The organism is Serratia sp. LTN-2, from assembly GCF_059740205.1.
In genome coordinates this window covers 56,740-111,681 of sequence record NZ_JCAXDO010000007.1, presented here as the reverse complement: position 1 = coordinate 111,681, position 54,942 = coordinate 56,740, and the positions used below count along the sequence as shown (strand labels likewise).

At 60.4% G+C, this 54,942-nt stretch carries 57 protein-coding genes (2 of these 57 cut by a window edge); 16 read left to right on the top strand and 41 right to left on the bottom strand.

Annotated elements, in window-relative coordinates:
- The 3 genes from AC6BYQ_RS15390 to AC6BYQ_RS15380 form a co-directional block, all read right to left on the bottom strand.
- Positions 1-115, bottom strand: partial view of a DnaT-like ssDNA-binding domain-containing protein gene (locus tag AC6BYQ_RS15390; protein WP_498057139.1) — the beginning only. It extends 899 nt beyond the left edge of the window; 115 of the gene's 1,014 nt are visible here — the first part of the coding sequence; its start codon is at positions 113-115; the stop codon falls past the left edge of the window.
- Entirely contained in the window at positions 108-317 is a 210-nt protein-coding gene (locus AC6BYQ_RS15385) for a hypothetical protein (protein WP_498057138.1), read from the bottom strand. Before AC6BYQ_RS15385 ends, AC6BYQ_RS15390 begins: the two co-directional genes overlap by 8 nt.
- Before the next feature lie 144 nt (positions 318-461).
- Positions 462-680: a hypothetical protein gene (locus AC6BYQ_RS15380; protein WP_033648895.1), complete on the bottom strand. Its 219-nt coding sequence runs from the start codon at positions 678-680 to the stop codon at positions 462-464.
- 148 nt (positions 681-828) lie between these two features.
- On the opposite strand from AC6BYQ_RS15380, the gene AC6BYQ_RS15375 reads away from it, so the two are divergent.
- From AC6BYQ_RS15375 to AC6BYQ_RS15335, 9 genes are all read left to right on the top strand, one after another.
- Positions 829-1,425 carry a helix-turn-helix domain-containing protein gene (locus tag AC6BYQ_RS15375; protein WP_033632339.1) on the top strand — a complete coding sequence of 199 codons (597 nt, stop codon included), beginning with the start codon at positions 829-831 and terminating at the stop codon, positions 1,423-1,425.
- A gap of 274 nt (positions 1,426-1,699) precedes the next feature.
- Positions 1,700-1,843 (top strand): DUF2985 domain-containing protein, encoded by a 144-nt coding sequence (locus tag AC6BYQ_RS15370; protein WP_121513954.1) that lies wholly within the window; start codon positions 1,700-1,702, stop codon positions 1,841-1,843.
- A 2-nt stretch (positions 1,844-1,845) separates the two neighbouring features.
- Positions 1,846-2,151, top strand: coding sequence for a hypothetical protein (locus tag AC6BYQ_RS15365; protein WP_498057137.1), 306 nt, complete (start codon positions 1,846-1,848; stop codon positions 2,149-2,151).
- On the top strand, positions 2,151-2,972 hold the full coding sequence (locus AC6BYQ_RS15360) for a PD-(D/E)XK nuclease-like domain-containing protein (protein ID WP_498057136.1): 822 nt from the start codon (positions 2,151-2,153) through the stop codon (positions 2,970-2,972). Before AC6BYQ_RS15365 ends, AC6BYQ_RS15360 begins: the two co-directional genes overlap by 1 nt.
- Positions 2,969-3,847, top strand: a complete 879-nt coding sequence (locus AC6BYQ_RS15355; protein ID WP_164037991.1) for a RecT family recombinase — start codon at positions 2,969-2,971, stop codon at positions 3,845-3,847. The genes AC6BYQ_RS15360 and AC6BYQ_RS15355 overlap by 4 nt, the downstream gene beginning before the upstream one ends.
- 40 nt (positions 3,848-3,887) lie before the next feature.
- Positions 3,888-4,139 carry a helix-turn-helix transcriptional regulator gene (locus tag AC6BYQ_RS15350; protein ID WP_104874739.1) on the top strand — a complete coding sequence of 84 codons (252 nt, stop codon included), beginning with the start codon at positions 3,888-3,890 and terminating at the stop codon, positions 4,137-4,139.
- A 65-nt stretch (positions 4,140-4,204) separates the two neighbouring features.
- Entirely contained in the window at positions 4,205-4,459 is a 255-nt protein-coding gene (locus AC6BYQ_RS15345; protein ID WP_498057135.1) for a DUF4752 family protein, read from the top strand.
- A gap of 20 nt (positions 4,460-4,479) precedes the next feature.
- Complete coding sequence (locus AC6BYQ_RS15340) at positions 4,480-5,133, top strand: MT-A70 family methyltransferase (protein WP_498057134.1); 654 nt, start codon at positions 4,480-4,482, stop codon at positions 5,131-5,133.
- Positions 5,130-5,414 carry a hypothetical protein gene (locus tag AC6BYQ_RS15335; RefSeq protein ID WP_498057133.1) on the top strand — a complete coding sequence of 95 codons (285 nt, stop codon included), beginning with the start codon at positions 5,130-5,132 and terminating at the stop codon, positions 5,412-5,414. The genes AC6BYQ_RS15340 and AC6BYQ_RS15335 overlap by 4 nt, the downstream gene beginning before the upstream one ends.
- Before the next feature lie 3 nt (positions 5,415-5,417).
- Here AC6BYQ_RS15335 and AC6BYQ_RS15330 read toward each other — a convergent pair whose 3' ends face one another.
- From AC6BYQ_RS15330 to guaB, 3 genes are all read right to left on the bottom strand, one after another.
- Positions 5,418-6,620 (bottom strand): tyrosine-type recombinase/integrase, encoded by a 1,203-nt coding sequence (locus AC6BYQ_RS15330; protein ID WP_498057132.1) that lies wholly within the window; start codon positions 6,618-6,620, stop codon positions 5,418-5,420.
- 224 nt (positions 6,621-6,844) lie between these two features.
- Positions 6,845-8,422 carry a glutamine-hydrolyzing GMP synthase gene (guaA, locus tag AC6BYQ_RS15325; RefSeq protein ID WP_019452367.1) on the bottom strand — a complete coding sequence of 526 codons (1,578 nt, stop codon included), beginning with the start codon at positions 8,420-8,422 and terminating at the stop codon, positions 6,845-6,847.
- Positions 8,423-8,523: 101 nt separating this feature from the next.
- Positions 8,524-9,987, bottom strand: coding sequence for an IMP dehydrogenase (gene guaB, locus AC6BYQ_RS15320; protein WP_026036091.1), 1,464 nt, complete (start codon positions 9,985-9,987; stop codon positions 8,524-8,526).
- A 170-nt stretch (positions 9,988-10,157) separates the two neighbouring features.
- On the opposite strand from guaB, the gene xseA reads away from it, so the two are divergent.
- Complete coding sequence (xseA, locus tag AC6BYQ_RS15315) at positions 10,158-11,534, top strand: exodeoxyribonuclease VII large subunit (protein ID WP_498057205.1); 1,377 nt, start codon at positions 10,158-10,160, stop codon at positions 11,532-11,534.
- A 3-nt stretch (positions 11,535-11,537) separates the two neighbouring features.
- Here xseA and AC6BYQ_RS15310 read toward each other — a convergent pair whose 3' ends face one another.
- Both AC6BYQ_RS15310 and AC6BYQ_RS15305 read right to left on the bottom strand, forming a co-directional pair.
- Positions 11,538-13,904, bottom strand: a complete 2,367-nt coding sequence (locus AC6BYQ_RS15310; protein WP_498057131.1) for a glycoside hydrolase family 31 protein — start codon at positions 13,902-13,904, stop codon at positions 11,538-11,540.
- Between the two features lie 11 nt (positions 13,905-13,915).
- Positions 13,916-15,226, bottom strand: a complete 1,311-nt coding sequence (locus tag AC6BYQ_RS15305) for an MFS transporter (RefSeq protein ID WP_198637062.1) — start codon at positions 15,224-15,226, stop codon at positions 13,916-13,918.
- A gap of 358 nt (positions 15,227-15,584) precedes the next feature.
- On the opposite strand from AC6BYQ_RS15305, the gene AC6BYQ_RS15300 reads away from it, so the two are divergent.
- The 3 genes from AC6BYQ_RS15300 to AC6BYQ_RS15290 all read left to right on the top strand — a co-directional run bounded on the left by AC6BYQ_RS15300 (position 15,585) and on the right by AC6BYQ_RS15290 (position 18,084).
- Entirely contained in the window at positions 15,585-16,655 is a 1,071-nt protein-coding gene (locus tag AC6BYQ_RS15300) for a LacI family DNA-binding transcriptional regulator (RefSeq protein ID WP_025159557.1), read from the top strand.
- 62 nt (positions 16,656-16,717) lie between these two features.
- Positions 16,718-17,743: a M4 family metallopeptidase gene (locus AC6BYQ_RS15295; protein WP_498057130.1), complete on the top strand. Its 1,026-nt coding sequence runs from the start codon at positions 16,718-16,720 to the stop codon at positions 17,741-17,743.
- A complete protein-coding gene (locus tag AC6BYQ_RS15290) occupies positions 17,743-18,084 on the top strand; it encodes a protealysin inhibitor emfourin (RefSeq protein ID WP_019452360.1) in 342 nt (113 codons plus the stop codon). Before AC6BYQ_RS15295 ends, AC6BYQ_RS15290 begins: the two co-directional genes overlap by 1 nt.
- A 4-nt stretch (positions 18,085-18,088) precedes the next feature.
- On the opposite strand, the gene AC6BYQ_RS15285 is transcribed toward AC6BYQ_RS15290, so the two are convergent.
- From AC6BYQ_RS15285 to trmJ, 22 genes are all read right to left on the bottom strand, one after another.
- A complete protein-coding gene (locus AC6BYQ_RS15285) occupies positions 18,089-18,310 on the bottom strand; it encodes a zinc ribbon domain-containing protein (RefSeq protein ID WP_019452359.1) in 222 nt (73 codons plus the stop codon).
- A gap of 13 nt (positions 18,311-18,323) precedes the next feature.
- Complete coding sequence (locus tag AC6BYQ_RS15280) at positions 18,324-19,280, bottom strand: AEC family transporter (RefSeq protein ID WP_498057129.1); 957 nt, start codon at positions 19,278-19,280, stop codon at positions 18,324-18,326.
- 98 nt (positions 19,281-19,378) lie between these two features.
- The gene (der, locus tag AC6BYQ_RS15275) at positions 19,379-20,869 is read right to left on the bottom strand and encodes a ribosome biogenesis GTPase Der (RefSeq protein ID WP_019452357.1); all 1,491 of its coding nucleotides are present in this window, start codon (positions 20,867-20,869) and stop codon (positions 19,379-19,381) included.
- A gap of 255 nt (positions 20,870-21,124) precedes the next feature.
- On the bottom strand, positions 21,125-22,306 hold the full coding sequence (bamB, locus tag AC6BYQ_RS15270; protein WP_019452356.1) for an outer membrane protein assembly factor BamB: 1,182 nt from the start codon (positions 22,304-22,306) through the stop codon (positions 21,125-21,127).
- Positions 22,307-22,317: 11 nt separating this feature from the next.
- On the bottom strand, positions 22,318-22,938 hold the full coding sequence (locus tag AC6BYQ_RS15265) for a YfgM family protein (protein ID WP_019452355.1): 621 nt from the start codon (positions 22,936-22,938) through the stop codon (positions 22,318-22,320).
- Between the two features lie 13 nt (positions 22,939-22,951).
- Positions 22,952-24,226, bottom strand: a complete 1,275-nt coding sequence (gene hisS, locus AC6BYQ_RS15260; protein ID WP_025159556.1) for a histidine--tRNA ligase — start codon at positions 24,224-24,226, stop codon at positions 22,952-22,954.
- Positions 24,227-24,365: 139 nt separating this feature from the next.
- Entirely contained in the window at positions 24,366-25,487 is a 1,122-nt protein-coding gene (gene ispG / locus AC6BYQ_RS15255; protein ID WP_016929756.1) for a flavodoxin-dependent (E)-4-hydroxy-3-methylbut-2-enyl-diphosphate synthase, read from the bottom strand.
- A 45-nt stretch (positions 25,488-25,532) separates the two neighbouring features.
- Positions 25,533-26,507 (bottom strand): cytoskeleton protein RodZ, encoded by a 975-nt coding sequence (rodZ, locus tag AC6BYQ_RS15250; protein ID WP_063919891.1) that lies wholly within the window; start codon positions 26,505-26,507, stop codon positions 25,533-25,535.
- On the bottom strand, positions 26,497-27,246 hold the full coding sequence (gene pilW, locus AC6BYQ_RS15245; protein ID WP_025159554.1) for a type IV pilus biogenesis/stability protein PilW: 750 nt from the start codon (positions 27,244-27,246) through the stop codon (positions 26,497-26,499). Before pilW ends, rodZ begins: the two co-directional genes overlap by 11 nt.
- 98 nt (positions 27,247-27,344) lie before the next feature.
- Complete coding sequence (gene rlmN / locus AC6BYQ_RS15240) at positions 27,345-28,541, bottom strand: dual-specificity RNA methyltransferase RlmN (RefSeq protein ID WP_004941426.1); 1,197 nt, start codon at positions 28,539-28,541, stop codon at positions 27,345-27,347.
- A gap of 232 nt (positions 28,542-28,773) precedes the next feature.
- Positions 28,774-29,199, bottom strand: coding sequence for a nucleoside-diphosphate kinase (gene ndk / locus AC6BYQ_RS15235; protein WP_004941424.1), 426 nt, complete (start codon positions 29,197-29,199; stop codon positions 28,774-28,776).
- A 162-nt stretch (positions 29,200-29,361) separates the two neighbouring features.
- Positions 29,362-30,192, bottom strand: a complete 831-nt coding sequence (gene sseB / locus AC6BYQ_RS15230) for an enhanced serine sensitivity protein SseB (RefSeq protein ID WP_019452351.1) — start codon at positions 30,190-30,192, stop codon at positions 29,362-29,364.
- Between the two features lie 89 nt (positions 30,193-30,281).
- Positions 30,282-31,577: an aminopeptidase PepB gene (pepB, locus tag AC6BYQ_RS15225; RefSeq protein ID WP_498057128.1), complete on the bottom strand. Its 1,296-nt coding sequence runs from the start codon at positions 31,575-31,577 to the stop codon at positions 30,282-30,284.
- 223 nt (positions 31,578-31,800) lie between these two features.
- A complete protein-coding gene (gene iscX, locus AC6BYQ_RS15220) occupies positions 31,801-32,001 on the bottom strand; it encodes a Fe-S cluster assembly protein IscX (protein WP_006327336.1) in 201 nt (66 codons plus the stop codon).
- Between the two features lie 32 nt (positions 32,002-32,033).
- Positions 32,034-32,369 carry an ISC system 2Fe-2S type ferredoxin gene (gene fdx / locus AC6BYQ_RS15215; protein ID WP_004941417.1) on the bottom strand — a complete coding sequence of 112 codons (336 nt, stop codon included), beginning with the start codon at positions 32,367-32,369 and terminating at the stop codon, positions 32,034-32,036.
- A 2-nt stretch (positions 32,370-32,371) separates the two neighbouring features.
- Positions 32,372-34,222 (bottom strand): Fe-S protein assembly chaperone HscA, encoded by a 1,851-nt coding sequence (gene hscA / locus AC6BYQ_RS15210; RefSeq protein WP_025159552.1) that lies wholly within the window; start codon positions 34,220-34,222, stop codon positions 32,372-32,374.
- 32 nt (positions 34,223-34,254) lie between these two features.
- Complete coding sequence (hscB, locus tag AC6BYQ_RS15205; RefSeq protein ID WP_033644094.1) at positions 34,255-34,776, bottom strand: co-chaperone HscB; 522 nt, start codon at positions 34,774-34,776, stop codon at positions 34,255-34,257.
- Between the two features lie 62 nt (positions 34,777-34,838).
- The gene (gene iscA, locus AC6BYQ_RS15200; protein ID WP_004941410.1) at positions 34,839-35,162 is read right to left on the bottom strand and encodes an iron-sulfur cluster assembly protein IscA; all 324 of its coding nucleotides are present in this window, start codon (positions 35,160-35,162) and stop codon (positions 34,839-34,841) included.
- 54 nt (positions 35,163-35,216) lie between these two features.
- Positions 35,217-35,603 (bottom strand): Fe-S cluster assembly scaffold IscU, encoded by a 387-nt coding sequence (gene iscU / locus AC6BYQ_RS15195; protein ID WP_004941408.1) that lies wholly within the window; start codon positions 35,601-35,603, stop codon positions 35,217-35,219.
- Positions 35,604-35,627: 24 nt separating this feature from the next.
- Positions 35,628-36,842 carry a cysteine desulfurase gene (gene iscS, locus AC6BYQ_RS15190; RefSeq protein WP_015378780.1) on the bottom strand — a complete coding sequence of 405 codons (1,215 nt, stop codon included), beginning with the start codon at positions 36,840-36,842 and terminating at the stop codon, positions 35,628-35,630.
- Between the two features lie 54 nt (positions 36,843-36,896).
- Positions 36,897-37,391 (bottom strand): Fe-S cluster assembly transcriptional regulator IscR, encoded by a 495-nt coding sequence (gene iscR, locus AC6BYQ_RS15185; protein WP_025159551.1) that lies wholly within the window; start codon positions 37,389-37,391, stop codon positions 36,897-36,899.
- Positions 37,392-37,584: 193 nt separating this feature from the next.
- Positions 37,585-38,319, bottom strand: coding sequence for a tRNA (cytosine(32)/uridine(32)-2'-O)-methyltransferase TrmJ (gene trmJ / locus AC6BYQ_RS15180; RefSeq protein ID WP_019452346.1), 735 nt, complete (start codon positions 38,317-38,319; stop codon positions 37,585-37,587).
- 119 nt (positions 38,320-38,438) lie between these two features.
- On the opposite strand from trmJ, the gene suhB reads away from it, so the two are divergent.
- Positions 38,439-39,242, top strand: a complete 804-nt coding sequence (gene suhB, locus AC6BYQ_RS15175; protein WP_004941400.1) for an inositol-1-monophosphatase — start codon at positions 38,439-38,441, stop codon at positions 39,240-39,242.
- Between the two features lie 57 nt (positions 39,243-39,299).
- Here suhB and AC6BYQ_RS15170 read toward each other — a convergent pair whose 3' ends face one another.
- A complete protein-coding gene (locus AC6BYQ_RS15170; RefSeq protein ID WP_498057127.1) occupies positions 39,300-40,322 on the bottom strand; it encodes a nickel/cobalt transporter in 1,023 nt (340 codons plus the stop codon).
- Positions 40,313-40,948, bottom strand: coding sequence for a DUF1007 family protein (locus AC6BYQ_RS15165; RefSeq protein ID WP_025159550.1), 636 nt, complete (start codon positions 40,946-40,948; stop codon positions 40,313-40,315). Before AC6BYQ_RS15165 ends, AC6BYQ_RS15170 begins: the two co-directional genes overlap by 10 nt.
- 181 nt (positions 40,949-41,129) lie before the next feature.
- On the opposite strand from AC6BYQ_RS15165, the gene csiE reads away from it, so the two are divergent.
- Complete coding sequence (gene csiE, locus AC6BYQ_RS15160; protein WP_498057126.1) at positions 41,130-42,395, top strand: stationary phase inducible protein CsiE; 1,266 nt, start codon at positions 41,130-41,132, stop codon at positions 42,393-42,395.
- Between the two features lie 6 nt (positions 42,396-42,401).
- Here csiE and AC6BYQ_RS15155 read toward each other — a convergent pair whose 3' ends face one another.
- Together AC6BYQ_RS15155 and glyA are read right to left on the bottom strand one after the other, a co-directional pair.
- Positions 42,402-43,547, bottom strand: a complete 1,146-nt coding sequence (locus tag AC6BYQ_RS15155) for a 3-phenylpropionate MFS transporter (RefSeq protein WP_019452342.1) — start codon at positions 43,545-43,547, stop codon at positions 42,402-42,404.
- A 156-nt stretch (positions 43,548-43,703) separates the two neighbouring features.
- Positions 43,704-44,957 (bottom strand): serine hydroxymethyltransferase, encoded by a 1,254-nt coding sequence (gene glyA, locus AC6BYQ_RS15150; protein ID WP_004941389.1) that lies wholly within the window; start codon positions 44,955-44,957, stop codon positions 43,704-43,706.
- Between the two features lie 357 nt (positions 44,958-45,314).
- On the opposite strand from glyA, the gene hmpA reads away from it, so the two are divergent.
- Positions 45,315-46,505: an NO-inducible flavohemoprotein gene (gene hmpA / locus AC6BYQ_RS15145; RefSeq protein WP_498057125.1), complete on the top strand. Its 1,191-nt coding sequence runs from the start codon at positions 45,315-45,317 to the stop codon at positions 46,503-46,505.
- A gap of 37 nt (positions 46,506-46,542) precedes the next feature.
- Here the strand turns inward: hmpA and AC6BYQ_RS15140 are convergent, their stop codons facing one another.
- The 7 genes from AC6BYQ_RS15140 to ydcS form a co-directional block, all read right to left on the bottom strand.
- Entirely contained in the window at positions 46,543-47,727 is a 1,185-nt protein-coding gene (locus AC6BYQ_RS15140; RefSeq protein ID WP_498057124.1) for a c-type cytochrome, read from the bottom strand.
- Entirely contained in the window at positions 47,724-49,634 is a 1,911-nt protein-coding gene (locus AC6BYQ_RS15135; protein WP_498057123.1) for an NAD(P)-binding protein, read from the bottom strand. Before AC6BYQ_RS15135 ends, AC6BYQ_RS15140 begins: the two co-directional genes overlap by 4 nt.
- 139 nt (positions 49,635-49,773) lie before the next feature.
- Positions 49,774-51,198: an aminobutyraldehyde dehydrogenase gene (patD, locus tag AC6BYQ_RS15130; RefSeq protein WP_498057122.1), complete on the bottom strand. Its 1,425-nt coding sequence runs from the start codon at positions 51,196-51,198 to the stop codon at positions 49,774-49,776.
- A 35-nt stretch (positions 51,199-51,233) separates the two neighbouring features.
- Entirely contained in the window at positions 51,234-52,040 is an 807-nt protein-coding gene (locus tag AC6BYQ_RS15125; protein ID WP_016929774.1) for an ABC transporter permease, read from the bottom strand.
- Entirely contained in the window at positions 52,030-52,974 is a 945-nt protein-coding gene (locus tag AC6BYQ_RS15120) for an ABC transporter permease (RefSeq protein WP_019452337.1), read from the bottom strand. The genes AC6BYQ_RS15125 and AC6BYQ_RS15120 overlap by 11 nt, the downstream gene beginning before the upstream one ends.
- A gap of 1 nt (position 52,975) precedes the next feature.
- Entirely contained in the window at positions 52,976-54,004 is a 1,029-nt protein-coding gene (locus AC6BYQ_RS15115) for an ABC transporter ATP-binding protein (protein WP_019452336.1), read from the bottom strand.
- Between the two features lie 53 nt (positions 54,005-54,057).
- Positions 54,058-54,942: the 3' portion of a putative ABC transporter substrate-binding protein YdcS gene (gene ydcS / locus AC6BYQ_RS15110; protein ID WP_019452335.1), read on the bottom strand. Its footprint extends 270 nt past the window's final position; 885 of the gene's 1,155 nt are visible here — the last part of the coding sequence; its start codon lies off the right edge, out of view; the stop codon is at positions 54,058-54,060.

Here is a 54,942-nt window from a genome sequence, read left to right as displayed (position 1 = left end):
TGTTTGTGTGCTGCCCGGTCAACAGATACAGCGCCAGCAATCTTGCATCATCTGACAAGTGCCGCATGTCATCGCTGGACCAAAATGACGTGTGCACCTTGCCGTAATCACGCATGGGCGACCTCGCCACTCTCTTTGGCAAGCGTAATCATTTCCCTGATCCGCTGACGCTGTGCCTTTGTATGATTGGCATTGCACTCCACGCACGCCCCGTTCACCGTGTAACGCTCGCATACATGCCCATTGCGGCAGGCGACGCCGGTGTAGTATTTGGTGAGGCCTAACTTTGCGGCCTCCGTCCTGGTAATAATTTTCACGTCCTCCACCTCTTTGCGTGTATGAATGTGATAGAGATTAGCGGTAACACAAAAATAGATCAACCATAAATAGATTTTTGTTACCAATAACCGAGGAGCAATAAAAAAGGGCCGCGTTAGCGACCCTTGATATGGTGTTGTTAATCAGTAGAAGAACAGCACCAGCTCCTGCTTAGTCAAATCCGGCTTTCTTTTCTTGCACGCCTTAAACAGCTGATCAATGAACTTTTTCTTCGGCATTCGCGTCTTCCTCTGCGTATGCGTCATGATGTAAAGCGCGGTGGTGCCGGCTTCTTCTGCAAACGCATCGCGCTCATCTTTGCTCATCCCCAGCCAGAATTGTTTGAAGTTAAACGGCTCCATATCCTGCCTCATTTCAATGTTTGATCGTGCAGATAATTACCTAAATGGTGCCATTTCGCAAGTTTGTTACCTCTCCGGTTCGTTTACCATTTAGGTAATTTTGTTTTAAATACATGCAACAACCTATTCAAGGGACTGTGAAACCACTATGAAAAGCATTAACGACATCCGCCGCGAGAACCTCCGAGACATCATCAACCGTGATTTCGATGGCCGGCAAGTGCGCCTGGCGGAACGGCTGGAGATTAATGCCAACGTAATCAGCCGTTGGTTGAAGCCGGCGACAGACAAGAACCACAAGACGATCGGTGACTCGGTGGCGCGCAAGCTTGAGGTTGCAGCGAATAAGCCTAAGTTTTGGCTGGACCGCGATCACATGATGGCAATGGCCGCCGGCGCCGAAGCTGTGCAAGAGGAAACCGAAGTCGGCGCTATTGTGGCGAGCAATCTGGAATTGTGGATGAGCAACAACCGCGAGCTTTCCAGCCAGGCTAAAGTTGGTGCCGCCGCCGGCGTTGGCCAGTCTACTGTTAACCGGGTGCTGAGCCGTGAAGGCAATATCACCATCAACAGCCTGGAAGCGATCGCCGGTGCGTTCGGGCGCCGCGGCTATGAGCTTCTGCTGAAGCCGAAAGACCCTACCCTGATTAATTATGATCGATCACAATACGCGCAGTTGCCGGCCGAAGATAAAGCCAAGATCGAATCATTCATTGAGTTCGTGATGCAGCAGGCGCGAATCTAACAAGACAATCCCATTTCATGACAACAAGTTACCGCCATGCGGCGGTTTCTCACGCCACCAATAGTTACCTTTTGGGTAACTTTTTCTATTACTGACTATTGACAGCACCCCTTTTACGGTCGATTATTACCTCAAGAAGTTACCAGATAGGTAATGATGCTCTTTAACAATCAGGCAGGAATTGAGGCACCGCGATGATGCGATGAAACAGCACGGATTCCGTGCATTACTTTGACCTTAATAGTTACCAGCAAGGTAACTTAAAGAGATAAAAATGATTTCTCAAACCATCAACGGGATTTTCTGCGTGACCGTCTGCGGCTGTGTCAGTTGGCGGTTTGCAGATTTCAATGAAGCCCTGCACTGGGCATTTACAACACGGTTAGCGATCGATACCGCCAACCGGATCGGAGCGTAACTATGAACACACAACAGGCTATCGATATTGAAAAGATCGTTGCCGGCTTCACGGAGCAGGACAACGAAGCAGTTTATGCAGAGGTTGAGGCGCTGGATAAGAAGGTGCCGATCCATGGCTTCACCGCTTTCATCAGCAAGTACCTTCCGCCGGACTTTGACCCGGAGGTTTTAGCCCTGGGCGCCGACTCAACCGACTACCAGGAAATGGCAGGCGCGGCAATTTGGGATTGCATAACGGAGCTTGTCAAGCGTCAGCGCGCATTGGAGATCTACCGCCGGCGCCACCAGTTCGACGAGGTGGCGTGATGAAACAAGGTATCTATCACGACATTTCAAACGAGGATTACCACGCTGGCGACGGCGTGAGTAAGTCTCAGTTGGACATGGTCGCCAAGAACCCGGCTCTGCTGCAGTGGATCAAGTCGGCACCGGTCGACACTGAAAAGCTAAAGGCGCTGGACATGGGAACGGCGCTGCATTGCAAGTTGCTTGAGCCGGACGAATTCAACAAGCGGTTCATCATCGCGCCAGAATTTAAACGGCGCACCACGGCAGGAAAGGAGGCCGAAGCGGCATTCCTGAAAGACTGCGAGCATACCGGTAAAACCGTCATGGACGCAGAGCAAGGCCGGAAACTTCAGTTAATGCGCGACAGCGTTATGGCTCACCCCGCAGCGCGCTGGATGCTCGAAGCTGACGGACATTGCGAATCTTCATTTTACTGGACTGATTCGGAAACTGGTGAGTTGTGCCGGTGCCGGCCAGACCGGTACCTAAGCGATCACCCTTACATCATCGATGTGAAAAAGGTGGCCGATATGGATCGCTTCCCTCGCCACATCGATGAATTCCGCTATCACGTCCAGGACGCCCTATACCGCGACGGATTCCAGCAGGTAACCGGCGAAACTCCCGGATTTTTCTTCCTGGCTGTCAGCGAGACGATCGACTGCGGCCGCTACCCGGTACGCGTTTATGAACTCGACGCAGCAGACGTAGACGAGGGTCACCGACTCTACCGCCGGGATCTGAATACCTATCACCAATGCCGCATCACTGATGAATGGGGCGGCGTCGAAAAAATTCAACGCCCAGCATGGGCGCGCAAACAGGACCAATACGCATGAGCAACGAACTCTCTTTGACATCTCAACACAGCGCCACAGTAGGAACAGCAGCGGCTATCTTCAGCCCGGAGGGGATGGATCGGCTTGTTCGCTTCGCCGAACTGATGGCACAAAGCAAAGCCACCGTTCCGCAGCACCTGGCAGGAAAGCCAGCGGACTGCCTGGCAGTAACGATGCAAGCGGCGCAGTGGGGTATGAACCCATTTGCTGTAGCGCAGAAAACCCATGTTGTTAACGGATCGCTTGGCTATGAGGCGCAGCTTGTTAACGCAGTAGTCTCATCATCCAATCTTTTGGCCACCCGCCTTAATTACAAATGGGATGGCGACTGGTCGAAGGTAAACGGCAAAAATGATAAGTCTGCCGATCTGACGGTAACGGTATGGGCAACTCTACGCGGAGAAACCGAACCTCGCTACCTCACTATCAGTATGAAAGATGCCGGCGTGCGCAACTCACCGCTTTGGGAACACGATCCAAAGCAACAACTGGCATACCTGTGCACCAAACGCTGGTCACGCCTACATGCCCCTGATGTTCTGCTGGGTGTCTATACCCCGGACGAGCTTGAGGAAACCAAACCACGCGTTGAACGCGACGTCACCCCACCCGCCACCAGCGCCGCCGGCGTAAATAGCCTTATCAACGGCAAGAAGCCGGAAAAAGAGATCAAGGCAGTGAACCAAGATGAGCGGTCGCCTGATGATCTGCTGGCTGCGTTTACCGAAGCGGCAAACAAAGCCGCAAGCGTGGAAGAACTGGACAAAGCCTATAAATACGGCGCCCACGTTCTGGCGCCACATGAAGAACAGTTGCAGGCAGCCACCGACGTTTACAACATCCGTCGCGATGAGTTGAACGAAGTCCCTATGTAACCAACCGTCGCGGGGCTACTGCCCCGCCAAAGGAGAAGCAATGAAAGCAGCAGTAGATAAAAAAGAATTACTCCGGATGGTTCCTATGTCTGAATCAACAATCAACTCAATGGAGAAGGCTGGTGAGTTTCCTAAACGATTTGCAATGACGAATCGCACCGTTGCATGGAACAGGGACGAAGTCGAGGCATGGCTTGATGCACGTCAGAAAGAGTTCACCGGCGTAAAGCCTAAGCACCATCCCGATGTCCGCCAGCGCAAACAACGGCCAGTACAGGAGCGCGCAGCATGAATATCAAACGTCACATGATGCGTAATGTGAGTCCATCCATCAATGCCAAAGCGGGGCAGTAAATCATGAAAGATGCCAACTTTACAGACTATATGATCATCGGGCTGATGGTTATTAGCTATGTTTTCATTTTGGTTCAGGCGTGGAAGTGGCTGGTACTGATTCTGGCCAACCGATTCGACCGATTCTTAAACCGTAACAGCCCGAAGCAGCTCGCCATTAACGCGTTATACGATGCTTTCGAGATTCAGAAAATTAAGCAAGGTGACCGCATCACCGTTAAAACAATCAATGGGCTGTGTATCCGAATATCGAGATAGCCACGCGAAGAGGATAGAGCATGAGCTATCAACTTATCTACGCAGATCCGCCATGGCAGTACGGCAACAAAATCAGTAACGGCGCCGCCGGCAACCACTACAGCACGATGACGCTGCAGGACTTGAAGCGGCTTCCAGTCTGGTCAATCGCAGCCGAAAACAGTGTCCTCGCCATGTGGTACACCGGTACCCACGCGGAGCAGGCGAAGGAACTGGCCACCGCTTGGGGTTTCGACGTTAGGCAGATGTTCCTGTTTACCTGGGTGAAGTTCAACGAACTTGCAGAGCGTACTGTCAACGCCGCTATCGAAGATGGTCTGGTCGACTTTTACGACTTTCTCGATCTGCTAAACGGCGTAACCAGGATGAACCCCGGGAATTACAGCCGCGGCAACCAAGAATCAATGCTCGTTGCTGTCCGCGGCGCTGGCCTTGAACGACAGGATGCATCTGTGAAGCAGGTGATCTATGCGCCAATCACGCAGCACAGCGCGAAACCATGGGAGGCGCGGCATCGTCTTGAGCGGTTATATGGTGACGTGTCACGAATTGAACTTTTCAGCAGGGGTGACGCGCCAGGCTGGCACCATTGGGGTAACGAATGCCCACGGAATGACGTAGAACTGCTCCCAGGCGGCTTTACCATACCAGCAGCAGTGAGGATCGCATCATGAAACACAACCGTGATGATGTTATGCAGATCGTGAAAGACAACGAGAACATCGGCTATGCAAAGATAAAGGAGCTGTACGAAATGGAGCACAAGCCAATCTCATCACATGCTCTTAGCCGCGCGCTGGCTACGTTGGTTGACCACCAGCTTATCGAGCGGAAGCTACACGGCAATCAACCATGCACTTACGCGTATTCCGGCGGAAAACGACGGTTCGAACAAAGCCCAAAAATAGCCATATTCGATCAGTGCCTGGCATCAGTCAGCGCACGACAAAATTGATTTCTATTTTACCCGCTCCGCTTCAATCCACTCATCCACCATATTGGCCCATTGCTGCAGCATATCCCGGCGCTGTTCGGCATACTCTGCTTTGTTGTATACCGCGCGCACGCCGCGCTGCTCATGGGCCAAACACTTCTCAATCCAATCCGTATTAAACCCTTCTTCATGCAACAGCGTGCTGGCAGTTCTACGCAGATCGTGAACTGTGAAGTGCGCTATTTCTTTTCCTGATTCCCTGATTTTTTCATTGGTCGTATTGATCACCCGGTTAAGCGCAGAGTTAGACATAGATTTTCTTGGGTTATACCTGGCAGGCAGGATGTAATCGGAACCACACGCTGCCACTTGGAGTGCAACCATGATGTCGATCGCCTGCTGAGACAGATAAACAACATGCGGCCGCCCCGCCTTCATCCGCTCAGCTGGTATCGTCCAGCGCGCTGAAGAGAAATCGACCTCCTTCCAGGTGGCGTCAGTCAGCTCACCCTTGCGCACCATTGTTATCAGTATCAGCTTCAAGGCCAGCTTTAATGAAGACGCGGCGCCGGTAGAGTTAAGTGCATTGAAGAACAGTCCGATCTCATAAGGTTCCAGCGCGCGATCTCGCTCTTCAAATGTGGCAATGCTGGAGGCTTTGATATTTGCCGCTGGGTTTGGCACTGCGTGGCCACGGTCAATAGCATGGGTGAAAACAGCACTGACAATTTCCCGCACCTGGATCGCCGTCGCCCTGGCGCCGCGGTCGACTATCTTATCGCACAGTGTGCGGAGCATTGGCGTAGTGATTTCATGCAGAAGTTTTTTCCCCAGCGTTGGCAGGACGTCTCTGTCGATCACTGCCTGTTTCATCGCCCGAGTGCTATCCGCAAGGCGGACGTGTTTCATATAGGCGACGGTATAATCAGAGAAATTTTCCGCCCCCTTTATTTGCATGATACCGTCGCGCTTTGCTGCAGCTGGCGACTGGCCTGCATCCACCATCTTTTTGGCGGTATTGAGTTCGTCGCGCGCTTCAGCCAATGTGATACCGTCAGCACCATATCGGCCGATCGTCAGCGTCTCGCGCCGGCCATTAATTCGATAGTCATATCGGAAGGAGACGGAGCCGCTTGGCTGCACGGCAACGTAGAGGCCATCACGATCGGTGACTTTATAGAGTTTCTCTCTTGGCTTCAGGTTTTTCAGTTTCGTATCTGTGAGCATGCCGGCTACTCTCTGCTGTGGTTGATACCGTCAATATTTACCAAAAAGGTGGCGAACGGATTAGGCCGAGAGTACAGCGAAAGTTGATATACCGTCAAAGGTACCGTCAAAAATTGAATGCTTTCAAGAATAGTAATTGATAGTCAGAAAGAGAAAACCCCCGAACAGCAAAGCCACAGCGGGGGTTTTTAAATAATCAGTGATAGTCAGTAATTAGCTGTTCATCATTCCCACTCAATCGTCGCTGGCGGCTTGCCGCTGATGTCGTACACCACGCGGGAGATGCCGTTCACTTCGTTGATGATACGGTTGGAGACGCGGCCGAGGAAGTCATACGGCAGGTGCGCCCAGTGCGCGGTCATGAAGTCGATAGTTTCCACCGCACGCAGGGAGACCACCCAGTCGTATTTGCGGCCGTCGCCCATCACGCCGACCGAACGCACCGGCAGGAACACGGTGAACGCCTGGCTGACTTTGTTGTACAGGTCGGCTTTGTGCAGCTCTTCGATGAAGATGGCGTCTGCGCGGCGCAGCAGATCGCAGTACTCTTTCTTCACTTCGCCCAGCACGCGCACACCCAGACCCGGGCCCGGGAACGGGTGGCGGAACAGCATGTCGTACGGCAGGCCCAGCTCCAGGCCAATCTTGCGCACTTCGTCTTTGAACAGCTCTTTCAGCGGTTCGACCAGGCCCAGCTTCATCTCTTTCGGCAGACCACCCACGTTGTGGTGCGATTTGATCACGTGCGCTTTGCCGGTGGCGGAAGCGGCGGATTCGATCACGTCCGGGTAGATGGTGCCCTGTGCCAGCCATTTCACCTGCTCTTGCTTGCAGGCTTCTTCGTCGAACACTTCAACGAACACGCGGCCGATGATTTTACGCTTGGCTTCCGGCTCGTCCACGCCCGCCAGTGCGGTCAGGAAGCGGTTTTCCGCCTCGACGTGCACGATGTTCAGGCCGAAGTGGTCGCCAAACATTTCCATCACCTGCTTGGCTTCGTTCAGGCGCAGCAGGCCGTTGTCGACGAATACGCAGGTCAGGCGTTTGCCGATGGCGCGGTGCAGCAGCATCGCGGTCACGGAGGAGTCGACGCCGCCGGACAGGCCGAGGATCACGTGGTCTTCACCCACCTGCTCGCGGATGCGCTCGACTGCATCTTCGATGATGGTGGCCGGGGTCCACAGGGCTTCACACTGGCAGATGTCCAGTACGAAACGCTCCAGCATGCGCTGACCCTGACGGGTGTGGGTCACTTCCGGGTGGAACTGCACGCCGTAGAAGCGTTTTTCTTCGTTGGCCATAATGGCGAACGGGCAGGTGTCGGTGCTGGCGATGGTCACGAAGTCGGATGGGATCGCGGTCACTTTGTCGCCGTGGCTCATCCACACGTCCAGCAGCGGTTTGCCGGCCGGGCTGATGGCGTCTTCGATGTCGCGCAGCAGCGCGCTCTCTTTGACGATTTCCACCTGCGCGTAACCGAACTCGCGTTCGTTGGAGCCCTGCACATGGCCACCCAGCTGCATCGCCATGGTCTGCATGCCGTAGCACACGCCCAGCACTGGCACGCCGGCGTTGAACACGTAGTCCGGGGCGCGCGGGCTGCCGGCTTCGGTGGTGCTTTCCGGGCCGCCGGACAGGATGATGCCGCTTGGGTTGAATTCGCGGATCTGCTCTTCGCTAACGTCCCAGGCCCACAGTTCGCAGTAAACGCCGATTTCGCGCACGCGGCGGGCGACCAGTTGGGTGTATTGCGAACCGAAGTCCAGTATGAGGATGCGATGCTTATGGATATTTTGTGTCATTGAGGCGAATTCCAGCAACAAGAGAAAAAGAGCGAAAATGTGTGTTTCGGGATGGGGCTTGGCGCCCCACCCCGGCCTCTCACTCAGGAGAGGTTAAGGCATTAGCCCATGCGGTAGTTCGGTGACTCTTTGGTGATGGTCACGTCATGCACGTGGCTTTCCTGAATGCCGGCGCCGCTGATGCGCACGAACTCCGCCTTGGTGCGCAGATCGTCGATGGTGGCGCAGCCGGTCAGGCCCATGCAAGAGCGCAGGCCGCCCATCTGCTGGTGCACGATGGCTTTCAGCATGCCTTTATAGGCCACGCGGCCTTCGATACCTTCCGGCACCAGTTTGTCGGCGGCGTTATCGGTCTGGAAGTAACGGTCGGAAGAGCCTTTGGACATCGCGCCCAGCGAGCCCATGCCGCGGTAAGATTTGAACGAACGGCCCTGATACAGCTCGATTTCGCCCGGGGATTCTTCGGTGCCCGCCAGCATGGAGCCAACCATCACGCAGGATGCGCCTGCGGCGATCGCTTTGGCGATGTCGCCGGAGAAGCGGATGCCGCCGTCGGCGATAACCGGGATGCCGGTGCCTTCCAGCGCTTCCACCGCGTCGGCGATGGCGGTGATCTGCGGCACGCCCACGCCGGTCACGATACGGGTAGTACAGATAGAGCCAGGGCCGATACCCACTTTCACCGCGCTCACGCCGGCTTCAGCCAGCGCTTTGGCGCCCGCTGCGGTCGCGACGTTGCCGCCGACGATCTGCAGATCCGGGTATTTGGCGCGGGTTTCGCGAATGCGCTGCAATACGCCTTCGGAGTGACCGTGCGAGGAGTCGATCAGCAGAACGTCAACGCCCGCCGCCACCAGCGCGTCAACGCGCTCTTCGTTGCCGGCACCGGCGCCAACCGCCGCGCCTACGCGCAGACGGCCGTGCTCGTCTTTACAGGCGTTCGGCTTACGTTCCGCTTTCTGGAAGTCTTTAACGGTGATCATGCCCAGCAGGTGGAAGCTGTCGTCCACCACCAGCGCTTTCTCTACGCGCTTTTCGTGCATCTTCTGCAGCACCACGTCGCGCGCTTCACCTTCTTTCACGGTGACCAGGCGATCTTTCGGCGTCATGACCGCGGTGACCGGCTGGGTCAGATCGGTCACGAAGCGCACGTCGCGGCCGGTGATGATGCCGACCAGCTCGTTGTCTTCGGTAACGACCGGGTAACCGGCGAAGCCGTTGCGCGCGGTCAGCTCTTTCACTTCCTGCAGCGTGGTGGTTGGGGTAACGGTCTGCGGGTCGGTGACTACGCCGCTTTCATGTTTCTTCACGCGGCTAACTTCTTCAGCCTGACGCTCGATGGACATGTTTTTGTGGATGAAGCCCAGGCCGCCTTCCTGCGCCAGCGCGATGGCCAGGCCGGATTCGGTAACGGTATCCATGGCTGCGGACAGCATAGGGATGTTCAGGCGGATGGTTTTGGTCAGTTGGGTGCCGAGCTCTGCAGTGTTAGGCAGAACCGTGGAGTGGGCTGGAACCAGGAGGACGTCGTCAAACGTCAGAGCTTCTTTAGCGATACGTAGCATGGGCAATATCTCACCAGGGTGGGCTGTGAAAAAGATAAAATATTGCCGCGGCATTATACAGAGCGGAATCGGTTGCCTCCAGCACTTTCTTACAAAAAGTCTTGATTACCTTTTTCAGCCATGTAGTATCGACCAATTAAGTGATTGTTTTGAAATTTGATCTGGGTCACATGACGCTACCTGTTTCGCCTTCCATTTTTACCGTAAGCCGCCTCAATCAGACGGTTCGCCAACTGCTGGAAATGGAAATGGGGCAGATTTGGCTCTCCGCCGAGATCTCCAACCTCTCCCAGCCCGCCTCCGGCCACTGGTATTTCACGCTGAAAGACGACCGCGCCCAGGTGCGCTGCGCGATGTTCCGCAACAGCAACCGCCGCGTCACCTTCCGGCCGCAAAACGGCCAACAGGTATTGGTGCGCGCCAGCATCACGCTGTATGAACCGCGCGGCGACTATCAGCTGATCGCCGAGAGCATGCAGCCCGCCGGCGACGGCCTGCTGCAGCAACAGTTCGAGCAGCTGAAACAGCGCCTGAGCGCCGAAGGGCTGTTCGATCAGCAGTTCAAGCAGCCGCTGCCCACCCCGGCCAAACGCGTCGGGGTGATCACCTCCGCCAGCGGCGCGGCGCTGCACGATATTCTGCAGGTATTGCAGCGGCGCGATCCGGCGCTGCCGATCGTCATCTACCCCACCTCGGTGCAGGGCGCGGAAGCGCCGATGCAGATCGTGCGCGCCATCGAGACCGCCAACCGCCGCGACGAATGCGACGTGCTGGTCGTCGGCCGCGGCGGCGGTTCGCTGGAGGATCTGTGGAGCTTCAACGACGAACGCGTGGCGCGGGCGATCTTCGCCAGCCGTATTCCGATCGTCAGCGCCGTCGGCCATGAAACCGACGTCACCATCGCCGACTTCGTCGCCGACCTGCGCGCGCCGACCCCATCCGCCGCTGCCGAACTGGTCAGCCGCAATCAGCTCGAGCTGTTGCGCCAGCTGCAGTCGCAGCAGCAGCGGCTGGAGATGGCGATGGATTACTACCTGGCGCAGCGCCAGCAGCAGTTCACCCGCATTCACCACCGTTTACAGCAGCAGCATCCGCATCTGCGCCTGGCGCGCCAGCAGACGCTGCTGTTCAAGCTGCAGCGCCGGATGGAAGACGGTATGCAGCAACAGCTGCGCCTGGCCGCCCGCCGCAGCGAGCGCGCCCAGCAACGGCTGGCGCAGGTGCAGCCGCAGGGCCGCATTCACCGCTACCAACAGCGCGTGCAGCAGCAGGAATACCGTCTGCAGCAGGCGATGGAGCGGCAGCTCAACGCCTACCGTCAGCGCTTCGGCGTGGCCTGCAGCCAGCTGGAGACCGTCAGCCCGCTGGCGACGCTGGCGCGCGGCTACAGCGTGACGCAAACCCCGCGCGGCGAGCTGCTGAAAACCACCAAACAGGCGCAGGTCGGCGAACTGCTGAAAACCCGTCTGCAGGATGGCTGGGTGGAAAGCGAGGTGAAAACCATTACCGTCGCCAAAAAGCCGCGCAAGAAACGCGCGGCCGAATAGCCCCTACTCCAGCGTAAAGCGCTCGCCCGGTTCGCCGTTCACCCACAGCGCGCGCGTTTCGCCTTCCGGCAGGCTGAGCGTCAGCGTGCGCCAGGCCGGGCGAAAACGCCCTTCCGTCGCGATATCCAGCATGATGCGCTGATTGTCGCAGCGCATTTCCCAGCGCAGCCACAGCGCATCGCCCTGCCGCCAACCTTCGCTTTCGCCGTCGTCCTCAAACAACAGCCCGCTGCTCACGCCGCAACCCTTGAGCGGAAACAGCCGCAGCTCGCGCCGATCGTCGGCGGCCACGTCCACATGCGCCAGCCGCTGCGACAACGGCAGCGCCGCCCCGGCGCGCACCAGCAGCGGCAAACGCTCCAGCGGTGCCGCCAGCGTCACCGTCTGGCCGCCGCCGAACCACTGGCCGCTGTAGAAGCAGTACCAGCCTTCGCCGTTGTCCGGCAGATATACCGAACGCCGGCGCTGCCCCGGCTCCACCACGCTGGCCACCAGCAGATCGCGGCCGATCAGAAAATCGTCGTTCTCGCCAAAGGTGCGCGCATCCTGTTCGTGGTCGAGGAAGGTCGGGCGCAGCATCGGCTCATCGTCAGCGCAGGCCTGCCACAACAGGGTGTAGAAATACGGCAGCAGCCGGTAACGCAGGTTGATCGCCTCGCGCACCGCCGGGGTGGCGCTCGGGTACATCCAGGGCTCGTTGACCGTGGCGTCGTCGTTCCAGGAATGAATGGTGAAACGCGGATGCATCACGCCGTTTTGCACCCAGCGCACCAGCAGCTCCGCGTCCGGTTTGTCGCCGGAGAAGCCGCCGACGTCGTGGCCGAGGTTATACAACCCGGACAGGCTCATGCCCAGCCCCATGCGGATGTTGTAGCGCAGTGTCTGCCAACTGGTGCGGTTGTCGCCGCTCCAGGTTTGCACATAGCGCTGCATGCCGGCGCAGCCGGAGCGCGAGATCAGGTACGGCCGCTTCTGCGGCGCGAAGCGCTGCTGGGCCTCCATCGAGGCGCGCATCATCAGCAGCGGCATCACCGGGCGGATATGCTTGATGGCGATCGGCCGCCCGAAGCCATGGCAGCGCGCTTCGCCGTCCCACACTTCGTACTCGTTGTTGTCGTTCCAGGTCGAGTCGATGCCCATCTCCAGCAGCTGCTGCGTGACGCCCTGCTGCCACCAGCGCACCGCCGCCGGGTTGGTGAAGTCGAGGTGCGATCCTTCGTCGTCCCAGAAGCTGGAGCGCTCGGGCGCGTCGCTTTGCGAGTCGCGGATAAACAGCCCCTGCGCCGCCACCTCCCGGTACTGCGGGTGATCCTGCAGCAGGCACGGCTTGATGTTGGCCGCCAGCCTGAGGCCGGCGTCGTGAAACGCCTGGCTGAGCAGCTTGGGCTGCGGCACCTTGTCGTAATTCCAGTTGAACACGTAGCGCTTGTGGTTGATCGAGGTGTAGCCCGACGACAGCTGGAAGGAGTCGCAGGGAATGGCGTGTTGACGGCACAGCGCGATGAACTGCTGCAGCTGTTGCTGGGCGTCCGGCGCGTCGGTGTAGTGCATGGTCGAGCCGCTGTAGCCCAGGCTCCACTTCGGCCCGAAGTGGGTGCGGCCGGTCAGGCGCACGAAGGCCTTGGTGACGTCCAGTACTTGCGGCCCGAGGAACAGGTAGTAATCCAGATCGCCCGCTTCGGCCTGATAGCGACGATAGGCCGCGTGGTAGTTATCGATCTCGTTGCCCAGATCCAGCCAGCAGCTGCTCAGGTTGTCGTAGAACAGGCCGAAACTCGCCTCCGGCCCGCGGGTGATGGTGAACGGAATGTGCTTGTACAGCGGATCGGTGCTGCCGGCGTTGTAACCCATGGCGTCCAGGTTACGCATCTCAAAGCGGCGGCCGGTGCGCTCCAGATCGCCGGCTTTCTCCCCCAGGCCGTAATAGCGCTCATCGGCGAAACGCCGCTGGTAGTGCGCCACACCGTCGCCGTGCGCATTGAGCAGGTAGGCGCTGGTCGGCCGATCCGCCGCCAGCGGCCGCCATTCGCCGGCGGCGTTGCAATACTCCCAGGCCAGCCACAGCGGCTGATGCACCGTCACGCGCAGCAGCGGCGTGCTGACCACCAGCCGATCGCCTGCCTGGCGCAGCTGATAGCCCGGCAGGCTGAAACCGGCGACGCTGAGCCGTTCGCGCCCCTCCCAGGGCACATCCTCCTGCGGCGCGATGCTCCAGGTGCGATCCAGCGCCAGCTCGCCGTCGCGTTTGATCAGCACGCGGAACAGATCTTTTTCCAGCACGTACAGACAGAAGCGGTGGCGTTCATCGACCAGCAGCTCAATATGGTCGGCATGCTGCGCCACCAACGTCCAGTTTTTCAACGTTTTCATAAGTATTCCACTTAGCTGTGTGAAGGGGTTTTGTTACCGCCGCGCTCGGCGATCAGGGCAATCAGGAACACAGCGCCGATCAGATCGAAGAAGCCCATGGCGATGAACAGCGGGTTGAAGCCGATGGTGTCGGACACCGCGCCGATCAGCAGCGTGAACAGGAAGCTGGCGATCCAGGCGCTGGAGCCGCGCATGCCGTTGACCGTCGCCATCTGGTTTTTATCGAACGACTCCACCACCAGCGCGCTGAGCATGCAGGAGATCACCTGATGGCCGAAGCCGCCGATCGAGATCAGCGCGATCGCCACATAGGGATCCTGGGTGATCGCCACGAACGCCAGTGACACCATCAGGAAGGCGCCGGTCACCGAGCTGGCGACCACCGAGTTGACGCGGCTGCAGCCGAACCACTTGCGGTACAGGGTGGTGAGATAACCGCTGGCGACGCTGCCGATGTCCGCCGCCAGGAACGGCAGCCAGGCGAACATCGCGATCTGTTTCAGATCCATGCCGCGTTCGGTGGCCAGGTACAGCGGCACCCAGAAGCTGAATACCGCCCAGGCCGGCTCGGCGAGAAAGGCCGGGATGGCGATGCCGTAGAATTTCTTGTTCTTGCACAGGCTGGCCAACGAGGTGAGGAACGGCAGCTTCGGCAGCACCGGTTCGTTGTCTTCGCGGATCAGATCCAGCTCTTGCTGGCTGAGGTTCGGGTGCTGCTGCGGCGAGTGGTAGAACAGCCACCACAGCACCACCCAGATCAGCGCCAGCCCGCCGGAGAACAGGAACGCCCCCTGCCAGCCGAAGGAGACGTGAGCGATGACGATGATCGGCGGTGCCAGCATGGCGCCGATGGAGAAGCCGACGCCCGCCCAGCCGGCGGCGATCGGCCGTTCCTTCTTCGGGAACCAGTCGGAGATCGCCTTGGCGTTGGCCGGGGTGGCCGCCGCCTCCGCGCCCCCCATGAAGAAACGCAGAATGGCCAGTTGCAGCCAGCTGCCGGCGCCGGCGTGCAGCATGCATACCACCGCCCAAATGCCGGCGCAGATCAAAAAGCCCATCTTCAGGCCGATCACGTCGATCAGCCAGCCGCAGATCGGCTGAAACACCGTGTAGGCCAGCTGGAACGAGGCCACCACCCAGGCGTATTGCTCGGTGCTCATGTTCAGACTGGTTTTCAGCTCCGGCGCCAGAATGCCCAGCGAGTTGCGGGTGATGTAGTTGACCGTGACGCCCAGCAAGAACAGCGCCAGCATCCACCAGCGCAGCGATTTGAACTTGCGCCGGCCGCTCTGCGCGACCGCCTGATTGATCTCCACACTCATCGATTCTCTCCCCGCGGCCGCCGGTTACGACGACGCGCGTTTCGGTAGGTACGTTGCGCTATCAAAAAAGGAGCGGTGAAAACGGGTCGGCGCCGTATCGTCGGCCGACGGACAGTCACAACCCCATGATTTATTTTTTGTTTTCTTTTTTGCACACCGTTAAAATTGGACTGACAGGTCGCAAAAATTGGTGTACCAATGCAGACTACTCAGCGATAGCGCACAGCGAAACGGGGTTTTTTGCAAAGATTTTCACAGGCGGGTGAAAAAATAGTCATAATGGCCGGCAAAGCCGGTCAAGATGCTGAAAAGCCGCAGTGAAAATATTCTCACGGATGAATTTGAAGGAGATCACAAAATGAACGGAAAGCTGAAAATCCAGGAGATCGCCCGCCAAACCGGGCTGTCGATCAGCACCGTTTCCCGCGTGCTGGCGGGCAAGGCCAACACCAGCGCCGAGGCGCGCCGCAAGGTGCTGGACTGTGCGCAGCAAAACGGCATTCTGCAGGGCATTTCCAGCGGCCGGCTGATGCTGAACAACGTGATGGTGTTCGCGCCGCAGCGCGCGTTCGACGTGCGCACCGATATCTTCTATTACAAGGTCATTCAGGGCATCGCCGCCGCGCTGATGCAGCACGAGGTGCGCATCCGCTACTGCGGGCTGGAAGAGCAGCACAGCGACGGCGCGCTGTTTCTGGAAAAGATGAGCGATCCGCATACCGAAGCGGCGCTGCTCATCGGCATCGACGACGAGCATATCCACACTCTGGCCGCCGACCTGCACAAGCCGTGCGTGTTGATTAACTGCAGCGATCGGCAGATGCGGCTGGACAGCGTTTCGCCGGATCATCAGCTGATCGGCGACTACTCCGCCAGCTACCTGTTCCAACAGGGGCACAGCCACATCCTCAATCTGCAGTGCCTGCGCCGCCACACCATGGAGCTGCGGCTGGCGGGCATCCGCCAGGCCTACGATCGGCATCACCTGCCGTTCGACGATGGCCGCCATCTGGTGACCACCTCCGGCTTCGGCAGCGAAGAGGCCGAGCAGGCGCTGACCACCTATCTGAACCGCGCCCCGCTGCCGACGGCGATCCTGGCCGGCGGCGACTACATGGCGGTCGGGGCGGTCAAGGCGCTCAATAAACTGGGGCTGAGCGTGCCGGGCGACGTCTCGGTGATGAGCACCGACGGCTTCAACCTGGCGGAAATCCACGACGTGCCGCTGACCTCGGTGCAGGTGCCGCGCGATGAGCTGGGCTACGAGGCGATCCAGCTGCTGCAGCGGCGCATGCTGCGCCCCGACGCGCCGCCGTGCAATCTGCTGCTGCACGGCCGGCTGGCGGTGCGCGCCTCAGTGCGGCGCGTCAGCCCGCACAAGAGCGCGCCGGCGGTGAGCACGCATAACCACAGGCTTTATGACGAGTAGACTACACTTAGGCTCAGTGCATTCATTCGATGAGGTAAAATTTTTGCCTAAGGAGAGCCACTATGTCAGCCCAGCGCATGCGTTCCGTCATTCCTCCCTACATGCTGCGCCGCATCATTGAACACGGCAACGCCCCGCAGCGCGACTGCGCGCTGCACACCCTGAACCACGTGCAAAGCCTGCTCGGCAACAAGCCGCTGCGTTCACCAACCGAAAAGAACGCCAGAGCCGGTGAAGCGATCCGCGATATCTACGACGCCCAAAACGGCACCCAACTGCCCGGCAAACAGGTGCGCAAAGAGGGGCAACCCAGCAACCACGACGTGGCGGTGGACGAAGCCTACGACTACCTCGGCGTCACCTACGATTTCTTCTGGCAGGCCTACCGCCGCAATTCGCTGGACAATAAAGGGCTGCCGCTGACCGGCAGCGTGCACTACGGCAAGGAGTACCAGAACGCCTTCTGGAACGGCCAGCAGATGGTGTTCGGCGACGGCGACGGCGAGATCTTCAACCGTTTCACCATCGCCATCGACGTAGTCGGCCACGAGCTGGCGCACGGGGTGACCGAGAGCGAAGCCGGGCTGATCTACTACCAACAATCCGGGGCGCTCAACGAATCGCTGTCCGACGTGTTCGGCTCGCTGGTCAAGCAGTTCCATCTGCAGCAAACCGCCGATAAAGCCGACTGGCTGATCGGCGCCGGGCTGCTCGCCAAGGGCATCAAAGGCAAAGGGCTGCGTTCGATGTCGGCGCCCGGCACCGCCTACGACGACCCGCTGCTGGGCAAGGACCCGCAGCCCGCCAGCATGCAGGATTATATTCAGACCAAGGAAGACAATGGCGGCGTGCACCTCAACTCCGGCATTCCCAATCGCGCCTTCTACCTGGCGGCAGCCGCGCTGGGCGGCTTCGCCTGGGAAAAAGCCGGCTACGTTTGGTATGACACGGTGTGCGACAAAGCGCTGCCGCAAAACGCCGACTTCGCCACCTTTGCCCGCGCCACGGTGAAACATGCGCAAGCGCGTTTCGATCAGAGCGTGGCGGACAAGGTGCAGCAAGCCTGGCATCAGGTGGGGGTGGAATAATGAAACCGCTGCCGACGCTCAATCAGGATACGGTCATTGAGCTGGCGCGCGAGGGAGGCTTCGCCTACATTCCCAAACTGGCGGGCCAGCGCCGCATCGCGCTGGCCGATATCACGCCGGAGCAGCGGCAGCGTCTGAATCAGTTGCTGAACCAGACGCTGCCCTATGCGCAGGAAGAAGGCCAACCCGCCTCCCCCGGCTGTGGCGACCAGCGCTACTACCGCGTGCAGATCAACTACACCAGCCCCACCCTGAGCAGCGAGATCGTGCTGCTAATCCCGGAGAGCAGCGCGCCGCAGGCGCTGGTGGATCTGTGGAAAACCGGCCAGGTGGATGAGTGAGGGCTTACAGCGGCTGATAGCTGAAATTCACCCGCTTTTTGGAGATCAGCCCGTGCCCGTTCTGGCACAGGTAATCCACCGCCCCGCAGGCTTTCAATTCTTGCAGCGGCTGCCCGCATTCCGGGCAGCTCGCCAGCTGCCGATAATCGCGCTGACAGGCTTCACAATGGTAGTGACCCGCTACCCAATTCATGATCTGACGGCATTGCGGACAGTGCGCTTCCATAACGACTCCCAAATTAAATCGCGCCCCATGAGCGCAGGAAATAGATCCCCAACGCGGTGGTGAAGAACGAACCGACGGTGGTGATGGCGATAATATTGGCCGCCAGCGTGGCGTTGCCGCCCATGGCGCGCGTCATCACATAGCTGCCTGAGGCGGTCGGCGTGGCGGAAAACAGGAAGATAATCCCCAGCGCCGCGCCCTGAAATCCGCACAGCCAGCCGGCCAGCGTCATCAGGAACGGCACCAGAAACAGCTTCGCCGCCGACGACAGCGCCGCCACGTTGGACGAGCGGAACATGGCGCGAAAATCCAGGCTGGCGCCGGTGCACAGCAGCGCCAGCGGCAGCGACAGCGCGGAGATATAGCTGCCGGTTTGGCGAATCACGGCCGGGATGCCCAGCCCGGTTTGCGCATACGCCAACCCGCACACCAGGCCGATGATCAGCGGGTTGGTGACGATGCTGCGCAGCAGCGACAGGTGGCTGATTTTCTTGCCCTGTCCGCCCTGCAGGCTGCGCGTGAGGGTGATGACCGACAGCACGTTGAACAGGATCACCGTCACCGTCAGGTACAGCGAGGCGAGCGCAATGCCTTCGCTGCCATAGGCGGTCATGGCGTAGGCCAGGCCGACGATGGCGGTGTTGGCGCGAAAACCGCCCTGCACGAATACCCCGCGCTCGCGCGGCTCTTTCACCAGCCACTTGGCCGCCAGCTCCAAGAGCAGGAAGGTCGCCAGCGTGCCGACTGCGCCGAACAGCACCAGCGGCAGGTTACCGAGCAGCTGCGGGTGGTTGGTGGCGATGCTGAAAAACAGCAGGCACGGCAGCGCCAGATTGAACACCAGGCGGGTCGCGCCGTCGACGAAGCGATCATCCATCAGGCGCCAATGGCGCAGCAGGATCCCCAGCAGCATCATTAACAGATTCGGCACGGTGACGTTGAACGCAAAACTCCAGGTTTCCCAGGACATGGTGTTCCTTCAGGCAGGCGAGGTAATCTTCAGATAATAAAACGATTTCGGGCCAATAAAAAAGGGCGCGGCATCACTGCCGCGCCCCTCATGAGCAATTACTTGCTCTTTTTCAGGTGGCTCATCAGGCGCTTGCGCTTGCGCATCTGGGTCGGCGTCAGCAGGTTGCGTTTGCCGGCGAACGGGTTGTCACCCTCTTTGAACTGGATGCGGATCGGCGTCCCCATCACGTTCAGCGAGCGGCGGAAGTAGTTCATCAGATAGCGCTTGTAGGAATCGGCCAGATCGCTGACCTGGTTGCCGTGGATCACCACGATCGGCGGGTTATAACCGCCGGCGTGAGCGTATTTCAGCTTCACGCGGCGGCCGCGCACCAACGGCGGCTGGTGATCGTCAACCGCCATCTGCATGATTTTGGTCAGCATCGAGGTGTTTACGCGACGGGTTGCGCACTCGTAGGCTTCCTGTACCGATTCGAACAGGTTGCCGACGCCGCTGCCGTGCAGCGCGGAAATGAAGTGCACGCGCGCGAAGTCGACGAAGCCCAGACGCAGATCGAGCATCTCTTTCACGTGCTCGCGATCTTCTTCGCTCATGCCGTCCCACTTGTTGACCGCAATCACCAGTGAGCGCCCACTATTGAGGATAAAGCCGAGCAGCGAGAGATCCTGATCGGAAATGCCTTCACGCGCGTCGATCACCAGCAGCACCACGTTGGCGTCTTCAATCGCCTGCAGGGTCTTGATCACCGAGAATTTCTCGACGGTTTCCGTCACCTTGCCGCGTTTACGCACCCCGGCGGTGTCGATCAGCACGTATTCACGTTCGTCGCGCACCATCGGAATATAGATGCTGTCGCGGGTGGTGCCCGGCATGTCGTACACCACCACGCGCTCCTCACCGAGGATGCGGTTAGTGAGCGTAGACTTACCTACGTTCGGGCGGCCGACGATCGCCAGCTTGATCGGCAGATCCTGCGGATTGAACTCTTCTTCCGGCTCTTCGTCTTCTTCGCCTTCCAGCGTTTCACCGTTTTGCTCGGCCCAGTAAGCGGCGTTGGCCTCTTCCTCGGTCAGCTCGACGTCTTCCGGTTTTTCCGGCACGAACGGCACCAGCACGTGTTCGATCAGCTGGGTCACGCCGCGGCCGTGAGAAGCGGCGATAGCGAACACTTCACCCAGGCCGAGCGAATAGAAATCAGCGGTGGCGGTGTCCGGATCCAGACCGTCGGTTTTGTTGGCTACCAGGAAGGTCGCCTTCTGGCGGCTGCGCAGGTGCTGGGCAATGCCCTGATCCGCCGGCATCAGGCCGGCGCGGGCGTCGACCATGAACAGCACGATGTCCGCTTCTTCGATCGCCAGCAGCGACTGACCGGCCATGCGCGTTTCTACGCCGTCTTCGGTGCCGTCGATACCGCCGGTATCGACGATGATGAATTCATTGCCTTCGATTTCAGCACGACCATACTTGCGGTCACGCGTCAGCCCCGGGAAATCCGCCACCAGCGCATCGCGCGTATGGGTTAAACGGTTGAACAAGGTGGATTTACCCACATTCGGGCGCCCGACCAGCGCGACGACAGGTATCATTGTTGAAGCCTCATTACTTAATAATCAATGCGTTACTGCACTGTGGATAGACACCAGCGGTGCAGCTTATAAAATACGAAACGGCCCCTGAACACTCAGGAGCCGTTTTCCCCTTCATCTTTCGCGCCACAGCGGCGTTGTCTGCGCACCTTCGCCCCGGTCACTCAGTTCACTAAGCTCCCGAGGACTCATGCGCTTGCCGCCTGGCTGCAACCCGAAAGCTTTCGGGTGCAAGAAGGGTCACGACGAGCGGCGTTAGCGGGTGAAAGCGTAAACTTTACCGCCGCGAGCCTGGATGACCAGCTTGTCGCTGGCCACCATCGGCGCAGACAGGAAGCCGGAGCTGTCCACTTCCTGCTGGGCGACAAAACGACCATCGGTGGTGTTGATCCAGTGCAGATAGCCTTCGGCGTCACCGGTCACCAGATAACCATTATACATCACCGGCGGCGTCAGGTTACGGTGCAGCAGATCGCTCTGCGTCCACACGGTCACGCCGCCTTCGGTGCTGAGCGCCACTACGCGGTCGTTCTGGTCGATCAGGTAGATGCGGCCCGCGTCGACGATGAAATCATTCACCGAACCCAGTTCGCGTTTCCAGATGATCTGACCGGAACGCAGATCCAGCGCCGTCAGGTTGCCGTTGTAACCCAGCGCGTAGACCACGCCGTCAACGATCACCGGCGTGGTGTCCACGTCGTTCAGGCGATCGATTTCGGTTGCGCCGCTCGGCTGAGAGATGCGCTGTTGCCAGATAATCTGGCCCTGCTGCATCAGCACCGCGCTGACGCGGCCGTTGTCACCGCCGACGATGGCGGCGCCAAAGGCGACGGCCGGCGCGGATTCACCGCGCAGCGACAGCGAAGGCATATCCAGGTTAACCGTCCACTTCACCGCACCGTCGGCTTCGTTCAGCGCCTGCAGCATGCCGTTGGAGGTATGCACCAGCACCATGCCGTCGCTGACAACCGGACGGGAGATCGCTTCGCCGGCCACTTTGGTCTGCCAGGCGATGGCGCCGTCGGCGGTGTTCAATGCGTAAACCACCGCTTTTTCGCTGCCGACGTAAACCTTGTCACCTGCGACCGTCAGGCCGCCCGACAGCAGCGCAGACAGGTTGCTGGAGAAGAAACCGGTTTTCTCGGAGAGATTGACCTTCCACTTCTCGTTGCCGCTGTCGGCGTCCATCGCTTTCACGATGCCGAAGCGATCGGCGGCGTAAATGGTGCTGTCCTGATAGGCCGGACGCAGGTGGGAGTAATACTCACCGATACCGTCGCCCACCGAGGTGCTCCACGCCTTGTTCGGCGTAAACTGATTTTCAACTTTCGGCAACGGCGACATGGTAACCACGTCTTCTTCGCTGTTAAACAGCGAGCAACCACTCAGCAAGGCAGCGGAAACCAGTCCGACCAAGAGTGTTTTACGCAATTGCATGGGAATTCCCCTTAGCTGGACAAGTTATTCAATTTCATGCGCAGCAGAACCTGCAGCGCCTGAGAAGCGTTGGACTCAATGCCTTTGCTGTAAGCTTCGCGCGCGCCCTTGGCGTCGCCCTTGGCCAGCAGCACGTCGCCGCGCACATCCTGCATCATCGCCGCCCAACCTTCGCCTTTCACGCCATCCAGCGTTTTCAGCGCTTCATCCAGCTTTTTCTCCTGCAGCTGGACGCGCGCCAGACGCAGGTCGATCATCGCCAACAGGTTGTCGTCTTTGGTCTGGCCCTGCGCCAGCGCCAGTTGCTGTTCCGCCTTGGCGAAATCATTCTGTTCGACAAAGTGCTTGGCCAACTGCAACGCGGCCAATACGCCGTAGCTGTTGCTGTTAGCCTGGACAAATTTCTCCGCGGCGGCCACGTCATCCGGTTTGCCGGCCGCCAGACGATCGCTGGCTTCCTGATAGGATTGCGATGCAGCCATCATGTTGGAGTTTTCATGGCTCTGCCAGTAACGCCAGCCAACCAGGGCACCAATTCCGAGCACCACGCCCACCGCCAGCGCTTTGCCGTTTTCGGCAAAGAACCGACGCAGTGCGTCGACTTGTTCGTTTTCAGTGGTATAGACTTCCACGGTGTCCTTCTCCTTAACCTAACATCAAAGCCAGACGCGCAGCGACTTCGCTTTGCGCCAGCGTTTCTTGTTCACCACTGCGCAGGTCTTTCACCACTACCTGCTGCGCCGCCACTTCGCTCTCACCCAGGATCAGAGCGATGCGCGCGCCCCATTTGTCCGCACGGGTGATCTGCTTTTTGAAGTTGCCGCCGCCGTAATTGGTCATCAGCTTCAGCTGCGGCGCCGCGTCGCGCACCTGTTCAGCCAGCTGCATCGCCGCGCTCTGGGTGCCCGCGCCGGAAGAGATGACGTACACGTCGATAGCCGACGGCGCCTTGAATTCCGGGTTAACCGCCTGCACCAGCAGCACCAGACGCTCGAGGCCCATGGCGAAACCGACCGCCGGGGTGGCGCGGCCACCCAGCTGCTCGACCAGGCCGTCGTAACGGCCGCCCGCACAGACGGTGCCCTGCGCGCCCAGGCTGGTGGTCACCCACTCAAACACGGTGCGGTTGTAGTAATCCAGACCGCGCACCAGGCGCTCGTTAACGGTATATGGGATACCTGCCTGCGCCAAAAGTTCACACAGACCGGCGAAGTGAGCACGGGATTCTTCGTCCAGGTACTCGGACAGGCGCGGCGCGTCGTTCAGCAACGCCTGCACCTCAGGATTCTTGGAGTCCAGCACGCGCAGCGGGTTGCTGTACATGCGGCGTTTGCAGTCTTCGTCCAGCACCTCGACGTGCTGCTCGAGGAACGCCACCAGCGCGTCGCGGTAGTTGGCGCGCGCCTCCAGCGAACCGATGGAGTTCAGCTCCAGCTTGACGTGCTCGGCGATGCCCAGCGCTTTCCACCAGCGGGCGGTCAGCAGGATCAGCTCGGCGTCGATGTCCGGGCCTTGCAGGCCGAACACTTCCGCGCCCAGCTGATGGAACTGGCGATAGCGGCCCTTCTGCGGGCGCTCGTAGCGGAACATCGGGCCGATGTACCACAGACGCTGTTCCTGATTGTACAGCAGACCATGCTCAATGCCGGCGCGCACGCAGCCAGCCGTCCCTTCCGGACGCAGCGTCAGGCTTTCGCCGTTGCGGTCTTCGAAGGTATACATCTCTTTTTCCACGACGTCGGTCACTTCGCCGATCGCGCGTTTGAATAGCGGGGTCTGCTCTACAATCGGCAACCGGATTTCGCTGTAACCGTAGCTGCCCAGCACCTGCTTGAGGGTGCCTTCAATACGCTGCCATAATGCCGTTTCTTCCGGCAGGTAGTCGTTCATGCCGCGAATGGCTTGAATGTTCTTTGCCACGTGAGTTCTCTGTCCGTTGTCTGTAAAAATGAACCCGATTATAGGGACTTTGCCGCCCGGTATTCAACGCGGATGCGGTTTTCTGCCCTTCAGGTTCATAAACAAGCGGGCCAACAGGCCCGCCGTGTAGCGATAACGCTTATTTTTCCAGCAGGTTGACCGTGATGCGGTTGCTTTCGTCCATCATCGCGGCCTTGGCGCGAATCTTCGCTTCCAGCTGGTCGATCATCTGTTCGTTGTCGAAACGCTCTTTCTGACGCACGCCGTCTTCATAGAAGCCGCTCTTCTTGTGGCCGCCGGTCACGCCCATGGTGGACACCAGCGCTTCGCCCGGGCCGTTCACCACGCAGCCGATGATCGAGACGTCCATCGGCGTAATGATGTCTTCCAGGCGCTGCTCCAGCGCGTTCACCGTGCCGATCACATCGAATTCCTGACGCGAACAGGTCGGGCAGGCGATGAAGTTGATGCCGCGCGCGCGGATGCGCAGCGACTTCAGGATGTCGAAACCGACCTTCACCTCTTCAACCGGATCCGCCGCCAGCGAGATGCGCAGGGTGTCGCCGATGCCTTCAGACAGCAGCATGCCCAGGCCGATGGCCGACTTGACCGACCCGCTGCGCGCGCCGCCGGCTTCGGTGATACCCAGATGCAGCGGCTGATCGATGCGCGACGCCAGCAGACGGTAGGATTGTACCGCCAGGAACACGTCCGACGCCTTAACGCTGACCTTGAACTGGTCGAAGTTGAGGCGATCGAGGATGTCCACGTGGCGCATGGCGGATTCCAGCAGCGCTTCCGGCGTAGGTTCGCCGTACTTTTCCTGCAGGTCTTTCTCCAGCGAGCCGCCGTTGACGCCGATGCGGATCGGGATGTTCTTGTCGCGGGCGCAGTCCACCACCGAGCGAATGCGCGATTCGTTGCCGATGTTGCCCGGATTGATGCGCAGGCAGTCTACGCCGTATTCGGCCACCTGCAGCGCGATGCGATAATCGAAATGGATATCGGCGACCAGCGGCACGTTGACCTGCTGCTTGATCAGCTTGAACGCCTCGGCGGCGTCCATGGTAGGAACCGAAACGCGGACGATGTCGACGCCCACGCGCTCCAGCGCTTTAATCTGATTAACCGTTGCTTCAACATCGGTGGTACGGGTGTTGGTCATCGACTGCACGGCAATCGGCGCGCCATCACCAATAGGCACCTTGCCGACGTAAATGCGCGTTGATTTTCGACGGTTGATGGGCGCTTGGTTATGCATTACTTACTCTCCATTGCTGCTCTGACATCACGACCAGCCGCGCGATTACTGCGCGGCGACGGTCAGGCGAGCAACACGGTTTGACTTAACGAACCGGCTTAAATCGACCGGCTTACCCTGATACTGGATCTGTACTGCCGCCGGCGCGCCGATGGTCAGCTTGTACGGCGCCGTGCCGGTCAGGTTCAGCTTGCCGCCCTTCTTCTGGGTGCCGCTGAACAGTGTTTTACCGCTGGCGTCGCTCACCTGCAGCCAGCAGTCGGCGGAGAAGTCCATCACCAGCGCGTTCGGATCGGCCGCCGGCGCAGCCACGCCCGCATCGGCGGTCGGCAGCGGCGCTTGTGCCGCCGGCGCGGTTTCCGGCAGGGTGGTCTGGCTTGGCGACACAACGGCAGGCTGCTGCTGAGCCGCGCCTGGCGCCTGGGCGGTAGCCGCCGGCGCCTGAGCCGCTGCGCCGGTATCGGCCGGCGCAGCGCTGTTGTCGGTCAACGGCACGTTGGTGCCGGCGTCGGCGTTGCCGTCGGTCAGCGGCACGGACTGCCCTTCGTTATTCTGTGAAAGCTGCGCCGAGGATTGATCGGCCATGGTGGCGATCTCTTCCTGCTGCGCCTTGTGGTTTTGCCACCACCAGGCGCCGGTCAGGCCGATCACCACGAACACGATAAGCCAGGTGAAGCTCATCAGCCAGCCGTCGCGTTTCTTGCGGCGCTTGCCCAGCGAGAAGCTTTGCATCGGCGCCACTTTCGCCATCTTCAACGGCGCCTGCTTGGCCAGCATCGGCAGCAGTTCGTCTTCCGGCAAATGCACCAGCTTGGCGTAGGAACGGATGTAGCCGCGCACGAAGGTGGACGCGAGGTCAGCGGAAACGCTGTCTTCCTCGATATCGCGCACGGTGGACATTTTGAGACACAGGCGTTCTGCAACGGTCTGTTGGCTCAGCCCGAGTTGCTCACGGGCCTGACGCAGGCGCTGGCCCGTCGTCATGGATACGGTTTTATCTTGGGAGGCTTCAGTATTCATTAGCTAAGAACTGCTGGTACTGTTTGGATTGTGGAAAACTTCGCGCTAGCTGCTTGCCATAGCGTTGAACGCTATCCTGACGGCCGGCTAACGCGGCGAAACGAATCTGTAACCATAAGCTGCTGGCGCTGGCCGGCAGAACATGCTGATAAACATCCAATAAAAGTTGCGACTGGGCGCGCTTCCCTTCTCCAAATTGCTTTTCGGCCTCCGCCAACAGCGGGGTACCTTTGTCCGGATCGACCTTCAGCGCGCGGCTCAACAGCGTGCGCGCCTCATCGTTTTGTCCGGCCTTGAGAAAACAGTAACCTGCGTTTTCCAGGCTGTCGGCGACCTGGCCATAATCGGGTGCCAGCGCCGCAGCGCTAAACTGCTGTTGCGCCGGTACATACTGCCCTAAACCGCAAAGAAACGCACCGTAATTATTCAGTACGGTGCCATTGCCTGGCGCAAGTTTGAGCGCTTGCCGATAACGCTGTTCGGCCGCGGCGTTTTCACCGTTCCGCTGCGCATAAAGCGCCATGCCCAACTGCGTGCGGTAATCCTGCGGGGCCGCGTCCAGCGCCTTTTCCAGGTTCTGGCGCGCGGCGTCCATGTCGCCTTGCTGCAGGTACTCCAGCCCCAGCTGCAGGCGCGTCTGGCCCGCCTCAGAGACCTGTGCTTCCTTTTCCGGCGCTGAACCGGAACACCCAGCCAACAACCCGGCCGCCAGCCACACACCCCACAGTTTCAGCTTCATGCCCGCATTCATTTCCTTATCGGCCGTCAGCTAACGCCCACCAGCGACACGCTTTCGCATAACAGGCTGTTAGATAACAAAAAATGGTGCTATAGGATTCAGACCGCCCGTACGTTGATAGGTTCCCCGGCCATTTTCTTCTTCAGGGTACGCTTGGTACGGTCGATCACTTCACCCGCCAGTTGCCCGCAGGCGGCGTCGATATCGTCACCACGGGTTTTACGAACAATAGTCGTAAAGCCGTATTCCATCAACACCTTGGAGAAACGATCCACCCGGCTGTTGGAGCTGCGGCCGTAGGGAGCGCCCGGGAACGGGTTCCATGGGATCAGGTTGATCTTGCACGGCGTGTCTTTCAACACTTCCGCCAGCTGATGCGCGTCATCGGTGCTGTCGTTGATATGATCCAGCATCACGTACTCGACGGTGACGCGGCCCTGGTTAGCGTTGGATTTCTCCAGATAGCGACGCACCGCGGACAGGAAGGTCTCGATGTTGTACTTGCGGTTGATCGGCACGATCTCATCGCGGATGGTGTCGTTCGGCGCGTGCAGCGAAATAGCCAGCGCCACGTCGATCATGTCGCCCAGCTTGTCCAGCGCCGGCACCACGCCGGAGGTAGACAGGGTCACACGGCGTTTGGACAGGCCAAAGCCGAAGTCGTCCAGCATGATTTCCATCGCCGGCACCACGTTGTTCAGGTTGAGCAGCGGCTCGCCCATGCCCATCATCACCACGTTGGTGATCGGGCGTTGGCCGGTCACCTTCAGCGCGCCGATGATCTTCGCCGCGCGCCACACCTGGCCGATGATTTCCGACACGCGCAGGTTGCGGTTGAAGCCCTGCTGCGCCGTCGAACAGAATTTGCACTCCAGCGCGCAGCCTACCTGCGAGGAGACGCACAGCGTCGCGCGGTCGGCTTCCGGGATATACACGGTTTCGACCTGCTGATCGCCCACCTTGATCGCCCACTTGATGGTGCCGTCGGCCGAACGCTGTTCTTCCGCCACTTCCGGCGCGCGGATTTCCGCCACGCGCTGCAGCTTGCCGCGCAGGACTTTGTTGATGTCGGTCATCTGCTCGAAATCGTCGCAGCAGTAGTGGTAAATCCACTTCATCACCTGATCGGCGCGGAACGGTTTTTCGCCCATTTCGGCGAAGAACTCACGCATTTGCTGGCGGTTCAGATCCAGCAGGTTGATTTTGGCCGCAGCCGGTTGCTCCACGTTAACGGAGGGGGTAGTCAGCGAATTATTTTCAGACACGGTGTGCTCGGACGTGATGGGTTCTAACATAATGATCTCTGGCCTCGTTATTACACGTTATGGCGCTAAAGAATGGAAAGTAAGTTGTGCATTTCAGCCCGCATGATTCGGGTGGCGGCACTAAAAACACGCCCCTGACAAGTCGTCTTATCAGGGGCGCGGCATTGTACAAATTTTAGTAGCGTGTTTCTATGGCTGAAAGGCATTCAGGGCATTTTTATTGTTTCAGCCGGTGAATGCCTGGTTATCAGCAATGGCACGATTAACGTGCGCAGATTTCGCTTTCGTTGAAGAAGTAAGCGATTTCACGCTGTGCGGATTCAACGGAGTCGGAACCGTGAACGGCGTTAGCGGTGAAGCTGTCCGCGTAGTCGGCGCGCAGGGTGCCGGCCAGTGCGTTGTCCGGGTTGGTTGCGCCCATGATGTCGCGGTTGCGCTGCACGGCGTTTTCAGATTCCAGAACCTGCACCATGATTGGGCCGGAGGTCATGAACTCAACCAGACCGTCGAAGAATGGGCGGCCTTTGTGCTCAGCGTAGAAGCCTTCAGCTTGCTCGCGAGTCAGACGCAGCATTTTAGCGGCGATGATTTTGAAACCGGCGCGCTCGAAACGCGCGTAGATAGCGCCGATGTCGTTGTTGGCTACAGCGTTTGGTTTAACGATGGAAAAGGTACGTTCTACGGTCATGATGGCCTCTGTATGACTTCCAAAACAGGCCGGTCTGCAATGTTGCCGGCCTTCTCAAGTGGCGCAGATTATATGTGCGCCGTTAACGCTTGCCTACGGGAAAATCAACATTTCATTAAAAAAATATGATCTTCATTCGCCATTTTCGGCGGCGCGCCGGCGTTATTGGGTCTTGTCGGTAGACGGGATCAAATTGCGCAGCCAACTGCCCCAGCGCCGCTGATAAAACGGCTGCGTATGGGAGATCAGGTAGTGGCTGATGCCTCGCTCTTTCTCCGACACCAGGCAGAAGTCCACCGGCTCGTCATTCGGCGCCGTTTCGCTGGCGACGCTGCCGGCCTCGTTGATCAACGCCTCGATCTCCGCCGGCTCGGCGTCCACTTCCAGCCCGATCAGCAAATTGGGTTTCTCGTCCGCCGCCTTGTCGTGCATCAGCGCCAGAAACGCGCGGCGCACCGGCTTGCGCTGGCTGAACAGCGTGGTCAGCGCATCCACCATCGCCGACGGATACTCTTCGGGCTGCCCCAGCAGGATTTGGGTCTCTTTATCGACGTAGTGCTCCACCGGTTTGACGACGCCGCCGGTCGCCAGCAGCATCGCCACCTCTTCCGGATAAAACTCTTTGCCGTATTCCGCCTTCGGGTTGAGGAACAGATCCGCGCCCTGGGTAATCTCGAACAGCACCCGCGCCGGCATGGCGATAAACGGCTGTTCGTCCTCAACCGCCTTCTGCAACGCATCCAGCGAAGTGAAGAACGGAATGATGCTGCCGCCGTCCTGCTTTTCCCAATGCTGGATATTGACCGGCGTATCCGCGTTCAGCGTGATGTCGCCATCCTGCTGCACCTGCTCGCTGTCGCCGAGGATCAGCACCGTGGCGTCGAGCAGTTCACGGAAGAACGCCGGGCGATGGGCCGGCTCCGTCACCGCCAGCTTCAGCAGGCGTTCAAGTTCGTTCTCGCTCGGGGCGGCATCGTGATGATGGGCACTCATGGCAAACTCCAGGGATCAAAGAGCGAGGCCCAGCATGCTGGGCCTCGAAGATAATGCGCATTCTAGCGCCCGACGCGGCGGGCATTCAATTATTTGGCTTTGCTCAGCAGCAGATTGGCCAGGGTGCGCACGCCCAGACCGGTCGCGCCGGCCGACCACTGCTCCACCGCGCCTTTGCGGTAGGTGGCTGAACAGTCGATGTGCAACCAGCCTTGCTGGTAGTTTTTGACGAAATGCGACAGGAAGGCCGCCGCGGTGCTGGCGCCGGCGGTGTAGGCCGGGCCGGCCACGTTGTTCAGCTCGGCGAAGTTGGACGGCAGCTGGCTGCGGTGGAACTCGGCCAGCGGCAGGCGCCAGAACGGCTCTTGCTCGGCGGCGGCGCTGCTGAGCAGCTCTTGCGCCAGCGCGTCGTCAAAGCTGAACAGCGCATGGTAGTCGTTGCCTACCGCAGTTTTGGCCGCGCCGGTCAGGGTGGCGCAGTCGATAATCAGCTGCGGGTTCTGCTCAGAAGCGTCGATCAGGCCGTCGGCCAGCACCAGGCGCCCTTCCGCATCGGTGTTCATCACCTCAACGGTTTTGCCGTTGCGGTAGCGAATGATGTCGCCCAGTTTGAAGGCGTTGCCGCTGACCATGTTGTCGGCGCAGCACAGGTACAGCTTCACGCGCTGCTTCAGGCCGCGCGCCGCCGCCAGCGCCAGGGCGCCGGTGATGGTGGCCGCGCCGCCCATGTCAGCCTTCATCGAATCCATAAAGGCGCTTTGCTTCAGGCTGTAGCCGCCGGTGTCGAAGGTGATACCCTTGCCGACCAGGCACGCGAACACCGGCGCGTCCGGGTTGCCGGTCGGGTTGAAGTCGAGCGCCAGCAGTACCGGCGGGCGTTCGGAACCGCGGCCGACGGTGTGGATGCCGGCATAGTTCTGCTCACGCAGATCTTCGCCCTTGGTGATGCGATAGCTGACGGCATCGCAGCCGACGTCGCACATCAGATCGACGGCGCGGGTCGCCAGTTGCTCCGGCCCCAGCTCTTCCGCCGGCATGTTGATGGTGTCGCGCACCCAGTCAACGATCTTCAGGCGCTTATCCAGCTCCTGACGCGCGGCCTCCGGCAGCTCGGCCCATTCGACGTTGCGCTGCCCTTTCGGCCCGCGGTAGCCTTGCCAAAACGCCCAGCTGTTTTCCAAATCCCAACCGTCGCCGGCCAGCTTGACGTTTTTGATGCCCTGACCATCAATTTTGCGACCCGCACGCTGGACAGCGCCCCGCTTGTCGGCGCCGGTCAGGTGGATGGTCATCCCTTCGCCGTTGGTGCTCAGCAGCGCTTTCTCGCCCCAGCGGGCGTCGGCAGGTTGTTGCGACAGCGTGACCTGCATGAATTCTGTTGTCATAGCCTTCTTACTCCGGATGTTCCCTTTATTATTTCATTAGGGCTTTATTGCATACCCTATGGATTTCAAATTGCAGCTAGGCGCCCAGCGATCTCATCCCCAGGAGCTTACTCAGGTAAGTGACTGGGGGGTGATCGTGCAGGTAACAACGCTGCGGTTTGAAAGACGACGGGTATGTCGGATACAAAATAAACGGGCCGCCCATGGCAGCCCGTTACGCTATTTACTCCGCTTCATCTAACCAGACCAGCAGGATCGCTTCCAGTATTTTTTCGTTGGAAGCCTGTGGATCGTCATCGAACTCTTCCAGATCGCAGATCCACTGATGCATGTCGGTAAAACGCACGGTTTTCGGATCGGTGTCCGGGTATTGGTCGTACAGGGCTTCGCCGATTTCACGGCTGTCGGTCCACTTCAGTCCCATTATGATCTCCTGGTTGGCGCCGCGGCTAACAATTAATGCTCACGCGCGTGGTTGACGGTGTAACGCGGCATTTCGACCACCAGATCTTCGTCGGCGACCAGCGCCTGGCAGCTCAGACGGCTTTCCGGCTCCAGCCCCCACGCTTTGTCCAGCATGTCGTCTTCCAGCTCGCTGCTCTCTTCCAGCGAATCGAAGCCTTCACGCACGATGCAGTGACAGGTGGTGCAGGCGCAGGATTTCTCGCAGGCGTGCTCGATTTCAATGCCGTTGCGCAGCGCAACGTTGAGGATCGACTCCCCTTTTTCGGCTTCCAGAACCGCCCCTTCCGGGCAAAGATCTTGATGGGGCAGGAAAACAATTTTAGGCATGGTTAAACCTCATCCACAGAATGGCCAGCCAGCGCGCGGCGAATGGAGGCGTCCATGCGGCGCGCGGCAAAATCTTGCGTTTGTGCATCTAATGTTTTGATAGCGTCTTCGATAGCGGCGGGATCTTCACCCTGCGCCGCCTGCTGCAACGCCTGGGTCGCGGCGGCGATCGCCTGGCTTTCCGCCTCGCTCAGCAGCGCGGCGTCGGTGGCCAGCGCGCCCTGTAGGCTTTCCAGCACCCGCGCGGCTTCCACACGTTGCTCCGCCAGCTTGCGTGCGCCCACGTCGCTTTGCGCGTTGGCCATCGAGTCTTTGATCATGCCGGCGATTTCGCTGTCCGACAGACCGTACGACGGTTTGACCTGGATCGAGGCTTCAACGCCGGTGGATTTCTCCATCGCGGTGACGCTCAGCAGGCCGTCCGCGTCCACCTGGAAGGTCACGCGAATGTGCGCGCCCCCGGCAGGCAGCGGCGGCAGGCCACGCAGCGTAAAGCGCGCCAGCGAACGGCAATCCTGCACCAGCTCGCGCTCGCCCTGCAGCACGTGAATCATCATCGCGCTCTGGCCGTCTTTAAAGGTGGTGAACTCCTGCGCGCGCGCCACCGGGATAGTGGTGTTGCGCGGGATCACTTTCTCCACCAGACCGCCCATGGTTTCGAGACCCAGCGACAGCGGGATCACGTCCAGCAACAGCATGTCGCTGTCCGGCTTGTTGCCCACCAGGATGTCGGCCTGGATCGCGGCGCCGATGGCGACCACTTTATCCGGATCGATCGACGTCAGAGGCGTGCGGCCGAAGAAGGCCCCCACCTGCTCCCGCACCAGCGGCACGCGGGTAGAACCGCCGACCATCACCGCTTCCAGCACCTCGTCGGCGGTGACGCCGGCGTCTTTCAGCGCGCGGCGGCAAGCCATCAGCGTGCGTTTCACCAGCGGGGCGATCAGCGCTTCAAACTGGGCGCGGGTCACCTCGCCCTGCCAGCCTGCCACCTCAACGCGCGCGCTGTCGGCATCGCTCAACGCGATTTTGGCGGCGATGGCGGCATCCAGCAGTTGGCGCTGCACGCCGTGGTCGCTGCGATCGGCCACGCCGGCCTGCTCGCGCAGCCAGTCGGCCAACAGATGATCGAAGTCGTCGCCGCCCAGCGCGGAATCGCCGCCGGTCGCCAGCACTTCGAACACGCCGCGGCTGAGACGAAGAATAGAGATATCAAAGGTGCCGCCGCCCAGATCGTAAACCGCGATCACCCCTTCCTGGCCGGAATCCAGCCCATAGGCGATCGCCGCCGCGGTCGGTTCGTTCAGCAGGCGCAGGACGTGCAGGCCGGCCAGACGCGCCGCGTCTTTGGTGCCCTGGCGCTGCGCGTCGTCGAAGTAGGCGGGAACGGTGATCACCACGCCGTCCAGCTCCCCTTCCAGCGCCGCTTGCGCGCGCGCGGACAGGGCCCGCAGGATATCGGCGGAGACGCCGACCGGGTTAACCGGGCCGGCGGCGGTGACGATCAGCGGTAGGCCGTTGTCGCTGGCCTGGAATTGATACGGCAGGTTCGGGTAACGTTGCTGCACGTCCGCCAACGAGCGGCCCATCATGCGTTTGATGGAGCTGACGGTATTGGCCGGATCCTGCGCCGCCTGTTGGCGCGCCTCCCAGCCGACGCGCTGCGCGTCCGCCTGATAATGCACCACCGAAGGCAGCAAATGGCGCCCCTGTTCGTCGGCCAGCGTTTCCGCCTGCCCGCTGCGCACCGTGGCGACCAGCGAGTTGGTGGTGCCTAAGTCGATGCCGGCGGCCAAGCGTCGCTGGTGCGGCGCGGCGCTGAGGCCAGGCTCACTAATTTGTAATAAGGCCATGTTGAAGCTTCCACAATCAGAATCAGAAGGTGTTACTCAAAACCCAGCAGTTTTTCTTCGAGTTGTTCAACCTGTTGCTGGAGTTTGTCCAAAAAGCGCAGCTTGCGCACGGTGTCGGCGGCGTCCGCCCACTGCTCGCTATCCAACTGCTGCAGCATCAGCGCGCTGCGCTGTTTGACCGAGGCGGCCAGCCGCGCGCCGAAATCGGCCAGCAGGCTTTCCGCCTCCGGCTTGCGCTCAATGGCGTCGAGCTCTTCGCGCAGTTCCAGCTGTTCCATCAGAAACGCGGTGTCGCGCATCGTATGCTGTTCGTTGCCCAGATCGAAGCCGTGCAAAGATAGCATATACTCCGCGCGTTTTAACGGGTGCTTCAGCGCCTGGTAGGCTTCGTTGATGGTCGCCGCCTGCTGCAACGCCATCAGGCGTTCGCGCTCCGGCTGGTTGGCGAAACGATCGGGGTGGAATTGGCGCTGCAGATCCTGGAAGCGGGACGCAAGCAGGCTGCCGTCCACGGTATAGCGAACTGGCAGCCCGAATAAAGTAAAGTAATCCATAGCGTGCTCTGGGCGTTAGCGGATGAAGTTCCCCCGCCGAGGCGGGGGAGCACGATGGACTGTCAGACGTTGAAACTCTCGCCGCAGCCGCATTCGCTTGAGACGTTCGGGTTGTTGAACTTGAAGCCCTCGTTCAGGCCTTCCTTAACGAAATCAAGCTCGGTGCCGTCAAGGTAGACCAGGCTCTTGCCGTCGATGATCACCTTGATGCCTTTGTCTTCAAACACGATGTCGTCATCGTTGGCTTCGTCAACAAATTCCAGCACGTACGCCATCCCGGAGCAGCCGGAAGTTCGCACTCCCAGACGCAGGCCGAGACCTTTGCCGCGGTTCGTCAAAAACGCCTGAACACGCTGCGCAGCGCTGTCGCTCATGGTAATAGACATCACAACCTCACACTTCACATCAAAGCCCGGCGCGGCCGGGCCGACTCAGACAAATTACTTGGCGCTATGCTTGCTCTTATAGTCGGCAATCGCTGCTTTGATGGCGTCTTCAGCCAGGATCGAGCAGTGAATTTTGACCGGCGGCAATTCCAGCTCTTCGGCGATCTGGGTGTTTTTGATCGCTTCAGCCTGATCCAGCGACTTGCCTTTCATCCATTCGGTCACCAGCGAGCTGGAGGCGATGGCGGAACCGCAGCCGTAAGTTTTAAAGCGCGCGTCTTCGATGATGCCTTCATCGTTAACCTTGATCTGCAGCTTCATGACGTCGCCGCAAGCCGGCGCCCCCACCATGCCGCTGCCGACGGTAGGATCTTCGTTGTCGAAAGAACCCACGTTGCGCGGGTTTTCATAATGATCGATTACTTTTTCGCTGTAAGCCATGACCTTGCTCCTGAAACCTGAGAATTAATGATGCGCCCATTCGATGCTGTTGATATCCACGCCCTGCTTGAACATCTCCCACAGCGGGGACAGATCGCGCAGACGGCCGATGGATTTACGCACCAGTTGAATGGTGTAGTCGATCTCTTCTTCCGTGGTGAAACGCCCCAGGGAGAAACGGATCGAGCTGTGCGCCAATTCATCGCTCATGCCCAGCGCGCGCAGCACGTAGGACGGCTCGAGGCTGGCGGAGGTACAGGCTGAACCGGAAGAAACGGCCAGGTCTTTCAGCGCCATGATCAGCGACTCGCCTTCAACATAGTTGAAGCTGACGTTCAGGATGTTCGGTGCGCCGTGCTCCAGATCGCCGTTCAGATACACTTCTTCCATATCTTTCACGCCGTTCCACAGACGATCGCGCAGGGTGCGCAGACGCGCCATCTCTTCGGTCATCTCTTCTTTGGCGATGCGGTAAGCTTCGCCCATGCCGACGATCTGGTGAACAGGCAGGGTGCCGGAACGCATGCCTCGCTCGTGACCACCGCCGTGCACCTGCGCTTCGATGCGGATACGCGGCTTGCGGCGCACGTACAGCGCGCCGATGCCTTTCGGGCCATAGATTTTGTGGCCGGAGAACGACATCAGGTCGACTTTCAGCTTGCTCAGATCGATAGGCAGTTTGCCCACGCTCTGGGTAGCGTCAACGTGGTAGATGATACCGCGCGCGCGGCACATTTCGCCGATCGCTTCGATGTCCTGCACCACGCCGATCTCGTTGTTGACGTGCATGATGGAGACCAGAATGGTGTCATCACGCATCGCCGCTTCGAGATCCTGCAGGCTGATGATGCCGTTGCTCTGCGGCGCCAGGTAGGTCACTTCGAACCCTTCGCGCTCCAGCTGACGGCAGGTGTCCAGCACGGCTTTGTGTTCGGTTTTGCTGGTGATGATGTGCTTGCCTTTTTTCTGGTAGAAATTGGCAGCGCCTTTGATCGCCAGGTTGTCGGATTCGGTCGCCCCGGAGGTGAAGACGATTTCGCGCGGGTCGGCGCCCACCAGTTCGGCGATTTGGTTACGGGCGATGTCTACCGCCTCTTCCGCCTGCCAACCGAAACGGTGGGAACGGGAAGCCGGGTTGCCGAAAGTGCCGTCCAGGGTCAAAAACTGCATCATCTTCTCAGCAACGCGCGGGTCGACCGGCGTCGTTGCTGAGTAATCCAGATAAATCGGTAATTTCATTGCTCTTGTGCTCCGTACATCACTTCCAAAAACTAAAATAATTTCGCCAGCTGCTTATGCGCGCAGATTAACGTTGATAGTTTCTTGCGGACGACCGTTGGCCGTGCGGCGCGTATCGTTGTTTTGACGATCTGCCACCATCAGCACTTCCTGGTTGTTGACCAGTTCAGCCAGCGTAATGTTGTTCAGGAACCCGCTGATGCGCTCGCTCAGATCGCGCCACAGGGCGTGGGTCAAGCAGCGATCGCCGCCCTGGCAGCCTTCTTTGCCCTGGCAACGGGTTGCATCTACCGATTCATCGACAGCAGTGATGACAGCGCCAACGGCGATCTCACCCGCGTCTTTACCCAGCAGATAACCACCGCCCGGACCGCGCACGCTGGCCACCAGGCCATTCTTGCGCAGACGGGAGAATAATTGTTCCAGATAAGAGAGCGAAATACCCTGGCGTTCGGAAATGTCCGCCAGTGGCACCGGCCCTTCCTGGGAATGCAGCGCTACGTCGAGCATAGCGGTTACGGCATAACGGCCTTTGGATGTCAGTCTCATAGCTCAATGGTTACCTGTTGGTCAAATATGGCCGAAAGTCTGACATTCCTGAGTAAATCAGTCAACTATTTAACCTAGTAATTAACTCAAGTATTAGCACGTTTTGTACTTAGCAAGAACAAAGGTATATAAAATACATGTTATAACCTTTGGATAACTAATACTATTGTCGCCCACCGTTACGCCGCATCAATTAATTACCTTGATGTTTGTCCTGTTTCTCGATCGACGTCAGCATGCCGCGCAGGATATTCAGCTCCTGCCCTTCCGGGCGCGCGCGGGTGAACAGCCGACGCAGGCGGTTCATCACCTGGCCCGGATGGGACGGGCGAATAAAGCCGGTGCGCTGCAGCGTCTGCTCCAGGTGCTGATAGAAGCGCTCGAGGTCATCCACCAGCGGATACGGCGTCTCTTCCAGCTGCGGCGCGCCCGCCTGTTGGCGATCGAGGTAAGCCACACGCACTTCGTACGCCAGGATCTGCACCGCCATCGCCAGGTTCAGCGAGCTGTAGTCCGGGTTGGCCGGAATGGCGACGTGGTAGTGGCACTTCTGCAATTCATCGTTGGTCAGCCCGACGCGTTCACGGCCGAACACCAGCGCCACCGGCGCGTGCTCGCCTTCGTGCACCGAACGCACGCCGCATTCACGCGGCTCCAGCATCGGCCACGGCAAGGTGCGGGAGCGCGCGCTGGTGCCCACCACCAGGCTGCAGCCGGCGATGGCGTCATCGAGGGTATCGACGATAGTGGCGTTGCCGATCACGTCGCTGGCGCCGGCGGCCAGGGCGATGGCCTGAGAGTCGGGTTTGATCAGCGGATTAACCAGATAAAGGTTGGTTAAACCCATGGTTTTCATGGCTCTGGCGGTCGAGCCCATGTTGCCGGTATGTGAAGTCTCTACCAGAACAATGCGGATATTGTGCAGCATACAAACTCTGAGCGTGGCGGAAAATCGCAGCATCTTAACACAGCCGTAGGCAATTTGCCGAACAGCTGCTATACTTCGCGCCGTTTCCTGTTCTTTAACATCCTAGTTGGAAGATACCCATGCATCCGATGCTGACTATCGCCGTGCGCGCTGCGCGCAAGGCCGGTAACCTGATTGCCAAAAACTACGAAACCCCTGACGCTGTAGAAGCGAGCCAGAAAGGGACCAACGACTTCGTCACCAACGTCGATCGCGATGCAGAGCATCTGATCATCGACGTCATCCGCAAGTCTTATCCGCAACACAGCATCGTGAGCGAAGAGCGCGGCGAACTGATCGGCGAAGATCGCGATGTGCAATGGGTGATCGATCCACTGGATGGCACTGCAAACTTCATCAAACGCTTCCCTCATTTCTCCGTTTCCATCGCCGTACGCATCAAAGGCCGTACTGAAGTGGCCGTGGTTTACGATCCGATGCGCAACGAACTGTTCACCGCCACTCGCGGCCAGGGCGCCCAGCTCAACGGTTACCGCCTGCGCGGCACCAACGCCAAAGATCTGGATGGCACCATCCTGGCGACCGGCTTCCCGTTCAAAGTCAAACAGCACGCTACGCCTTACATCAACATCGTCGGCAAACTGTTCACCCAGTGTGCGGACTTCCGCCGCACCGGTTCCGCCGCGCTGGATCTGGCCTATGTGGCCGCCGGCCGCGTAGACGGTTTCTTCGAAATCGGCCTGAAGCCGTGGGACTTCGCTGCGGGCGAGCTGCTGGTGCGTGAAGCCGGCGGCCTGGTGACCGACTTCGTCGGCGGCCACAACCACTTCAGCTCCGGCAACGTGGTAGCGGGCAACCCGCGCGTGGTGAAAGCCATGTTGGCCACCATGCGTGAAGAACTGAGCGAAGCGCTGAAGCGTTAATCGCCAGAAGCGAATCGAAAAAAAAGCGCTGCCGATGCAGCGCTTTTTTTATGCCCGTTAGCGAGAGAAGGGGCGGATGCCGCCGCCGAATTCCGGCTGCGCGCTGACGTACAACAGCAGCCCGGCGGCCAGCAGGATCAGGCCACCGGCCAGCGCCAGCGAGCCCCAGGCTACCGCGCTCCAGGCGGCGGGCGCGCGCGAACGGCTGAGGCGCACCGCCAGCCGGCGGCTGTAATGCACCAGCAGCGCCAGCATGGAAATGGTCAAGGATGTGCCGAATGCCATCGCCAGCGCGGAAAGCACGCCCCAGCCGAACACGCCGATCACCTTGGAGAACAGCAGCACCAAAATCGCCCCCGAGCAGGGGCGCATGCCCATCGCCAGCACGATGGCGGTTCGGGTTCGCCAGTCGCTCCCCGCCTGTAGCTCGCTGTCGCTCGGCAGATGCCGGTGCCCGCAGCCGCAGTCGGCGCTGTGCACATGATCCGCCGCCAGCGGCATCAGGCTGTTGATGCGCAGCGCCGGCGCCGGGCGCATCGCTTTGATCGCCGCAAACAGACGTTTCAGCGCGCGCCAACTCAGCAGCGCGCCAAGCAGCATCACCAGAATAAAACTGCCCTTCTCCAGCCAAAAGCTGCTTTGGTGCAGCTGGCGCGAAGAGAGCTGCAACACCACCAACATCAACGTCACCAACGCGATCGCCACCAGCCCCTGCACCAGTGACGCGGCGAAGGTCAGCTTCAGGCTACTTTTCAGCCGCGCCGGGTGGGTGGCCAGATAGGTGGCGATCACCACTTTACCGTGGCCGGGCCCAAGCGCATGCAAAACGCCATAACCGAGGCTGAACAGCATCAGCGCCAGCCCGGCCTGCTGCGGCGCGGCCTTCACCTGCTGCAACAGCCCCGCCATCTGTTGATGCAGCGCTTTTTGCCATACCACGCTCTGCATCAGCAGCTGCGGCCAGTAGTGCCACGCCAGCAGCGCGGCGGCCGTCAGCGCCAGCGTGAACGGCAGCAGCGGCCACAGGCCAAAGGCCCAGTGGCGTCGGCTTGTCGTCGGCGGAGAGAAATTTAGCGACATTGCAGCGTCACCCGCTGGGCAAACTGTTGCCCCAGCGCCAGGTCTTCGCCGGGCGAGTCGTTCTTGTCGAGCGACAGCGCATAGGCCTGCAGCGACGCATTCGGCTTCGGCGTCATCAGCTTGTAACTGCACTGCTGCGCCATCTCCGGCGGCAGATGCAGCGCATTTTGGTCTTTATAGGTCATATCCACGAAATAAGTCGGATCGTAAGTAGAAAGTTGAAACGGCTTGCCCGCCAACGGCTGCGGCTCGGCCAACGGCAGCACGAACTCCAACACCGCCTGGTTGCCCTGGCGCGACAGGTGATATTCGCTGGGCAAGTTCAGGTATTTCACCGGCTTGCCGTCGCGATAAAGATCGGTGAAATAGTGCTGCCCCAGCACGTTGGCCATCACTTCCGCCGCCAGCTTTTTCCACACTTCCGAATCGCTCTTGGCGTTTTTCGCATCGTAGAGCAGATCCGCCGAGGTGATTTCATCCATCACCCACACCATTTTCAGGCCGACCAGCCGCTGGTCTTTGGCGACGAAGGTGGTGTTCATGTCGATAAAGCTGTGCGGATGAGCGGCTGCTCCAGCGCTGAACACGGCGCCGAGGGCAGCCAAAAGACGACGTAACTTCATCATTATCCTGTCTTACCTGCATTTGTTATAACGTAACACAAATAACTGCCGAACGGTCCGCCGCTCCCGGCAATATTTGTGACGAAAGTTGTAAGCCGAAGTAAAAGCCGCGCTGTCATCCTGACGTTACAAAGCCTTTTGCTATGCTTAGGCATAATCGCAACCTTATATGCCGGAAGGTGATATGAGCCTGGACACCTCTCCCGTGCCTGAGCTCTCCGGACAACAACGGCGCTGTCATCTGCTGCTGATGCTGTACACGCCGGAGCCCGAGTTACAGCTGGAGACCTTAAGCCGAATCAATGGCGTCGCCCCCCCGATAACCCGGCAAGATATAGCCGAGGTGGCCAGTGAAATCCAGCGTTTCCACCATCTGGAGATCGCCGTCGATCCCGACCATGGCTACCAACTGCGGGGCAGCGCGCTCGATCAGCGCCTGTGCCTGATCCATTGGCTGCGGCGGGCCCTGCGCTGCAGCCCGCAGTTCGTCGAAAGCGACTTCGCCCCGCGCCTGCGGCTGGCGCTGGCGGCCGATGCCGGGTCGGCGTCGCAGCTGGCTCAAGCGATAGACACCTGCGAACCGCTGCTCAACCGCCACTTCGACGCGCGCGACCGCCAATTCCTGCTGCATTACCTGCTCTACTGCGCCTGGCAAAACCGCCTGCAGCGCCATCCGCGTTTCGACGCCGTTCAACGCGACTGGCTGCGGCAAAAGCCGGAGCAGCAAGCCGCCGCCTGGCTACATCAGGCCTGCAACCGGCTGTTTAACCAGCCGCCACACGCGGACGAGCGCGATTTTCTGGCGCTGACCTTCACCATGTTGAAAAATCACAGCTACCACAGCGATGACTCGGCGCAAGAACAGCGGCTGATGGCGGCGATCGACAGCATGGTCGTGCGTTTCCAGCAGCTTTCCGGCATGGCTTTCAGCAGCAAAGCGGAGCTGGTCAGCCAGCTGTTCGCCCACCTGGCGCCGGCGCTGGAGCGCTGCCGTTTCGCCATCGGCATCGACAATATGCTGCTGGAAGAAGTGGTGCGTAAATACCCGCGGCTGATGCGCACCACGCAGGATGCGCTGAAGCCGCTGGAACAGGAGTACGGCGTGCAGTTTTCCAACGAGGAAGCGGGCCTGGTGGCCATCAGCTTCGGTGCCTGGCTGATGCAGGACAACGCACTACAGGAAAAACAGGTGCTGCTGCTGACGCTGGATAACCCGCAGTTGGAAGAGGAAGTGGAATATCAGCTCCGCGAGCTCACGCTACTGCCGCTGAACATCAAGTATCTGCCGCTGGGCGACTACCTGCGCGGCGGAGCGCCGCAGGGCGTCACGCTGGTGATCACCCCTTATGCGGCGGTGCACAGCGCTCCGCGCCCGCCGCTGATCTACACCGAGCTGCCGCTGGAAAGCCGGCAGCGCGAGGCCATCCGCGCGCTGCTGGAAGCCCCTTAATCAACATCAACGGCTGACGCTGACCGCCGGTGGCCGGATGAACAAGGCCGGCGCTGCGACCGCCGCCATCACCCAGAATACCCCGCCCTGCCAATGTTCGAACAGGAACCCGGCGATCACCGTCATGACGGCGATACCGCCGCCCATCGCCAACGCCGAATACACCGCCTGCAGCCGGATCACCTCCTGCCCCTGACGCGCAGCGATAAAGCGCATCGCCGCCAGGTGGCACACGGTAAAGGTGCCGCAGTGCAAGATCTGAATCAGCAGCAACCAGCCCAGTTCGGTACTGTAGGCCATCAGGCTCCAGCGCAACACGCCGCAGCAGGCGGAGAGCAACAGCAGGTTGCGCGCATTCCAGCGGCGGAACAGCACGTTGCTGCTGGCGAAAATAATCACCTCCGCCACCACGCCCAGCGACCACAGGTAGCCTATGGTCGAGGCCGAATAACCGGCCTCCTGCCAGTAAATGGAGCCAAAGCTGTAGTAGCCGGCATGCGCCCCCTGCAGCAACGTGACGCACAGCAGGAAGCGCCAGACCGGCCCTTCTTTCAGCAGCGCCCACAGCGAACGCTCGTCCCCGCTGTGCGTGCGCGCTTCACCCTGCGGCATAACGTTCGGCTTCAACAGCATGCCCAGCAGCATCGCCAGCACGCTGAGGATCAGGCTGTAGAGAATGGCGTTATGGCCCCACACCGCCACCAGTTGCCCGGTCAGCGCCGAGCCGATGACGAATGCCAGCGACCCCCACAGCCGCACCCGGCCGTAGTCCATGCGGATTTGCTTCTGCCAGGTAGCGGCCAGGGCGTCGGTCAGCGGCACCAGCGGCGAAAAGAACAGGTTGAAACCGGCGATCACCAGCATCAGCCACCCCCAGCCGTTGCCGAAGCAGAAACCGACCGCGAAGGCCAACGTCAACAGGGCCAACAGGCGCAGGGCGGAGACCAGATGAGAGGGATCTTTAACGCGGGGAGCAATCAGCAAGCTACCGAGGAAGCGGGCCACCAGACCGGCGCCGAGTAAAATGCCGATGGTTTCGGGCGCGATGCCCTCGCCTTTCAGCCACACGCCCCAGAACGGTAAGAAGATGCCATAGGAAAAGAAGTAGGTGAAATAACTGAGAGCGAGCCAACGCGTTGATTGCAGAACCATGATCCCTCCGGTGTGAGGGCGATACTTTGACAGAGCTCACACCGCCCGGCAATCTTCATTCCACTTCAATGCATTAGAGTGCCAAACAGTTCACAGTTTGCCGCAAGCGGCCATAAAAAAACCCGCCGCAGCGGGTTTTGTCAGGCGAAAGCGGGATTAGGCGTAAACCGGCAGGCGGGCGCAAATATCCAGCACTTTCTTCTTGGTGCGTTCGATGGTGGCTTCATCGTTGATGTTGTCCAGCACATCGCAGATCCAACCGGCCAGCTCGCGCACGTCGGCTTCTTTGAAGCCGCGACGGGTCACGGCCGGGGTGCCGATACGCACGCCGGAGGTGACGAACGGGCTCTTCGGATCGTTCGGCACGCTGTTTTTGTTGACGGTGATGTTGGCGCGGCCCAGGGCGGCGTCAGCTTCTTTACCGGTCAGGTTTTTGTCGACCAGATCCAGCAGGAACAGGTGGTTATGGGTGCCGCCGGAGACCACTTTGTAGCCGCGCTGCAGGAACACTTCCACCATCGCCTTGGCGTTGACCGCCACTTGCTGCTGGTAAACCTTGAACTCAGGCTCCATCGCTTCTTTCAGCGCCACCGCCTTGCCGGCGATCACGTGCATCAGCGGGCCGCCCTGGCCGCCAGGGAACACGGCAGAGTTCAGCTTCTTGTACAGCTCTTCGTCGCCGCCCTTCGCCAGGATCAGACCGCCGCGCGGACCCGCCAGGGTTTTGTGGGTGGTGGTAGTGACGATGTGCGCGTGCGGCACCGGGTTCGGGTACACGCCGGCGGCGATCAGACCCGCTACGTGCGCCATGTCGACAAACAGGTAAGCGCCGATGCTGTCGGCGATTTCGCGCATTTTGGCCCAGTCAACCACGCCGGAGTAAGCGGAGAAGCCGCCGATGATCATTTTCGGCTTGTGGGTCTGCGCCTGTTTGGCCAGATCGTCATAGTCGATTTGACCTTTGTCGTCGATGCCGTAAGGCACCACGTTATACAGCTTGCCGGACAGGTTGACCGGGGAACCGTGGGTCAGGTGACCGCCGTGCGCCAGGTTCATGCCCAGAATGGTGTCGCCCGGCTGCAGCAGCGCGGTGTACACGGCGAAGTTAGCCTGGGAGCCTGAGTGCGGCTGCACGTTGGCGTAATCGGCGCCGAACAATTCTTTGGCGCGATCGATAGCCAGCTGTTCAACGATATCCACGTATTCGCAGCCGCCGTAGTAACGCTTGCCCGGATAGCCTTCAGCGTATTTGTTGGTCAGCTGGGAACCCTGAGCCTGCATCACGCGCGGGCTGGTGTAGTTCTCAGACGCGATCAGCTCGATGTGCTCTTCCTGACGCACCACTTCCTGCTCCATGGCGCGCCACAGTTCAGCATCGTAATCGGCAATGTTCATTTCACGCTTTAACATCCGGCATCTCCTGACTTAAATCAGCTAACTAAAAAATCACCAAATAACTACCCGTTTGGGTTCTGGGCCACAGTGTAAACCGTTTCCCCCCACCGAAGATAGGTCTTGACAGAGGTTTTTACGCAAACGATTGGCATAAGGCAGCGCAAGGCTTTGATCCGCGAAATGTCCCCGTTTATCAACGGACATTTCCTCATGCGAACAATGCGCTTTTTTCATGTTCTGTGAACACGATCGACGCCTGAAGAACACCGCAACGAAAACAAGGGCATTTACAAGCGACGCGGAACCCAATAAGATGCATTTAAAATACATCATTAAAATTCTCGTCAAGAGCCCAACCCAAGGAGCGCTCCCATGCTGGATAGCCAAACCATCGCCACCGTGAAATCCACTATTCCCCTGCTGGCTGCAACCGGGCCGAAGCTGACCGCCCACTTTTACGATCGCATGTTCGCGCACAACCCGGAATTGAAAGACATTTTCAACATGAGCAATCAGCGCAACGGCGATCAGCGTCAGGCGCTGTTCGACGCCATCTGCGCCTATGCCGCCAACATCGAGAACCTGGCGGCGCTGCTGCCGGCGGTGGAGCGCATCGCGCAGAAGCACACCAGCTTCAATATTCAGCCGGAGCAGTACAACATCGTCGGCGGCCACCTGCTGGCAACGCTGGACGAGATGTTCAGTCCGGGTCAGGAAGTGCTGGACGCCTGGGGCAAAGCCTACGGCGTGCTGGCCAACGTGTTTATTCAGCGTGAAGAGCAGATTTATCAGCAGAGCGAAACCGATAACGGCGGCTGGCGCGATCTGCGCGCATTCCGCATCCTGAAGAAACAGCCGCAGAGCGACGTGATCTGCAGCTTCGTGCTGGCGCCGGTGGACGGCGGCCGGGTGGCGGACTTCAAACCGGGGCAGTATCTGGCGGTCTACATCAAGCACGACAGCCTGGAGCATCAGGAAATTCGCCAGTACTCGCTGACCACCTCGCCGAACGGCGAGTTCTACCGCATCGCGGTAAAGCGTGAAGATCAGGGTAAAGTGTCCAACTACCTGCATCAGCAGGCGCAGGAAGGCGACGTGATCTACATCGCCCCGCCGCACGGCGACTTCTTCCTCGACGTGGCGCCGACTACGCCGGTGGCGCTGATCTCCGCCGGCGTCGGCCAAACCCCGATGCTCGGCATGCTCAACACCCTGCACGACAACCAGCATCAGGCGCAGGTCCACTGGCTGCACGCGGCGGAAAACGGCGACGTGCACGCCTTTGCCGATGAAGTGGCGGATATTGCCGGGCGCATGCCGAATCTGAGCCGCCATGTGTGGTACCGCGAGCCGGGCGCCGATGACGTGGAAGGCCGCGATTACCACAGCCGCGGATTGATGGATTTGAGCGCGCTGCGGGGCAGCCTGGCCGATCCGCAGATGCACTATTACTTCTGCGGCCCGGTAGCCTTCATGCAGTTCGTGGGTAAACAGCTGCTGGAGATGGGCGTAGAGGCCGAACGCATCCACTACGAATGCTTCGGCCCGCATAAGGTGCTGTAATGCTTGCGGAGCGCGGCCGTCAGACCGCGCTCCCTCTTTATTTCGCCTGCAGTTGGCGCGCGTCCTGCACCTGCTGCACCGTCACCGGCGCCGCTTGGTTGCCCCAGCTTCCCCGCAGGTAGCTCATCAGATCGGCCGCCTGCCGATCGTTCAGCGCCCAGCCGTAAGCCGGCATGTCGAACGCCATCGCCTGTTGCGTGGTCGGCGTATGCGCCCCTTCCAGCACCACCCGCAGCGCGGTCAGCGGATTGTCCGCCGTCACCGTGGCGTTGCCCGCCAGCGCCGGAATGGCGAAGTCGGTGCCCTCGCCCTGGTTGCCGTGGCAGGTCGAGCAGTACATCGCATAGGTCGCCTTGCCGCCCGGATTATCCGCCTGCGCAGCAGATGAGGCAGGTTTGGCGGCGCTTTCCGGCGCCAGGCTGCGCAGGTACACCGCGATGGCGTTCAGATCGCCGTCGCTGAGGTACTGCGTACTGTGGGTCACCACCTCGCTCATCGGCCCGGCGACCGCCGCATGGCGGCTGCGGCCGGTTTTCAGCAGCGCCGTCACCTCTTCCGGCGGCATGCCGCGCAGATTGGAAGCGTACCAGCCGTCGAGTTCGGCGCCGCTCAGGAACACTGTTTCCTTGCCATCCAGCCCCTTCTCCTGCATCGCCCAGCCGCGCGGCGTGTGGCAGCTGCCGCAGTGGCCGGCACCCTGCACCAGGTAGGCGCCGCGGTTCCACTCGGCGCTCTGCTGCGGATCCGCCTGATACGGCTGGTCGTCGTGGAACAGCTGGTTCCACACCGCCAGCGGCCAGCGCATCGACAGCGGCCAACTAATGTCGCTGGCGCGGTTGGCGACGTTCTGCGCCGGCACCTCGTTCATCAGATAGTCATACAGCGCACGCATGTCTTCCGCGCTCATTTTGGCGTACGAGGTGTACGGCATCGCCGGGTAGAGCCGGTGGCCGTCTTTGGCTACCCCCTGGCGCATGGCGCGATCGAACTCCTCGAACGAATAGGCGCCGATGCCGTGCAGCTTGTCCGGCGTGATGTTGGTGGCGTAGATAGCCCCGAGCGGCGTCGGGAACTTCATGCCGCCCGCCAGTTCAGCGCCGCCCGGCGCGGTGTGGCAGGCGGTGCAGTCACCGGCTTTGGCGACGTATTCCCCGGCCGACATCGCCTGGGCCGAACCGCCGGCCGCCAGCAGGCTCAACAGGTACAGCGAACGCAGACTCATGCACCCTCCTTGGCGGCAACCTTGTCGTAGGCCAGTTCGTTAACCGCGCGCCACGCCTGGTCGATCGCCGAGTTAGCGTACGGGCTCCAGTCAGCATCGGAGTTGGCGATAACAATCTTGCCGATCGGCTGCCGCGCCGTTTCGATGATTTTCTTGGCTTCTTCTTCGTCGTCAAACAGCCCGTTGAGGAAGTAGGAGTAACCGTGCGACCAGCGGTTGACGGTGATCGCCTGAATATCGCGCTGATGATCGAAACCGGCCTCGCCCAGCATGCCCTGCAGCTGTTCGCGGATCATCTGCTCGTGTACCTCAAACGGCGTGCCCAGCAGCAGCGCGCGCCCTTTGCGCGACTGCTCACGCGGGCTGAGGCCGCTGCCCGGCAGCGTCGGTACATACACCATATGCAGGCCGATTGGCCGATCCGGATCGCGCGGATGCTGATAGCCGCCCATGCTCACCGGATAATCCAGCTTCACGCGGCTGTACGGTGCGGCCGGCGAGTAGATCTCGTGCACGCCCAGCTTGATGAACGGCTGCCAGTTGCGGATCACCACCTTGCTGTACACCAGCGGCGACTTGACGTTCTGCTTCAACGCCTCCTGCTGCTCGTGCGACATCTCCGGCACCAGATACGGGATCATCATGTTGTAGCCGGCCATCACCACCTGGCCCGCGCGCACCTTGGTCATCTTCTCGCCGGTCATATAGGTGACTTCCACCTTGTCGCCGACGTTGGCCGCGTGCAGCCCGGTGCTGTTCAAACGCAGCTTCACCGGCGACTCCGGCCGATCGAGCTGGCTGTAGTCGAATTTGGCCAGCACCACGTCGTCCATGTCCTTGCCGGCCGGCGCCACCGCCGGGATCAGCTTGCGCACCATCAGGCGCGCCAGCGTGGCGTTGCCGTCCGGGAAATGGAACACATAAGGATCGTCGAGATCCGCCTGCGACTCTTCGTCCAGCGGCGGCAGATTCATGCCGCCGAGGCCCGGCAGATCGCAGATGCGCGCATCGCTGCACGAGGTGCCGTCGATGCCCACCGCCTGGAAATCGTTGGTGGTCTGCTGGAAGTAGCGGATCGCCAGCTCGCTCAGCCCAACCTTCTCACGCAGGAACTGGGTGTAGCTGTGGGTGTCGAGCCATTCGACCTTCTGCTCCAGCGTCATCTCCGGCAGATAATCTTTCTCCACCGTATGCAGCGCGATCAGCGCCTGGCGGTCGCTTTCCGGCAGCGGGAAATCGCCGATGAACTCTGCGTAAGGCCGCCCGTTGAGGCGATCGCGCGGAATGTCGTCCGCCACCGTGCGGCCCGGATCGCCGCTCACCACCTTATCGACGCCGAAGTTTTTGCGATCGAAATAAACGCCGCGGCTCAGGTTCAGATCCGGATAGAAATTGGTGTCAAAAGCCTGCTCCAACCGATCGATATCGACGCCGATCTTGCGCAGCAGCCCCATCGCCACCGGGCTGAAGTTGGAGCGCGGCGACTGCAGCGATTCGCTGCCGCCGTAGCCGAGCAACATGCCGTCGTCGCTGTTGAATTCGTTGCGCTTGGCGTGGCCGCCGAAGTCGTCATGGTTGTCGATCAGCAGAATGCGCTGCTGCTCGCCCTTCAGCTGCTGCCAGAAACAGGCGGCCGCCAGGCCGCTGATGCCGGCGCCCACCACCACCAGATCGAACTCTTCAACGGCGGGCACGCTGCCGAAGTCAAAGGTTTTTCCGTCGCGCCCCAGTTGATGCGCATGCTCGAACGAGCCCGGATGGTTGCCCCGTAGCCCGGTCAGCGCCGGCGGGTAGTACAGGGTTTGATTGGCGGTTTGCGGTGACGCGCGCAGGATTTGCAGCGGCGTCAACCCGGCGGCGATGGTGATCGCCACCCCGTTGAGAAAATCGCGTCGGGTGATACCCATATAGGCTTCCTTTCAATTTTTCCCCGTCGCACGTCAAATTGCGGCGTTGCCGCCTGAAATGCATAGGGGAATATTATTATCATCGGCCGGCCGGGGCCGGCCCAAAGGCCGCGCTATTGTGCGGATAATTATTGTAAAATCAATGTTTGAACATCACATGACGAATGGCCGTGTAATCCTCCAGCCCGTACATCGACATATCCTTGCCGTAACCGGACAGTTTCTGGCCGCCGTGCGGCATCTCGCTCACCAGCATGAAGTGGGTGTTCACCCAGGTGCAGCCGTATTGCAGGCGGGCGCTTAAGCGATGCGCGCGGCCCACGTCGCGGGTCCACACGGACGAGGCCAACCCATAGTTGGATTCGTTCGCCCAGGCCAGCACCTGCTCTTCGTCGTCGAACGGCGTCACCGTCACCACCGGGCCGAACACTTCGCGCTGCACGATCTCATCTTCCTGGCGCGCGCCAGCCAGCAGCGTCGGCTGGAAATAGTAGCCCGGCCCCTTCACCTTCTCGCCGCCGGTCACTACCTGCACGTGCGGCAACGCTTTGGCTCGCTCGACGAAACCGGCGACCCGCTCCAGATGCTGGGCGGTAATCAACGGCCCCAGTTCGGTGCTCTCATCGTCCGGCGCGCCGATCTTCAGGCTAGCCACCGCCTCGCCCAGCCGCTTCACCAGCTCGGGATAAATGCTTTTCTGCGCGTAGATGCGGCAGGCGGCGGTGCAATCCTGGCCGGCGTTGTAGAACCCGAAGCCGCGAATGCCTTCTACCACCTGTTGCACATCGGCGTCGTCGAACACCAGCACCGGCGCCTTACCGCCCAGCTCCATATGGGTGCGCTTAATGCCGGCGGCGGTGTGGGCGATGATGTGCTCGCCGGTGGCGATCGACCCGGTCAGCGACACCATGCGCACCTTGTCATGCCCGGTCAGCCGATCGCCGACGCTGGCGCCGCGGCCGAACAGCACGTTGAGCACGCCCGGCGGGAACAACCCGGCGGCCAGTTCGGCCAGTTTGAAGGTGGTCAGCGGCGTTTGCTCCGAAGGCTTGATCACCACGCAGTTGCCCGCCGCCAACGCCGGTGCCAGTTTCCAGGCCGCCATCATCAGCGGATAGTTCCACGGCGCGATCGAGGCCACCACGCCGAGCGGATCGCGGCGGATCATCGAGGTGTGCCCGGCCAGATACTCGCCGGCCGCCATGCCGGTCAGGCAGCGGCTGGCACCGGCGAAGAAGCGAAACACGTCGGCCACCGCCGGCAGCTCGTCGTTCAGCACGCAGTGGTAAGGCTTGCCGCAGTTGAGCGACTCCAGCCTGGCGAAGGTCTCGGCATGCTCGTCGATCAGATCCGCCAGCTTGAGCAGATGCTCGGCGCGCTCTTTCGGCGTGGTTTGCCCCCAGTCGGCGAATGCGGCGTCTGCCGCCAGCACCGCGCGATCGACCTGCTCCGGGCTGGCCTCCGCCACCTGCGCGATCACTTCGCCAGTCGCCGGGTTATACACCGGCTGGGTCGCGCCCTGGCCATTCACCAGTTGGCCGTCAATCAACAGTTGGCTTTGCATAGGGTTATCCTTTTATCAGAGGTCGGGTAAGGAAATTATTTGCCGCTGCCGGCGACGCTTTCCCCACCTTTGGTCAGGTAGTAAGCGCCGAGGATCGGCAGCATGGTCAACAGCATCACCGACAGCGCCACCACGTTGGTGATCGGCACGTCGCGCGGGCGACCGAGCTGGTTCAACAGCCACAGCGGCAGCGTGCGCTCGTGGCCGGCGGTAAAGGTGGTCACGATGATTTCATCGAACGACAGCGCGAACGCCAGCATGCCGCCGGCCAGCAGCGCCGAGCCGAGGTTCGGCAGGATCACATAGCGGAAGGTTTGCCACCCGTCGGCGCCGAGGTCCATCGAAGCCTCGATCAGGCTGTATGAGGTGCGGCGGAACCGGGCGATGACGTTGTTGAACACGATCACCACGCAGAAAGTCGCATGGCCGACGACGATGGTCAGGATGCCCGGCTCGATGTTCAGCGCCTTGAACGCCGCCAGCAGCGCCAGGCCGGTGACGATCCCCGGCAGCGCGATCGGCAGCAGCAGCAGCAGCGAAATGCTGTCCTTGCCGAAGAAATCGCGCCGATAGAGCGCCGCCGCCGCCAGGGTGCCGAGCACCAGCGCGATGGCGGTCGCCAGGCAGGCGATCTGCGCCGACAGCAGCACCGCATCGATGATGTCCTGCCGCCCGGCGGCGACGTTAAACCAATGCAGCGTAAAGCCCTTCGGCGGGAAGCTGAAGGCTGCGTCCTCGGTGTTGAAGGCGTAGATGGCGATGATCGCCAACGGGAAATGCAGGAAGACAAGTCCGCCCCAGGCGGCCAGCTTCAGCCCTAAGGGCGCGCGTTCAGAGTGCATCGAAAGCCCCCAGACGTTTGACGATGGAAAGGTAGATGGCGATCAGGACGATCGGCACCAGCGTAAAGGCCGCGGCCATCGGCATATTGCCGATCGCGCCCTGCTGGGCGTACACCATGCTGCCGATGAAATAGCCCGGCGGCCCCACCAGTTGCGGCACGATAAAGTCGCCCAGCGTCAGCGAGAAGGTGAAGATCGACCCGGCGGCGATGCCCGGTACCGCCAGCGGCAAAATGACGTGACGGAAGGTCTGTGCCGGCCGGGCGCCCAAATCCGCCGAGGCATGCAGCAGCGAGGGCGGCAGGCGCTCCAGCGCCGCCTGGATCGGCAGGATCATGAACGGCAGCCAGATATAGACGAACACCAGAAAACGCCCCAGGCCCGAGGTCGACAGCGTGTTGCCGCCGACGCCGGGCACCGTCAGCAGCGAAGCCAACAGCGGCTCCAGCCCCAGGTGCTGCAGGAACCACTGCGCCACGCCGTCTTTCGCCAACAGCAGAGTCCAGGCATAGGCTTTGACGATATAGCTGGCCCACATCGGCATCATCACCGCGATGTAAAAGAACGCTTTGACGCGGCCGCTGGTGTAGCGCGCCATGTAATAGGCGATCGGGAACGCCAGCGCCGCGCTGGCCAGCGACACCAGCACCGCCATGGTCAGCGTGCGCAGGATGATGTCGTAGTTGGCCGGGTTGAACAGCGCCGCCAGGTTGGCGAAAGTCAGATCCGGCGTCACCGCCATGGTGAAATCGTCGAAGGTGTAAAAACCCTGCCACAGCAGCGTCAGCAGCGAACCGAGGTACACCGCGCCAAACCACAGCAGCGGCGGCACCAGCAACAGCAGCAGGTACAACGTCGGCCGGCGATAAAGCCAGGTCGACAGCGCGCGCACGCTACCGCCGCGCGCCGAGGGGGAATCGATGCTCATGTCCATCTCACCTCTCCTCCAGCAGCGGCACCATCGCCGCGCGCGGCCAGCAGGCGACAATCGGCTGGCCGATCTGCCGCTGTTGCCCTGCGGCGATCCACTGCGGATTGGCCTGGCTGACCAGCAGCTTTTCGCCGCCGTTCAGCGCGATCTCATACCGCGTGGCCGCGCCCTGGTAATGGATTTCCTGCAGCGTGCCCTGCACCTGGATCTCGTCCTGCGCCGCGCCGCCTTGCTCCAGCAGGCGGATATGTTCCGGCCGGATCGAGAAGGTCCGGCTTTCGCCGAGCAGACGCTGCGCCAGCTCGCTGCGCACCACGTTGGAGGTGCCGACGAACTCGGCGACGAACGGCGTCTTCGGCCGCATGTAAAGCTCGCGCGGCGTATCCACCTGTTCGATGCGGCCGTTATTGAACACCGCCACCCGATCGGACATCGACAGCGCTTCGCTTTGATCGTGGGTGACGAAGATAAAGGTGATGCCCAGCTGGCGCTGCAGCTTCTTCAGCTCGCCCTGCATCTGCTCGCGCAGCTTGAGATCCAGCGCGCCGAGCGGTTCGTCCAGCAGCAGCACCCGCGGTCGATTGACCAGCGCGCGCGCCAACGCCACGCGCTGCCGCTGGCCGCCCGACAGGTGCGCCGGCTTGCGTTCGGCGACGAAACCGAGCGCCACGCTCTCCAGCGCCTCTTGCGCCCGCGCCAGCCGCTCGCGTTTGGCGACGCCCTTCACCATCAGGCCGTAGGCGACGTTTTCCAGCACCGACATGTGCGGGAACAGCGCATAATCCTGAAACACGGTGTTCACGTCGCGCTGGTACGGCGGCAGGTTGGCGGCTTCCTGGCCGTGGATGCGAATCGAGCCGGAAGTGAGCTGTTCAAAGCCGGCGATCAGGCGCAGGCAGGTGGTTTTGCCCGAGCCGGACGGCCCGAGCATGGAGAAGAATTCCCCGTCCTGAATGTCGATGGATACCCGATCCACGGCGCGAACATCGCCGAAAGTCCGCGAAACATCGATGAATTGCACGGCAATGGTCATTTTCTGTGCTCCATACTGATGTAAATCGGGCGCAGCGGGCTGCGCCCCGCGGCTTAGCGGCCGCCCATGATGGCGATGTAATCCTGGGTCCAGCGGCTGTACGGCACGAACTTGCCGCCCTGCGCCTGCGGCGTTTTCCAGAAGGCGATTTTGTCGAACTGGTTAAAGCCGTTGGTTTCGCAGCCCTTCTCACCCAGCAGCGCGCTGGCCTTGCAGCCCGCCGGCGAAGCCGGCACCGAACCGAACCAGGCCGCCACGTCGCCCTGCACCTTCGGCTCCAGAGACCAGTTCATCCACTGGTAGGCGCAACTCGGGTGTTTGGCGTCGGCATGCAGCATGGTGGTGTCCGCCCAGCCGGTCACGCCCTCTTTCGGGAACACGGTGGCGATCGGCTGTCCTTCACCCTTCAGGGCGTTGGCCTGGTACGGCCAGGCGCTGGAGGCCACTACGCCTTCGTTTTTAAAGTCGCTCATCTGCACCGAGGTGTCGTGCCAGTAGCGGTGGATCAGCGCGTGCTGGCTACGCAGTAACTTCAGCGCCGCCTGGTACTGCTCCTCGTTGAGCTGGTAAGGATCGCTGATGCCGAGCTGCGGCTGGGTAGCCTTCAGGAACAGCGCCGCGTCGGCGATGTAGATCGGGCCGTCGTAGGCCTGTACCCGCCCCTGGTTGCTCTTGCCGTCCGGCAGGTTCTGCTGCTGGAAGATCACCGCCCAGCTGTCCGGCGGCGTCGGGAAGGTTTTGGTGTTGTACATCAGCAGGTTCGGCCCCCACTGGTACGGCGTGCCGTAGGTTTTGCCGTCCACGGTGTACCAGGCGCCGTTCAGCAAGCGCGGATCGATGTTCTTCCAGTTCGGGATCAGCGCGGTGTTGATCGGCTGCACCCGCTTGCCGAAGATCAGACGCAGCGAGGCGTCGCCGGAGGCGGTCACCAGATCGTA

What these genes read in the sequence shown, in the direction of transcription:
- AC6BYQ_RS15380 (WP_033648895.1), bottom strand. Translation starts at nt 680, where the DNA reads ATGGAGCCGTTTAACTTCAAACAATTCTGGCTGGGGATGAGCAAAGAT.
- AC6BYQ_RS15375 (WP_033632339.1), top strand. Translation starts at nt 829, where the DNA reads ATGAAAAGCATTAACGACATCCGCCGCGAGAACCTCCGAGACATCATC.
- AC6BYQ_RS15370 (WP_121513954.1), top strand. Translation starts at nt 1,700, where the DNA reads ATGATTTCTCAAACCATCAACGGGATTTTCTGCGTGACCGTCTGCGGC.
- AC6BYQ_RS15365 (WP_498057137.1), top strand. Translation starts at nt 1,846, where the DNA reads ATGAACACACAACAGGCTATCGATATTGAAAAGATCGTTGCCGGCTTC.
- AC6BYQ_RS15360 (WP_498057136.1), top strand. Translation starts at nt 2,151, where the DNA reads ATGAAACAAGGTATCTATCACGACATTTCAAACGAGGATTACCACGCT.
- AC6BYQ_RS15355 (WP_164037991.1), top strand. Translation starts at nt 2,969, where the DNA reads ATGAGCAACGAACTCTCTTTGACATCTCAACACAGCGCCACAGTAGGA.
- AC6BYQ_RS15350 (WP_104874739.1), top strand. Translation starts at nt 3,888, where the DNA reads ATGAAAGCAGCAGTAGATAAAAAAGAATTACTCCGGATGGTTCCTATG.
- AC6BYQ_RS15345 (WP_498057135.1), top strand. Translation starts at nt 4,205, where the DNA reads ATGAAAGATGCCAACTTTACAGACTATATGATCATCGGGCTGATGGTT.
- AC6BYQ_RS15340 (WP_498057134.1), top strand. Translation starts at nt 4,480, where the DNA reads ATGAGCTATCAACTTATCTACGCAGATCCGCCATGGCAGTACGGCAAC.
- AC6BYQ_RS15335 (WP_498057133.1), top strand. Translation starts at nt 5,130, where the DNA reads ATGAAACACAACCGTGATGATGTTATGCAGATCGTGAAAGACAACGAG.
- AC6BYQ_RS15330 (WP_498057132.1), bottom strand. Translation starts at nt 6,620, where the DNA reads ATGCTCACAGATACGAAACTGAAAAACCTGAAGCCAAGAGAGAAACTC.
- guaA (WP_019452367.1), bottom strand. Translation starts at nt 8,422, where the DNA reads ATGACACAAAATATCCATAAGCATCGCATCCTCATACTGGACTTCGGT.
- guaB (WP_026036091.1), bottom strand. Translation starts at nt 9,987, where the DNA reads ATGCTACGTATCGCTAAAGAAGCTCTGACGTTTGACGACGTCCTCCTG.
- xseA (WP_498057205.1), top strand. Translation starts at nt 10,158, where the DNA reads ATGACGCTACCTGTTTCGCCTTCCATTTTTACCGTAAGCCGCCTCAAT.
- AC6BYQ_RS15310 (WP_498057131.1), bottom strand. Translation starts at nt 13,904, where the DNA reads ATGAAAACGTTGAAAAACTGGACGTTGGTGGCGCAGCATGCCGACCAT.
- AC6BYQ_RS15305 (WP_198637062.1), bottom strand. Translation starts at nt 15,226, where the DNA reads ATGAGTGTGGAGATCAATCAGGCGGTCGCGCAGAGCGGCCGGCGCAAG.
- AC6BYQ_RS15300 (WP_025159557.1), top strand. Translation starts at nt 15,585, where the DNA reads ATGAACGGAAAGCTGAAAATCCAGGAGATCGCCCGCCAAACCGGGCTG.
- AC6BYQ_RS15295 (WP_498057130.1), top strand. Translation starts at nt 16,718, where the DNA reads ATGTCAGCCCAGCGCATGCGTTCCGTCATTCCTCCCTACATGCTGCGC.
- AC6BYQ_RS15290 (WP_019452360.1), top strand. Translation starts at nt 17,743, where the DNA reads ATGAAACCGCTGCCGACGCTCAATCAGGATACGGTCATTGAGCTGGCG.
- AC6BYQ_RS15285 (WP_019452359.1), bottom strand. Translation starts at nt 18,310, where the DNA reads ATGGAAGCGCACTGTCCGCAATGCCGTCAGATCATGAATTGGGTAGCG.
- AC6BYQ_RS15280 (WP_498057129.1), bottom strand. Translation starts at nt 19,280, where the DNA reads ATGTCCTGGGAAACCTGGAGTTTTGCGTTCAACGTCACCGTGCCGAAT.
- der (WP_019452357.1), bottom strand. Translation starts at nt 20,869, where the DNA reads ATGATACCTGTCGTCGCGCTGGTCGGGCGCCCGAATGTGGGTAAATCC.
- bamB (WP_019452356.1), bottom strand. Translation starts at nt 22,306, where the DNA reads ATGCAATTGCGTAAAACACTCTTGGTCGGACTGGTTTCCGCTGCCTTG.
- ispG (WP_016929756.1), bottom strand. Translation starts at nt 25,487, where the DNA reads ATGCATAACCAAGCGCCCATCAACCGTCGAAAATCAACGCGCATTTAC.
- rodZ (WP_063919891.1), bottom strand. Translation starts at nt 26,507, where the DNA reads ATGAATACTGAAGCCTCCCAAGATAAAACCGTATCCATGACGACGGGC.
- pilW (WP_025159554.1), bottom strand. Translation starts at nt 27,246, where the DNA reads ATGAAGCTGAAACTGTGGGGTGTGTGGCTGGCGGCCGGGTTGTTGGCT.
- rlmN (WP_004941426.1), bottom strand. Translation starts at nt 28,541, where the DNA reads ATGTTAGAACCCATCACGTCCGAGCACACCGTGTCTGAAAATAATTCG.
- ndk (WP_004941424.1), bottom strand. Translation starts at nt 29,199, where the DNA reads ATGACCGTAGAACGTACCTTTTCCATCGTTAAACCAAACGCTGTAGCC.
- sseB (WP_019452351.1), bottom strand. Translation starts at nt 30,192, where the DNA reads ATGAGTGCCCATCATCACGATGCCGCCCCGAGCGAGAACGAACTTGAA.
- pepB (WP_498057128.1), bottom strand. Translation starts at nt 31,577, where the DNA reads ATGACAACAGAATTCATGCAGGTCACGCTGTCGCAACAACCTGCCGAC.
- iscX (WP_006327336.1), bottom strand. Translation starts at nt 32,001, where the DNA reads ATGGGACTGAAGTGGACCGACAGCCGTGAAATCGGCGAAGCCCTGTAC.
- fdx (WP_004941417.1), bottom strand. Translation starts at nt 32,369, where the DNA reads ATGCCTAAAATTGTTTTCCTGCCCCATCAAGATCTTTGCCCGGAAGGG.
- hscA (WP_025159552.1), bottom strand. Translation starts at nt 34,222, where the DNA reads ATGGCCTTATTACAAATTAGTGAGCCTGGCCTCAGCGCCGCGCCGCAC.
- hscB (WP_033644094.1), bottom strand. Translation starts at nt 34,776, where the DNA reads ATGGATTACTTTACTTTATTCGGGCTGCCAGTTCGCTATACCGTGGAC.
- iscA (WP_004941410.1), bottom strand. Translation starts at nt 35,162, where the DNA reads ATGTCTATTACCATGAGCGACAGCGCTGCGCAGCGTGTTCAGGCGTTT.
- iscU (WP_004941408.1), bottom strand. Translation starts at nt 35,603, where the DNA reads ATGGCTTACAGCGAAAAAGTAATCGATCATTATGAAAACCCGCGCAAC.
- iscS (WP_015378780.1), bottom strand. Translation starts at nt 36,842, where the DNA reads ATGAAATTACCGATTTATCTGGATTACTCAGCAACGACGCCGGTCGAC.
- iscR (WP_025159551.1), bottom strand. Translation starts at nt 37,391, where the DNA reads ATGAGACTGACATCCAAAGGCCGTTATGCCGTAACCGCTATGCTCGAC.
- trmJ (WP_019452346.1), bottom strand. Translation starts at nt 38,319, where the DNA reads ATGCTGCACAATATCCGCATTGTTCTGGTAGAGACTTCACATACCGGC.
- suhB (WP_004941400.1), top strand. Translation starts at nt 38,439, where the DNA reads ATGCATCCGATGCTGACTATCGCCGTGCGCGCTGCGCGCAAGGCCGGT.
- AC6BYQ_RS15170 (WP_498057127.1), bottom strand. Translation starts at nt 40,322, where the DNA reads ATGTCGCTAAATTTCTCTCCGCCGACGACAAGCCGACGCCACTGGGCC.
- AC6BYQ_RS15165 (WP_025159550.1), bottom strand. Translation starts at nt 40,948, where the DNA reads ATGATGAAGTTACGTCGTCTTTTGGCTGCCCTCGGCGCCGTGTTCAGC.
- csiE (WP_498057126.1), top strand. Translation starts at nt 41,130, where the DNA reads ATGAGCCTGGACACCTCTCCCGTGCCTGAGCTCTCCGGACAACAACGG.
- AC6BYQ_RS15155 (WP_019452342.1), bottom strand. Translation starts at nt 43,547, where the DNA reads ATGGTTCTGCAATCAACGCGTTGGCTCGCTCTCAGTTATTTCACCTAC.
- glyA (WP_004941389.1), bottom strand. Translation starts at nt 44,957, where the DNA reads ATGTTAAAGCGTGAAATGAACATTGCCGATTACGATGCTGAACTGTGG.
- hmpA (WP_498057125.1), top strand. Translation starts at nt 45,315, where the DNA reads ATGCTGGATAGCCAAACCATCGCCACCGTGAAATCCACTATTCCCCTG.
- AC6BYQ_RS15140 (WP_498057124.1), bottom strand. Translation starts at nt 47,727, where the DNA reads ATGAGTCTGCGTTCGCTGTACCTGTTGAGCCTGCTGGCGGCCGGCGGT.
- AC6BYQ_RS15135 (WP_498057123.1), bottom strand. Translation starts at nt 49,634, where the DNA reads ATGGGTATCACCCGACGCGATTTTCTCAACGGGGTGGCGATCACCATC.
- patD (WP_498057122.1), bottom strand. Translation starts at nt 51,198, where the DNA reads ATGCAAAGCCAACTGTTGATTGACGGCCAACTGGTGAATGGCCAGGGC.
- AC6BYQ_RS15125 (WP_016929774.1), bottom strand. Translation starts at nt 52,040, where the DNA reads ATGCACTCTGAACGCGCGCCCTTAGGGCTGAAGCTGGCCGCCTGGGGC.
- AC6BYQ_RS15120 (WP_019452337.1), bottom strand. Translation starts at nt 52,974, where the DNA reads ATGGACATGAGCATCGATTCCCCCTCGGCGCGCGGCGGTAGCGTGCGC.
- AC6BYQ_RS15115 (WP_019452336.1), bottom strand. Translation starts at nt 54,004, where the DNA reads ATGACCATTGCCGTGCAATTCATCGATGTTTCGCGGACTTTCGGCGAT.